A 45,091-nucleotide genomic window follows, 5' to 3' on the forward strand; every position below is an offset into this window, starting at 1 on the left:
TAACGGCGCTTGGAGCCGCCCAGCACCTTGATGCACATCACTTCCTTGGCACCCGAATTGTCGGCGACATCGAGGTAGCTCTGCATCTGGATCATGATTCAGATCTCCCTTATTCGGCCGAACGGGTGACGATTTCCACCACCCGCCAGTTCTTGGTCTTGGACATCGGAGCAATCTCGGTCACACGCACGACGTCGCCTTCGTTGCAGGCATTGTCGGCGTCGTGCGCGTGCAGCTTGGTCGAACGCTTGATGTACTTGCCGTACAGAGCATGCTTGACCTGGCGCTCCACCAACACGGTGACCGTCTTGTCCATCTTGTTGCTGACGACACGGCCTTCGACCGTGCGCAGCGTTTGCTTTTCGTTATTGTCGCTCATCGCGGCCGTCCTTACTTGGTGCTGCCGAGCAGGTGCTTGACGCGAGCAATCTCGCGGCGCACCCGGCGGGTTTCGTGGGTCTTCGGCAGCTGGCCGGTGACCTGCTGCATACGGAGCGAGAACTGCTCCTTACGCAGATCGGTCAGGTGGGCCTTCAATTCGTCAGCCGACTTCTCGCGGAGTTGTTTGATATCCATCAGCGCACCGTCCGGGTCACGAAAGTGGTGGTCACCGAGAGCTTGGCAGCGGCAAGGCGGAACGCCTCGCGTGCGGTCTCTTCGGGGATTCCCTCGATTTCATAGATCATGCGGCCCGGCTGAATCTGCGCGACCCAGTACTCCACGTTGCCCTTACCGGAGCCCATGCGGACTTCGATCGGCTTCTTGGTGATCGGCTTGTCGGGGAACACACGGATCCACATCTTGCCGCCCTTCTTGACGTGGCGGCTGATCGTGCGGCGTGCTGCTTCAATCTGGCGTGCGGTCAGCTGACCGTGCGCCGTGGCCTTGAGGCCGTACTCGCCGAAGCTGACGGCGTTTCCGCTCCATGCCAGGCCGTCGTTACGGCCCTTGTGCATCTTGCGATATTTGGTTCGCTTGGGTTGCAACATTGCCGTTACCTCGCTTCACGAGCCGGGCGCGACGGGCGGTCACCACGGTCGCCGCGATCGTTACGATCGTTGCGCGGGCTGTCGTCCTGCTTTTCCTGGCCAACCTGAGAGAAGCCGAAGACTTCGCCCTTATAGATCCAGACCTTGATACCGATGATGCCGTACGTCGTGGACGCCTCGGCAAAACCGTAATCAATGTCGGCACGTAGCGTGTGCAGCGGCACGCGGCCTTCGCGGTACCACTCCGAACGGGCGATTTCTGCACCGTTGAGGCGGCCAGCCACATTGACCTTGATGCCCAAGGCACCCAGGCGCATCGCGTTACCGACCGAGCGCTTCATTGCACGGCGGAACATGATGCGACGCTCAAGCTGCTGCGCGATCGACTCGGCGACCAGCTGCGCGTCCAGCTCCGGCTTGCGCACTTCGGTGACGTTGATGTGCGCCGGAACGCCCATCAGCTCGCTCACTTCCTTGCGCAGCTTTTCGATGTCCTCGCCACGCTTGCCGATCACCACACCCGGACGGGCGGTGTGAATGGTCACGCGGGCGGTTTTGGCAGGGCGCTCGATCAAGATCTTGCTGACACCTGCCTGCGCGAGCTTCTTGCGCAGCATTTCACGCACTTTCAGGTCGGCTGCCAGATAGGAGGCGAACTCGGCCTTGTTTGCGTACCACTTGGAATTCCAGTCCTTGGCGATGCCGAGGCGGATTCCAGTCGGATGAACTTTATGACCCATGGTCTTTTCCTTTCCGCTTACTTGGCGGCGCCCACAACCACAGTGATGTGGCTGGTGCGCTTGAGGATGCGGGTACCGCGGCCTTTCGCCCGCGCCATGAAACGCTTCAGGGAGGGACCTTCATCAACCATGATGGTCTTGACCTTCAGCTCGTCGACATCCGCGCCCTGATTGTTCTCGGCATTGGCGATCGCCGACTCCACCACCTTTTTGATCAGGTGTGCAGCCTTCTTGTCCGAGAACTTCAGCAGATTGACCGCACGCTCGGCGGACAAACCACGCACCTGGTCAGCGACCAGGCGGGCCTTCTGCGGGGAGATGCGCGCGGTGCGCAGGATTGCTTTCGCTTCCATCGTCATCTCTCCTTACCTGCCCGACTTCTTGTCGCCACCGTGACCCTTGAAGGTCCGGGTGACGGCAAATTCGCCGAGCTTGTGGCCGACCATATTCTCGTTGACGAGCACCGGAATGTGGTTCTTGCCGTTATGCACGGCGATGGTGATGCCTACCATTTCAGGCAGGATCATCGAACGGCGCGACCAGGTCTTGATCGGCTTCTTGCTACCCGCAGCGGACTCCACCTTCTTTGCAAGGTGGTGATCGACGAACGGGCCCTTCTTAAGTGAACGTGCCATGGTCGATTAGCCCCTACGATCGCGGACGATGAACTGCTGGGTGCGCTTGTTCTTGCGCGTCTTGTAACCCTTGGTCGGAACACCCCACGGGGTGACCGGATGCGGATTACCCTGACCAGCCTTCGCTTCACCGCCACCGTGCGGGTGATCGACCGGGTTCATGGCCGCACCGCGAACGGTCGGGCGAACACCGCGCCAACGCTTGGCGCCGGCCTTGCCCAACTTCTCGAGGTTGTGCTCGTCGTTGCCGACTTCGCCGATGGTGGCGCGGCACTCGACCGGCACCTTGCGCATTTCGCCCGAGCGCAGGCGCAGCGTGGCATAGATGCCTTCGCGAGCGACCAGCTGGACGGCTGCACCGGCAGCACGTGCGATCTGAGCGCCCTTACCCGGCTTCAGCTCGATACCGTGAACCGTCGTACCGACCGGGATGTTACGCAGCGGCAGCGTGTTGCCGGTCTTGATCGGTGCATTGGCACCGGCAATGACCTGGTCGCCAGCCTTCAGGCCCTTCGGGGCGATGATGTAGCGGCGCTCGCCGTCGACATAGCACAGCAGGGCGATATGAGCGGTACGGTTCGGATCGTATTCGATCCGCTCCACACGCGCCGGAATGCCTTCCTTGTTGCGCTTGAAGTCGATGATGCGGTAGTGCTGCTTATAGCCACCACCGACGTGACGCACGGTGATGCGGCCATGGTGGTTACGACCACCGGACTTGCTCTGCGAGTCGAGCAGCGCCGCGTGCGGTGCGCCCTTGTGCAGATCGGGAGTGACCACGCGCACGGCGGAACGACGGCCGGGAGAGGTGGGTTTGAACTTCATCAATGGCATGGGATGGACCTCAGGCCTTGGCCGTTACGTCGATGGACTGACCATCGACCAGGCGGACGTACGCCTTGCGCCAATTGCCACGGTTGCCAGCACGGTTACGGAAGGACTTGCTCTTGCCCTTGACGTTGACCACGTTGACTGCCTTGACCTTGACGTCGAACAACTGCTCAACCGCGGCCTTTACATCGGCCTTGGTGGCGTCGTTCGAAACTTCGAAGACATACTGGTTGGAGATTTCCTGCAGGCGCGCAGTCTTTTCGGAGACTCGCGGAGCACGCAGCACGCTGAAGATTTTTTCGTTGCTGCTCATGCCAGCCACTCCTCGACCTTCTTGACCGCATCGGCGGTGATCACGACCGTATCGGCCCCGACCAGAGCGACCGGATCCAGGCCCTGCACGTCACGCACCTGCACATACGGCAGGTTGCGAGCGGACAGATACAGGTGCTCGGAAGCCTCTTCGGTGACGATCAGCGGGCGCTTGCCCACTTCCAGGCCCTTGAGCTTTTCGATCAGGCCCTTGGTCTTGGTCGCTTCGAGGTCGAACGCGTCGACGATCATCAGACGACCCTGACGGTTCAGCTCGGAAAAAATCGCGCAGATGGCCGCACGGTACATCTTGCGGTTGACCTTCTGCTCGAAGCTGCGCGGCTTGGCCGCGAAGGTCACGCCGCCGCCGACGAAGATCGGAGCCGTCAGCGCGCCATGACGCGCACCGCCGCCCTTCTGCTTCTTGGACTTCTTGGTCGTGCCCGCAACTTCCGAACGCGTCTTCTGTGCCTTGGTACCGGCGCGACCGGCGTTGCGATAAGCGACGACGACCTGGTGAACCAGATCTTCGCTGAATTCGCGACCGAACACGGCATCGGAGACCGAGACCTTGTTGTTGCTACCCGTGATAACGAGTTCCATCGTCATCTCTCCTTATGCCTTGCTCGCCGGACGGACGATCACGTCGCCACCAGCTGCGCCAGGCACGGCGCCGCGGATAGCAATCAGACCACGCTCGACGTCGACCTTGACCACTTCCAGGTTCTGCGTGCTTTGCTGCACGGCGCCCATGTGGCCCGACATCTTCTTGCCCGGGAAAACGCGGCCCGGGGTCTGGCGCTGACCCAGCGAACCCGGCGCGCGATGCGACAGCGAGTTACCGTGGGTTGCATCGCCCATACGGAAGTTGTAGCGCTTGATGGTGCCCTGGAAACCCTTACCCTTGGTGACGCCCTGGACGTCAACCTTCTGGCCGACCTCGAAAATGTCCGCCTTGATTTCGCCACCGACGGCGAAATCGCCGAGCTGGGCATCTTCAACACGGAATTCCCACAGGCCGCGACCCGCTTCCACCTTCGCCTTCGCGAAGTGGCCAGCAGCCGGCTTGTTGACCAGCGCGGCACGACGGGCGCCAACGGTGACCTGCACGGCGCTGTAGCCGTCAACTTCGACGGTCTTGATCTGCGCGATGCGGTTCGGAGTTGCTTCGATCAGCGTGACCGGTACCGAGCGACCGTCTTCAGTGAAGACGCGGCTCATACCAGCCTTGCGGCCCACGAAGCCCAACGAATATTTCTTCGTCATGGTCGTAGTCCTCAGGTCAGCTTGATCTGGACGTCGACGCCAGCCGCGAGTTCGAGCTTCATCAGCGCGTCCACGGTCTTGTCGTTCGGGTCGACGATATCGAGCACACGCTTGTGTGTGCGGGTTTCGTATTGGTCACGCGCATCTTTGTCAGCGTGCGGGGACACGAGGATGGTGTAACGTTCGATCTTGGTCGGCAACGGGATCGGGCCACGCACTTGCGCGCCGGTCCGCTTAGCCGTTTCGACGATCTCGCTGGCCGAACGGTCGATCAAACGATGATCGAACGCCTTCAACCGAATCCGGATCTTTTGTTCCGACATGACGGAAGCTTCCTTCGTTAAAAGAGCGACGGGCAAGGCCTCTGGGATACCTGCCCCGATATTCCTGACGTTAATGAAATCGCCGCGCGTCCTGCTGGCGAGGGCATTTCCTCCGCCCAAAAACTGAGGCAGCCCGGTAACCCGGCCTGCCCAGGCGGAAAAGTATAATGCGCAACAAGAGCACCGTCAACAACGCGTGAGTTGTTGAGTGCTCCATGCAACGCGACCTTCCCGGTCTGGCGAACACGAGCGGCATCCTGCCGTTCTTTTCGCTGTAACTCAGCGCCCTACCCAGGGACACCGAGCCGCGCATTATATCGAACGTGATTTGGGTGCGCAAGCCCATGCTCGGCTAGACGCACATCCCATCCTTACCGCTACTGTCTGGCAACAACGAAAAAGGGCCGGCTTGCGCCGACCCTTTTCCACTGCACCAACGGCCTAGACCGTCGACCTGCAGCTCTCTTACTTGATGATCTTGGCAACCACGCCGGCGCCGACGGTACGACCGCCTTCACGGATGGCGAAGCGCAGACCTTCGTCCATCGCGACCGGGTTGATCAGGGTCACGACCATCTTCACGTTGTCGCCCGGCATCACCATTTCCACGCCTTCCGGCAACTGGCAAGCGCCAGTGATGTCGGTGGTGCGGAAGTAGAACTGCGGACGGTAGCCCTTGAAGAACGGGGTGTGACGGCCACCCTCGTCCTTGGACAGCACGTAGACTTCGGCTTCGAACTCGGTGTGCGGCTTGATCGAACCCGGCTTGCACAGCACCTGGCCGCGCTCGACGTCGTCACGCTTGGTGCCGCGCAGCAGCAGACCGGCGTTGTCGCCTGCCTGGCCCTGGTCCAGCAGCTTGCGGAACATTTCCACGCCGGTGACGGTGGTCTTCTGCGTATCGCGGATACCGACGATTTCGATTTCGTCGCCCACCTTGATGATGCCGCGCTCGATACGACCGGTCACCACGGTGCCGCGGCCAGAGATCGAGAACACGTCTTCGACCGGCATCAGGAACGGACGGTCGACGTCGCGGGTCGGCTCGGGAATGAACGAATCCAGCGCTTCGACCAGCTTCAGGATCGCCGGCACACCGATGTCGCTCTGATCGCCGTCCAGCGCCAGACGCGCCGAACCATGGATGATCGGGGTGTCGTCGCCCGGGAAGTCGTACTTGCTCAGCAGCTCGCGCACTTCCATTTCGACCAGCTCGAGCAGCTCGGCGTCGTCGACCATGTCGGCCTTGTTCAGGAACACGACGATGTGCGGCACACCGACCTGACGCGAGAGCAGGATGTGCTCACGGGTCTGCGGCATCGGGCCGTCAGCGGCCGAGCACACCAGAATCGCGCCGTCCATCTGGGCCGCACCGGTGATCATGTTCTTGACGTAGTCGGCGTGGCCGGGGCAATCAACGTGCGCGTAGTGGCGGGTCGGGGATTCGTATTCGACGTGCGCGGTCGAAATCGTGATGCCGCGCGCCTTCTCTTCCGGCGCCGCGTCGATCGCGTCGTACGCCTTGAACTCACCACCGAAACGCTCGGCACCGATCTTGGTCAGCGCAGCGGTCAACGTGGTCTTGCCATGGTCAACGTGACCGATGGTGCCGACGTTCACGTGCGGCTTGGTGCGCTCGAATTTAGCTTTTGCCATGACTAACTACCTCTAATTGAAAAATTTGTGAGAAGCGGCTGAGCGAACTCAGCCCTTCTTGGTGACGGCGTCGGCGATGTTGGCCGGTGCCTCTTCGTAGTGGTCGAATTCCATCGAGAACGTCGCACGGCCCTGGCTCATCGAGCGCAGCGAAGTGGCGTAACCGAACATTTCACCCAACGGGATCATCGCGTTGATGATCTTGCCCGACGGGCTGTCGTCCTGACCCTGCAACACGCCACGACGGCGGCTCACGTCGCCCATCACGTCACCCAGGTAATCCTCCGGGCTGACGATTTCGACCTTCATGATCGGCTCCAGCAACACCGGGCTGGCTTTCGCGAAGCCCTGCTTGAACGCCATCGATGCAGCCAGCTTGAACGCCATTTCCGAGGAGTCGACGTCATGGTACGAGCCGAACACCAGCTTGACCTTCACCCCCACCACCGGGAAGCCGGCGATCGGACCACTGGTGATCGTCTCGCGCAGACCCTTCTCAACCGAGGGGATGAACTCCTTCGGAATGATGCCGCCGGTGATGTCGTTGACGAACAAGAAATCGTCTTTGACGTTGTCGCTCTTGCGCTCTTCTTCGGTCATCGGCGACAGCTCGATCACCACGTGACCGTACTGACCCTTACCACCGGACTGCTTGGCGTGCTTGTAATCAGACTTGACGTCGGACTTGCGGATCGTTTCGCGGTAGGCCACCTGCGGCTTGCCGACGTTGGCCTCGACATTGAACTCGCGACGCATGCGGTCGACGATGATGTCCAGGTGCAACTCGCCCATGCCCGAGATGATGGTCTGGCCGGATTCCTCGTCGGTCTTGACGCGGAACGAGGGATCTTCCTGTGCCAGACGGCCCAGGGCCATGCCCATCTTTTCCTGGTCCGACTTGGTCTTCGGCTCCACCGCCATCGAGATCACAGGTTCCGGGAACACCATGCGCTCCAGGGTGATGATCTTGTCCTGCGCACACAGCGTGTCACCGGTGGTGACGTCCTTCAGACCCACGGCAGCGGCGATGTCGCCCGCGCGCACTTCCTTGATCTCTTCGCGATTGTTGGAGTGCATCTGCAGGATGCGGCCCACGCGCTCTTTCTTCGACTTGACCGGGTTGTAGACCTGGTCGCCGGAGTTCAGCGTGCCCGAGTAGACACGGAAGAACGTCAGCGAGCCCACGAACGGGTCGGTCATGATCTTGAACGCCAGCGCCGAGAACGGCGCGGTATCGGTCGCAGCGCGCGTGTCTTCCTTCTCGTCTTCGTCGATACCCTGCACCGGCGGACGGTCCGCCGGCGACGGCAGCAAATGCACGACGCCGTCGAGCATGGCCTGCACGCCCTTGTTCTTGAACGCCGAGCCGCAGAACACCGGCACGATCTCCACCTTCAAGGTGCGCTCGCGCAGACCCGACAGGATCTCCTGCTCGCTCAGGTCGCCCTCGTTGAGGTACTTGTCCATCAGGTCTTCGCTGGCTTCTGCAGCCGCTTCGACCATGAACGAACGTGCCTCGGTCGCGACATCGACCAGCTCGGCCGGAATGTCGCGGTATTCGAAGGTGGTGCCCTGCGATGCGGTATCCCAATGGATCGCCTTCATCTTCAGCAGGTCGACCACGCCCTCAAAGCCGTCTTCGGCGCCGATCGGCACCTGCATCGGCACGGCATAGGCACCCAGACGGGCCTTCAGCTGCTCAACGACCTTGTCGAAGTTGGCACCGGTACGGTCCATCTTGTTGACGAAGGCCATGCGCGGTACGGAATACTTGTTGGCCTGGCGCCACACGGTCTCGGACTGCGGCTGCACGCCACCCACGGCGCACAGCACGAACACCGCACCGTCGAGCACGCGCAAGGAGCGCTCCACTTCGATGGTGAAGTCGACGTGCCCGGGGGTGTCGATGATGTTGAAGCGGTGCTGCGGCATGGACTTGTCCATACCCGACCAGAACGCGGTGGTCGCAGCGGAGGTGATGGTGATACCACGCTCCTGCTCCTGCTCCATCCAGTCCATCACTGCAGCGCCGTCATGGACTTCGCCGATCTTGTGACTCACACCGGTGTAGAACAGGATGCGTTCGGACGTGGTGGTCTTGCCGGCATCGATGTGGGCCATGATGCCGAAGTTGCGGTAACGCTCGATAGGGGTGGTGCGGGCCACGGGGAGCCTCTCAATTTCTTGGATTTCGGATGGCCGAACGCCGCCTTTCGGCGGCCTTCGGATTGGATGCGACGCAAGATGCGTCGCAAACAGCACTCATATGGTGCTGAAGGGCCCCGTTACCAAGGCCCCCGAGGTCACCAGCGGTAATGTGCGAACGCCTTGTTCGCCTCCGCCATACGGTGGGTCTCTTCGCGCTTCTTGATCGCGCCGCCGCGGCTTTCCGAGGCGTCCAACAGTTCTGCAGCCAGCTTACGCGGCATGGTGTTCTCGCCACGCTTGCGCGCGGAATCGATCAACCAGCGCATCGCCAGCGCCATGCGACGGGAGGAACGCACTTCGACGGGCACCTGATAGGTAGCACCACCGACGCGACGCGATTTAACTTCGACAGCCGGGGCCACGTTGTCCAGTGCTTTCTGCACCAGTTCGATGGCATTCGGATTCTTTTCGCCAATGACGTCCATTGCGCCATAGACAATTTTCTCAGCAACCGACTTCTTGCCACTTTGCATCACCATGTTGATGAAGCGGGCAATGGTTTCGCTGCCATGCTTTGGATCTGGCAGGACGGTGCGCTGCGGAGTAGAACCTTTACGGGACATTTGAGTGTTTCCTTAGCTCTTCGGGCGCTTGGCGCCGTACTTGGAACGGCCTTGACGACGCTTGGCGACGCCGGCGGCGTCCAGCGAACCACGGACGGTGTGATAACGCACACCGGGAAGATCCTTGACGCGGCCACCGCGGATCAGGACCACGGAGTGCTCCTGCAGGTTGTGGCCTTCACCACCGATGTAGCTGATGACCTCTTCCTGATTCGTCAGACGCACCTTGGCGACTTTACGCAGGGCCGAGTTCGGCTTCTTCGGGGTAGTGGTATAGACGCGTGTGCAGACGCCACGGCGCTGCGGACACTTGTCCAGTGCCGGAGAGGCACTCTTGTAGGTGGTCGCTTGCCGAGGCTTGCGGACCAGCTGATTGATCGTCGTCATCAGTTGATTCTTCTGATTGATAGGCCGACACGGCCTGCACGAAAACAAAGGCAGGCCGAGACCGGCCCACCGAGACAGAGAAGTATAGCTGGCAGGAAGAAACTCCGTCAACTTCACGAAATCTGAACCTGCTGGCCCATCCAAGGCCGGAAAACGGAGGGCGTCCTGCCCTCCTTTTCGCTTGGCTTACGGCGATCTTGCGACCGCCGTCGGAGCGCTTACTCCTCGTCCGCGCCAGCGTCGGCCACTGCGGCGACCGGTTCGGCGACTGCCGGCTTGCCCGACAGCGTTTCCATTTCCGAGTCGGTCAGACCCGAGGCCTTGCGACGTCCGGCGTGGTACGCCAGACCCGTACCGGCCGGGATCAGGCGACCCACGATCACGTTTTCCTTCAGACCGCGCAGGTTGTCGCGGGTGCCGCGCACGGCTGCCTCGGTCAACACGCGGGTGGTCTCCTGGAACGATGCCGCCGAAATGAACGACTCGGTGGCCAGCGATGCCTTGGTGATACCCAGCAACACCGGATCGTACTTGGCCGGCAGTTCGTTGCGCTTGACCAGGCGGGCATTTTCCTCGATGACGCGCTGGCGCTCGACCTGCTCGCCGTTGAGGAACTTGCTGTTGCCCTGATCAACGATCTCGACCTTACGCAGCATCTGGCGAGTGATCACCTCGATGTGCTTGTCGTTGATCTTCACGCCCTGCAGGCGATACACGTCCTGGATTTCTTTGACCAGGTAAGCGGCCAGCGGTTCGACACCCAGCAGGCGCAGGATGTCCTGCGGGCTCGGCTCGCCGTCCACCACGGTCTCGCCCTTGGTCACGTGTTCGCCTTCGAACACGATGATCTGGCGGTACTTGGGAATCAGCTCTTCGTGTTCCGAACCATCGGTATCCTTGATGATCAGGCGCTGCTTGCCCTTGGTGTCCTTACCGAAGCTGATGATGCCCGAGCGTTCTGCCAGGATCGCCGGGTCCTTCGGCTTGCGTGCTTCGAACAAGTCGGCAACGCGCGGCAGACCACCGGTGATGTCGCGGGTCTTGGACGCTTCCTGCGGGATCTTGGCAACCACGTCGCCCACGCCGACGGCAGCGCCGTCCTGCAGGTTGACGATGGAACGCGGCGGCAACAGGTACTGGGCCGGCAGATCCGTGTTCGGAATCGTCAGGTCGTTGCCCTTGGCATCGACGATGCGCACGATCGGACGCAGCTCCTTGGCCTGTGCGCCGCGACGCTTCGGGTCGGTGATTTCGCGCGACGCCAGACCGGTCAGCTCGTCGGTCTTCTCGATGACGGTGACGCCGTCGACGAAGTCGATGAAGCGGATGAAACCGGCCACTTCCGACACGATCGGGTGGTTATGCGGATCCCAGTTGGCAACGCTCTGCCCGGCCTTGACCGCATCGCCGTCTTTGGCGGTGATGGTCGCGCCGTACGGCAGCTTGTAACGCTCGCGCTCGCGGCCATGGCCATCGAGCACGGACAGTTCGCCAGAACGCGAGACCGCAACCAGCGAACCGCTGGCATGCGCCACCGACTTGAGGTTGTTGAACTTGACCGAACCGGTGGTCTTGACGGTGATGTTGTCCACCGCAGCCGCACGCGACGCCGCACCACCGATGTGGAACGTACGCATGGTCAGCTGGGTACCCGGCTCACCGATCGACTGCGCAGCGATGACGCCGACCGCTTCGCCGATGTTGACCTGGTGACCACGTGCGAGATCGCGGCCGTAGCAGCGTGCGCACACGCCGAACGAGGATTCGCAGCTGATGGTCGAACGCACCTTCACCGACTGCACGCTGGCGTCTTCGAGCTTGGCCACCCAGGCTTCGTCGAGCAGCGTGTTGCGGGTGACGATCGGCTCTTCGTCGTTGCCCGGCAGGTACACGTCCTCGGCCACCACGCGGCCCAGCACGCGCTCGCGCAACGGCTCGACCACGTCGCCACCTTCCACGATCGGGGTCATGATCAACCCTTCAGTGGTGCCGCAATCGATTTCGGTGATCACCACGTCCTGCGCCACGTCGACCAGGCGGCGGGTCAGGTAACCGGAGTTCGCCGTCTTCAGCGCGGTATCGGCCAGACCCTTACGGGCACCGTGGGTGGAGTTGAAGTACTCCTGCACGTTCAGGCCTTCGCGGAAGTTCGCCTTGATGGGCGTCTCGATGATCGAACCGTCCGGACGCGCCATCAGGCCGCGCATACCGGCCAGCTGACGGATCTGCGCCTGGCTACCACGGGCACCGGAGTCGGCCATGATGTACAGCGAGTTCATCGACTTCTGGTCGATGGTCTCCCCCTTGGCGTTCTCGACCTTTTCGGTACCGATGGTGTCCATCATCGCCTTGGCGATGCGCTCGCTGGTCCGCGACCAGATGTCCACGACCTTGTTGTAGCGCTCGCCGGCGGTGACCAGACCCGACTGGTACTGCTCCTGGATTTCCAGCACTTCGGCTTCGGCCTCGGTGAGGATGCCCTTCTTCTCGTCGGGGATCAGCATGTCGTCGATACCGATCGACACGCCGGCGCGGGTCGCGTAGGCGTAGCCGGTGTACATCAGCTTGTCGGCGAACACGACGGTGTCCTTCAAGCCCAGCAGACGGTAGCTGGAGTTGATCAGGCGCGAGATGTTCTTCTTGGTCATCTCGGTGTTGGCCAGCTGGAACGGCAGGCCTTCAGGCAGGATTTCGCTCAGCAGCGCACGACCGACCGTGGTATCCACGATCGAGGTGCCGCTACTGCGCTTGCCGCCGGCTTCCACGTCCACCTGGGTGATGCGCACCTTGACCTTGGCGTGCAGTTCGACCACGCGGTTGTCGTAGGCGCGCTTCACTTCGCTGGTGTTGGCGAACACCATGCCTTCGCCCTTCTTGTTCTCCAGGGCGCGGCTCATGTAGTACAGACCCAACACCACGTCCTGCGACGGCACGATGATCGGCTCGCCGTTGGCCGGCGACAGGATGTTGTTGGTGGACATCATCAACGCACGCGCTTCCAGCTGGGCTTCCAGCGAGAGCGGAACGTGGACAGCCATCTGGTCGCCGTCGAAGTCGGCGTTGAAGGCCGTACAGACCAGCGGATGCAGCTGGATGGCCTTGCCTTCGATCAACACCGGCTCGAACGCCTGGATGCCCAGGCGGTGCAGGGTCGGCGCGCGGTTCAACAGCACCGGATGCTCGCGAATCACTTCTTCCAGGATGTCCCAGACTTCGGCTTCTTCGCGCTCGACCAGCTTCTTGGCGGCCTTGATGGTGGTGGCCAAACCACGACGCTGCAGCTTGGCGAACACGAACGGCTTGAACAGCTCGAGCGCCATCTTCTTCGGCAGGCCGCACTGGTGCAGCTTGAGGTACGGACCGACGGTGATGACCGAACGGCCGGAATAGTCCACGCGCTTGCCGAGCAGGTTCTGACGGAACCGGCCCTGCTTGCCCTTGATCATGTCGGCCAGCGACTTCAGCGGACGCTTGTTAGTGCCGGTGATGGCACGACCGCGACGGCCGTTGTCCAGCAGCGCATCGACCGATTCCTGCAGCATGCGCTTTTCGTTGCGCACGATGATGTCCGGAGCATTGAGCTCCAGCAGGCGACGCAGACGGTTGTTACGGTTGATCACGCGGCGGTACAGATCGTTCAGATCCGAGGTCGCGAAGCGGCCGCCATCCAGCGGCACCAGCGGACGCAGATCCGGCGGCAGCACCGGCAGCACGGTCATGACCATCCACTCCGGACGGTTACCCGATTCCAGGAAGGCTTCGATCAGCTTGATGCGCTTGGTCAAACGCTTGAGCTTGGTTTCCGAACCGGTGCTGGCGATTTCCTCGCGCAGACGGGTCATTTCCGATTGCAGGTCGATCGTGCGCAGCAGCTCATACACGGCCTCGGCGCCCATGGCGGCGTCGAAGTCGTCGTTGTACTCCTGGCGCGCGGTCAGATACTGCTCTTCGGTCAGCAGCTGGCGGCGCTCGAGCGGGGTCAGGCCCGGCTCGGTGACGACATAGGCTTCGAAGTACAGCACGCGCTCGATGTCACGCAGGGTCATGTCCAGCATCAAGCCAATGCGCGACGGCAGCGACTTGAGGAACCAGATGTGCGCCACCGGCGAGGCCAGGTCGATGTGGCCCATGCGCTCGCGGCGCACCTTGGCCAGGGTCACTTCGGTGCCGCACTTTTCGCAGACCACGCCACGGTGCTTCATGCGCTTGTACTTGCCGCACAGGCACTCGTAGTCCTTGATCGGTCCGAAGATGGCGGCGCAGAACAGGCCGTCACGCTCGGGCTTGAAGGTCCGGTAGTTGATGGTTTCGGGCTTCTTCACTTCGCCGTAGGACCACGAACGGATCAGGTCCGGCGACGCCAACGCGATCTTGATCGCGTCGAAATCCAGCGTCTGGCGCTGCTGATTGAAGAGGTTGAGCAGGTCTTTCATTTGATATCTCCGGGTCGGAGGAATTTCGTATCTGAGATGAAACGCGAACAGCTTCGATCGGGACTGGAATCAGGGACCGTCCCCCGGAAGAACGCACGCGCTGAGCGCTCGCCTCTTCCGGGTTGCCGGCCCCTGACCGGGCCCGGCTCTTACTCTTCCAGTTCCATGTTGATCGCCAGCGAGCGGATTTCCTTCACCAACACGTTGAAGGATTCCGGCATGCCCGCGACCATCTCGTGCTCACCATCGACGATGTTCTTGTACATCTGGTTGCGGCCCTGCACGTCGTCGGACTTCACCGTCAGCATTTCCTGCAGGGTGTAGGCCGCGCCGTAGGCTTCCAGCGCCCAGACTTCCATTTCGCCGAAGCGCTGACCACCGAACTGCGCCTTGCCGCCCAGCGGCTGCTGGGTCACCAGCGAGTACGGGCCCGTCGAGCGCGCATGCATCTTGTCGTCGACCAAGTGGTTCAACTTCAGGTAATGCATGTAGCCGACCGTGGTCTTGCGATCGAACGCTTCGCCAGTACGACCGTCGTACAGCTGGGTCTGACCGCTCTGCGGCAGGTCGGCCAGCTCCAGCATGCGCTTGATTTCCGCTTCGCTGGCGCCGTCGAACACCGGGGTGGCCATCGGCACGCCGTCGATCAGGTTCTTGCCCAGGTTGAGCAATTCCTCATCGCTGAACTGCGACAGGTCCACACGCTGTGCATTGATCGCGTTGTCGTGGTTGTAGATGTCGTTGAGGAACTTGCGCAGTTCGCTGACGGCGGCTTGGGCTTCCAGCATGCGCTGGATCTTGCGACCCAGACCCTTGGCGGCCCAACCCAGATGCACTTCCAGAATCTGGCCGATGTTCATACGCGACGGCACGCCGAGCGGGTTCAACACGATGTCGACCGACTCGCCGGTGGCCATGTACGGCATGTCTTCCACGGGCACCACGTTGGAGACCACACCCTTGTTGCCGTGGCGGCCTGCCATCTTGTCGCCCGGCTGGATGCGGCGCTTCACGGCCAGGAACACCTTGACCATCTTCAGCACGCCCGGTGCGAGGTCGTCGCCCTGGGTGATCTTGCCGCGCTTGTCGGCGAAGCGTGCCTCGAATTCCTTCTCGTGCGCCTGGATCTGCTTCTGCGCACGCTCGATGGCGTCGGCAGCGTCTTCGTCCTTCATGCGCAGCTGGAACCAATCGGACTTCTTCAGCCCGTCCAGGTACGCGTCGGTGACGGTGTCGCCCTTCTTCAGGTTCGCGCCGCCGTTTGTGACCTTACCCACGATCTGCGAGCGCAGACGCGCGTAGATGGCCGCTTCCAGAATGCGGAACTGGTCGTCGAAGTCCTTCTTGACGCGCTTGATTTCAGACTCTTCGATCTGACGCGCACGCTTGTCCTTCTCGATGCCGTCGCGGGTGAAGACCTGAACGTCGATGACGGTGCCGTCCATGCCCGGGGGCACGCGCAGCGAGCTGTCCTTCACGTCGGACGCCTTCTCGCCGAAAATCGCACGCAGCAGCTTTTCTTCCGGGGTCAGCTGGCTTTCGCCTTTCGGCGTGACCTTGCCGACCATGATGTCGCCGGCGCGCACTTCTGCACCGATGTACACCACGCCGCTTTCATCCAGACGGTTCAAGGCCTGCTCGGACACGTTCGGGATGTCGGCGGAAATTTCCTCCGGCCCCAACTTGGTGTCGCGCGCAACGCAGGTCAGCTCTTCGATGTGGATCGTGGTGTAACGATCCTCTTCCACCACGCGCTCGGAGAGCAGGATGGAGTCTTCGAAGTTGTAGCCGTTCCACGGCATGAACGCGATCAGCATGTTCTGGCCCAGCGCCAGCTCACCGATGTCGGTGGACGGGCCGTCGGCCAGCACGTCGCCGCGCGCGATCACGTCGCCCACATTCACCAACGGACGCTGGTTGATGCAGGTGTTCTGGTTGGAGCGGGTGTACTTGATCAGGTTGTAGATATCCACGCCGGCATCGGTGCCGCCGCCGATTTCTGCCTCATTGACCTTGACCACGATGCGGGCTGCGTCGATCTGCTCGATCACGCCACCACGCAGCGCATTGACGGTCACGCCCGAGTCGCGCGCAACCGCGCGCTCGATGCCGGTACCGACCAGCGGCTTCTGCGAACGCAGCGTCGGCACGGCCTGGCGCTGCATGTTGGCGCCCATCAGTGCGCGGTTGGCGTCGTCGTGCTCGAGGAACGGCACCAGCGCCGCTGCGACCGACACGGTCTGCATCGGCGAAACGTCCATGAAGTGCACTTCGGACGGCGGCTTCAGCAGCGATTCGCCCTGGAACCGGCACGGCACGAACTGCTCGGTAAGCATGTTCTTGGCATCGGTCAGCGCGTTCGCCTGGGCGATCACGTACTCGTTTTCTTCGATCGCCGACAGGTATTCGACGTCGTCGGAGACCTTGCCGTCCAGCACCTTACGGTACGGCGTCTCGAGGAAGCCGTACTGGTTGGTGCGGGCGAATACGGCCAGCGAGTTGATCAGGCCGATGTTCGGGCCTTCCGGCGTTTCGATGGTGCAGACGCGGCCGTAATGGGTCGGGTGCACGTCGCGCACTTCGAAACCGGCGCGTTCGCGGGTCAGACCGCCCGGACCCAGCGCGGAGACGCGACGCTTGTGCGTCACTTCCGACAGCGGGTTGTTCTGGTCCATGAACTGCGACAGCTGCGAGGAGCCGAAGAATTCCTTGATCGCGGCAGCCACCGGCTTGGCGTTGATCAGTTCCTGCGGGGTCAGGCCTTCGGACTCGGCCATCGACAGACGCTCCTTGACCGCGCGCTCGACGCGGACCAGGCCCACGCGGAACACGTTCTCGGCCATTTCGCCGACCGAACGCACGCGACGGTTGCCCAGGTGATCGATGTCATCGACCACGCCGCGACCGTTGCGGATTTCGGTGAGCACCTTGATCACTTCCAGGATGTCGGAGGTGTCGGCGTGCTCGGCAACCAGACGCTTGGATTCTTCGTCGTTACGCTCGGCAAAGTACTTCTTGTCGTACAGCACCGACTCGCCCAGCACGTCCTTGCGGCCGACGCGACGGTTGAACTTCATGCGGCCGACCGTGGACAGGTCGTAGCGCTCGAAGGTGAAGAACAGGTTGTGGAACAGATTCTGCGCCGCTTCCTTGGTCGGCGGCTCGCCCGGACGCATCATGCGGTAGATTTCGACCAGCGCTTCCAGCTGCGTCTTGGTCGGATCGATGCGCAAGGTGTTGGAGAGGTACGGACCACGATCCAGATCGTTCACCCACAGGGTGCCAACCGCATCGACGCCCGCCTTGCGGAAGGCAGCCAGCTGGTCTTCGTTGATCTCGTCGTTGGCATTGGCCAGCAGTTCGCCGGTGGAGCCATCGACCACGTCGTGCGACAGGATGCGGCCGACCAGGTAGTCGTCCGGCACGGCCAGCGCGGCAACGCCGGCGGCTTCCAGTTGCTTGACGTGACGCGCAGTGATGCGCTTGCCCGCCTCCACGATGACCTTGTCGCCGTCGGCCAGGTCGAAGTTCAGCGTTTCACCACGCAGACGCTCCGGCACCAGCTCCAGCTGCACGCCTTCGTCCGGGTTGATGTGGAAGGTGTTGATCTCGAAGAACTCGGCCAGCATCTCTTCGTTGCTGTAGCCAAGCGCGCGCAGCAGGATCGACACCGGCAGCTTGCGGCGACGGTCGATACGGGTGAACAGCGCATCCTTCGGGTCGAACTCGAAATCCAGCCAGGAACCGCGGTACGGAATGATGCGGGCGCTGTACAGCAGCTTGCCCGAGCTGTGGGTCTTGCCACGGTCGTGATCGAAGAACACGCCCGGCGAGCGGTGCAGCTGCGAGACGATCACGCGCTCGGTGCCGTTGACGATGAAGGTACCGTTGCCGGTCATCAGCGGAATTTCGCCGAGATAGACCTCCTGCTCCTTCACGTACTTGATCGCCTTGGTCGACGACTCGCGGTCGTAGATCACCAAGCGCACGGTCACGCGCAGCGGCGCGCCATAGCTCATGCCGCGCTGACGGCATTCACGCTCGTCAAACACCGGCTGACCCAACTTGTAACCGACGTACTCCAGCGCAGCGTTGCCGCTGTAGCTGGAAATCGGGAACACCGACTTCAATGCCGCGTGCAGACCGAGGTCCTTACGCTTGTTCGGCTCCACGTCTTCCTGCAGGAATTCGCGGTAGGAATCCACCTGGATGGCAAGCAGAAACGGCACTTCGAGGATCGAGCGCTGCTTACCGAAGTCCTTGCGGATACGCTTTTTTTCGGTGAACGAATAAGACGTCATGAGGTCTTCACCCTAGGCTGCGGGGGCCACATCGCGGCGGCCCTGAAATAACAAAACTGAACCCGCGCACATGGATGTGCGCTGCTCTTGTGAGGGACTCACATTCAAGTTGTCAGTTGGAAGTCGCTGGTATTGCCGGCACCAGCACGCCTTCTCCCGCTACTTCCAACTACCAACTCGATGAGGCGAGGATTGGGGATGACGGGATTGGGGATTAGCGAAGGCTGCCTTCGAATCCCGAATGCCGAATCTCAAATCCCGGCTTTCCATCAACGGCCAAAGGCCGGGAGCTTTACGCTCCCAGCCTTCAGTGCATCACCATGAAACGCTGGCGATGCAAAGTGTTGCTTACTTGATTTCGACAGTCGCGCCAGCTTCGGTCAGTTCCTTCTTGATCTTCTCGGCTTCGTCCTTCGAAGCGCCTTCCTTCAGCATGCCACCGGCTTCGGTCAGATCCTTGGCTTCCTTCAGACCCAGGCCGGTCAAGGCGCGGACGGCCTTAATGACGCCGACCTTGTTGGTGCCACAGTTGGTCAGCACCACGTTGAACTCGGTCTGCTCTTCGACCACGGCGGCCGGGCCAGCTGCAGCAGCAGCGACCGGGGCAGCGGCGGAGACGCCGAACTTTTCTTCGATGGCCTTGACCAGCTCCATCACTTCCATCAGGGACTTCTCGGCGATGGCGTCGACGATCTGTTCGTTGGTAAGGGACATTGTGATTACCTTATAAATGATTTTCTGGATTGGGGTTCTAGCGAACGCTAGGACATCAAGCTTCGGCAGTCTCGGCGACCGGCGCGGCGGCTTCGTCGCCACCACCCTGCTTGTCGCCAACGGCCTTGACGGCACGGGCGAACATCGCAGCCGGTTCGGACAGCACGCGGGCCAGCATGGCCAGGGCCTGGTCACGGGTCGGCAGCGAGGCCAACACGTCGACGTGTCCAGCCGGGAACAGTTCCCCGCCGATGGACACGACCTTGGCCTGCAGCTTGTCGTTGCTCTTGGCAAATTCCTTGATCAGGCGACCGGCTGCGCCGGGCTCCTCCATCGAAAACGCATACAGCAAAGGACCGACCAGCTTGTCAGCAGCGACAGCGAAATCAGTACCTTCAACGGCACGCGCAGCCAGGGTGTTCTTGACAACTTTCAAGAACACGCCGGTTTCGCGGGCCTGCTTACGCATCGCGGTCATCTGGGAGACCGTGGTGCCAGCGTATTCGGCGGCGATCAGGGAGTGGGCCTTGGCGGCGATGTCTGCCAGCTCGGCGACTACTTCTTGCTTCTGGGACAGATTGAGAGCCATTGCACTCCTCCGTTAAAGCCGGTATTCGGGATTGGTGATTCAGGATTCGCCAGAGCCGTGAAGCAGCCTGCAAATCCCAATGCCGAATCGCTAATCCCGGCTTCAAACTACTCCGCTCGCGGCTCCTGCCGGTCGCGGTCCAGGGCAGCCTCCTTCCTGGAAGCCGGGAACATCGACCGATGTTCCTTTGGTGGCCGTTCTAGACCTGGAGTGGACTCGATCCGGGATGTCCCAGACGCGCGTAAACCAGAAAGCTCCAGAAGGGCGACACCATCTACGCCGGCCGGCTCGAAACGAACCAATTAAGCGATCCCGCTGCATCGACGGCGACTCCTTGCCAGTACGAGCATCCCTGCCCGTCGTCGATCTGCGCTGACCGCGCCTGCGGTCTTTGACGGCTACCGTCGGACGTGCCGGCGATCGCCTTCAAAATGTCCGTTGCCCAAAGGAGGGAACGGACTCCCAGCACACGGTGACCCGGGCCGGAAAAACAATGCTGTACTGCCAAATACGTCAGGCGCATGACGCCGGACGCATTCGCTTACTTCAGCGACAGGCTCGACTGGTCGACCGTCACGCCCGGACCCATGGTCGAGCTGACCGAGACCTTCTGCAGGTAGGTACCCTTCGAGGTCGCCGGCTTGGCCTTGACCAGATCCAGCAACAGCGCCTGCAGGTTCGACTTCAGCGCTTCGTCGTCGAAGCTGGCCTTGCCGATGGTGCAGTGGATGATGCCGGCCTTGTCGGTGCGGTAGCGCACCTGGCCCGACTTGGCATTCTTGACCGCCTCGCCCGGATTGGCCGACACGGTGCCGACCTTCGGGTTCGGCATCAAGCCGCGCGGACCCAGCAGGGTGCCCAGCTTACCGACGACGCGCATGGCGTCCGGGGTCGCGATGACCACGTCATAGTTCAGATCGCCGGCCTGCATCTTCTCGGCCAGGTCGTCCATGCCCACCGCCTCGGCGCCAGCGGCCAGAGCTTCGTCAGCCTTGGCGCCTGCCGGTGCGAACACTGCGACGCGCACGCTCTTGCCGGTACCGGCCGGCAGCACGGTGGAACCGCGCACCTGCTGGTCGGACTTCTTGGCGTCCACACCCAGGCGCACGGCAACGTCGATCGACTCGACGAACTTCGCCTTGGTGGCGGTCTTCAGGATCTTGATTGCGTCTTCGAAGGCATAGGTCTTGCCCGGAACGACAGCGGCCGTAATGGCCTTAACGCGCTTGCTCTGTGCCATCTCTTAGCCCTCCACCGTCAAACCCATGCTGCGGGCAGAACCCGCAATCGTGCGCACCGCCGCTTCCAGTTCGGCTGCCGTCAAATCGGCTTCCTTGACCTTGGCGATCTCTTCCAGCTGCTTGCGCGTCACCTTACCCACCTTGTCGGTGTTAGGACGCTTCGAGCCGGAGCTCACGCCTGCGGCCTTCTTGAGCAGCACGCTGGCCGGGGTGCTCTTGGTGACGAACGTGAAGGTACGGTCGGAATACGCGGTGATGATCACCGGCGTCGGCAGACCCGGCTCCAGCTTCGCCGTCGCGGCGTTGAATGCCTTGCAGAATTCCATGATGTTCAGACCGCGCTGACCCAGTGCAGGGCCAACCGGCGGCGCAGGGTTGGCCTGACCGGCCTTGACCTGCAACTTGATGAAAGCAGTAATCTTCTTAGCCATTTCAATACTCTCCGGGTGCTAGCGCCTGACCTGCAGGCTCCCCATCGGACCGGGATTCACGTGTCCCGGCTTCACGCTTGTTGACCGCACACAGACGGCCGCCATGCGGCAGCCATTGGTTCCAGGCGGTTCGCCAGGACAGCGAGCCGCGCACTATAGCAGCATTTGGGGCGAGCGCCTAGCCGGCGCCCACAAGGTCAGCCCTTCTCGACCTGACCGAATTCGAGCTCGACCGGCGTGGAGCGGCCGAAGATGAGCACGGCAACACGCAGCCTGCTCTTTTCGTAATTGACTTCCTCGACGACGCCGTTGAAGTCGTTGAAGGGACCCTCGGTGACGCGCACCATCTGGCCCGGCTCGAACAATACCTTCGGACGCGGCTTCTCGACGCCATCTTGCACACGCTGCAGGATCGCATCCGCCTCTTCGTCGCGGATCGGCAGAGGACGGTCGGCGGTGCCGCCAATGAAACCCATCACCTTGGAAGTTTCCTTCACCAGGTGCCAGCTTTCGTTGTCGATGCGCGGAATACCGGCTTCTTCATGCGTTTCGATCTGCACCAGCACGTAGCCGGGGAAGAACTTGCGCTCGGACCGACGCTTCTGGCCGGCGCGCATTTCGATGACCTCTTCGGTCGGCACCAGCACGTCGCCGAAACGATCTTCCATCTCGGCACGCGCGATACGGTCGCGCAATGCCTGCGCAACGGATTTTTCGAAGCCTGAATAGGCGTGAACGACATACCAACGCTTCACTGCTTGATTCTCCTCAACGAGCCAGGAACCACTGCGTGAGCTTCTGGATGACAAAGTCGAAGCCGCCCAACAGCAAACTCAGAATGATTACAACAACAATGACGACCCAGGTGGTGCGGATAGCTTCCTGGCGCGTCGGCCAGACAACCTTACGCAACTCGAACCTGGACTCGGACAGGAATTCGCGGGTCTCCCGGCCCTTGCCGGTACCCAAAAACACAAATGCACCCGCCACCAACCCGACGATGACAGCCAACGCACGCAGTTGCGGCGTCCACGCGCCCAGCTGGGTCGCGCGTTCGGGAGCGGAAAACCAGAACCACACAAAAAGCCCCGCAACCACCAGGGCAGCGGAGACAACGTACTTAACGACATCAGCGCTAGAGGACGCGCTCTTGGAAGGCTCGATTTTGCTATTCATCCGGCTCTAGTTACCGATCTGACCCGAGTCGCTGGGCCGGAAAGAGGAGTGGCACGCCAGGAGGGACTCGAACCCCCAACCTGCGGTTTTGGAGACCGCTGCTCTGCCAATTGAGCTACTGGCGTATGTACTCGTTTACCGCAAACCCTAAGACAACGAAGGCGGACCGCGGTTCAGCCGGCCCGCCATTCGTTTGAATCCAGCCGCCAACAGGCGGCTGGATGCAGGCACTTACTTGATGATCTTGGCAACCACGCCGGCACCGACGGTACGACCGCCTTCACGGATGGCGAAGCGCAGACCCTCGTCCATCGCGACCGGGTTGATCAGGGTCACGACCATCTTCACGTTGTCGCCCGGCATCACCATTTCCACGCCTTCCGGCAACTGGCAAGCGCCAGTGATGTCGGTGGTGCGGAAGTAGAACTGCGGACGGTAGCCCTTGAAGAACGGGGTATGACGGCCACCCTCGTCCTTGGACAGGACGTAGACTTCGGCTTCGAACTCCGTGTGCGGCTTGATCGAACCCGGCTTGCACAGCACCTGGCCGCGCTCGACGTCGTCACGCTTGGTGCCGCGCAGCAGCAGACCGGCGTTGTCGCCTGCCTGACCCTGGTCCAGCAGCTTGCGGAACATTTCCACGCCGGTGACGGTGGTCTTCTGCGTATCGCGGATACCGACGATTTCGATTTCGTCGCCCACCTTGATGATGCCGCGCTCGATACGACCGGTCACCACGGTGCCGCGGCCGGAGATCGAGAACACGTCTTCGACCGGCATCAGGAACGGACGGTCGACGTCGCGGGTCGGCTCGGGAATGAACGAATCCAGCGCTTCAACCAGCTTCAGGATCGCCGGCACACCGATGTCGCTCTGATCGCCGTCCAGCGCCAGACGCGCCGAACCGTGGATGATCGGGGTGTCGTCGCCCGGGAAGTCGTACTTGCTCAGAAGCTCGCGCACTTCCATCTCGACCAGCTCGAGCAGCTCGGCGTCGTCGACCATGTCGGCCTTGTTCAGGAACACGACGATGTGCGGCACACCGACCTGACGCGAGAGCAGGATGTGCTCACGGGTCTGCGGCATCGGGCCGTCAGCGGCCGAGCACACCAGGATCGCGCCGTCCATCTGCGCCGCACCGGTGATCATGTTCTTGACGTAGTCGGCGTGGCCGGGGCAGTCGACGTGCGCGTAGTGGCGGGTCGGGGATTCGTATTCGACGTGCGCGGTCGAAATCGTGATGCCGCGCGCCTTCTCTTCCGGCGCCGCGTCGATCGCGTCGTACGCCTTGAACTCACCACCGAAACGCTCGGCACCGATCTTGGTCAGCGCAGCGGTCAACGTGGTCTTGCCATGGTCAACGTGACCGATGGTGCCGACGTTCACGTGCGGCTTGGTGCGCTCGAATTTAGCTTTTGCCATGGGTGCGTGTCTCGGTAATCGTTTGGAGTTGAAGACGATTGAGTAATGGTGCTCACGAAAGGAATCGAACCTTCGACCTCCTCCTTACCAAGGAGGTGCTCTACCGACTGAGCTACGTGAGCGAGTTTTGCATTATGCCATGCATTTGCGTTCAATGGAGCGGGAGACGGGAATCGAACCCGCACCATCAGCTTGGAAGGCTGAGGTTCTACCGTTGAACTACTCCCGCGCCGGGAACTGCATGCCACAACGTGAAACTGGTGGAGGGAGGTGGATTCGAACCACCGAAGGCGTAAGCCAGCAGATTTACAGTCTGCCCCCGTTGGCCGCTTGGGTATCCCTCCAGCTTTTACTACCGGACCTGTGCGCCGCGAGGCGAATTCGGTTCGGGGTGAAGCAGCCCGTTATTTTGTTGTGGGACGCATGCAGTGTCAACAAAAATTTTGAGCAATCCTTCACTCTCAACGACACGCGGCGTCGGGCGCCACGCACAGCCGATCACACGTTGAAGCGGAAGTGCAGCACATCGCCTTCCTGGACACGGTATTCCTTGCCTTCCAGGCGCAGGCGCCCGGCATCGCGGGCGCCGGTTTCGCCGCGGTACTTGATGAAGTCATCGAAACCAATCGTTTCGGCGCGGATGAAGCCCTTTTCGAAATCGGTATGGATCACGGCAGCAGCCTGCGGCGCGGTCGAACCGGCCTTGACCGTCCAGGCACGCACCTCCTTGACCCCTGCAGTGAAATACGTCTGCAGGCCCAGCAGCGTGTAGGCCGCACGGATGACGCGATTCAAGCCCGGCTCTTCCAGACCGAGATCGGTCAGGAAGCTGTCGCGATCGGCATCGTCCAGCTGCGACAGCTCTTCTTCGATGGCCGCCGAGACCGGCACCACTTCGGCACCTTCGGCAGCCGCATGCGCGCGCACCGCATCCAGGTGCGGATTGTTCTCGAAGCCGTCTTCCAGCACGTTGGCGATGTACAGCACCGGCTTGAGCGTCAGCAGGAACAGATCGCGCACCAGCGCCTTTTCTTCCTCGTCCAGACCGGCGGCACGACCCGCCTTGCCGTCCGCTAACGCGGCCTGCAGTTTGGCCAGCACCGGCTTGCGCGCCGCTGCATCCTTGTCGCCGCCCTTGGCGCTGCGTTCGGCACGGTTGAGGGCCTTTTCCACGCTGTCCAGATCGGCCAGCGCCAGCTCGGTATCGATGGTTTCGATATCGGCGATCGGGTCGACCTTGTTGTTGACGTGGATGACGTCGTCGTTCTCGAAGCAACGCACCACGTGGGTGATCGCATCGACTTCGCGGATGTGCGCCAGGAACTTGTTGCCCAGACCTTCGCCGCTCGCCGCGCCGGCCACCAGGCCGGCGATATCGACGAACTCGACCGCGGTAGGAATCAGCTTTTGCGGCTTGACGATGTCAGCCAGCTGATTGAGACGCGGATCCGGCACCGGCACGATGCCGACGTTCGGCTCGATGGTGCAGAACGGGAAGTTGGCCGCAGCGATGCCGGCCTTGGTCAGCGCATTGAACAGGGTCGACTTGCCGACGTTGGGCAGGCCGACGATGCCGCATTTGATACCCATGGGTCACATCCGGGATTTGGGATTCGGGATTGGAGATTCGTCATGCCACATGGCCGCGAATCCCCAATCCCCAATCACGCATCCCTGCTGGTATGCAGGCGTTTCATCGCTTCGTTGAAATTGCCTTCCATCGCCAGCGGCAGCACATTGATGGCGGCGTCCACCGCAGCGCCGATCGCCGCATCGTCCTCGCGCCCTGCCCGCCCCAGCACCCAGGGCACCACGCGGTCCTTATGGCCGGGATGACCGATGCCAACGCGTAGACGGTGAAATTTGCCGTGCCCGAGCAGGCGGATGGTGTCGCGCAAGCCGTTTTGCCCGCCGTGACCGCCGTCGAACTTGAGCCGCGCGGTACCGGGCGCCAGATCCAGTTCGTCATGGGCGACCAGCAGGTGTTCGGGCTCGATCTTCCAGAACCGCAATGCGGCAGTGATCGACTTGCCACTGAGATTCATGAAGGTGGCCGGCTTGAGCAGCCAAACCGGCTGTCCCGCGATCTCGACCTTGGCGGTCTCGCCGAACAGCTTGCTGTCCAATGCCCAGCGGGCGCCACCGCGCTCGATGAGGGCATCGACGAAACGAAACCCGGCGTTGTGCCGGGTTTGCGCGTGTTCCGGACCGGGATTACCGAGCCCGACGATCAGGCGGAGTGCAGACATGCCAGTGACCGCAGCCGATCCCGCGCGCAATGCGAGGGATCGGCCGACGGATTACTTGGTCTCGGCGCCTTCGCTGCCTTCTTCGCCGGCAGCGTCGTCTTCCTCGATCCGCACGTGCTTGGCAGCAACCACGGCCACGTCGTGTTCCTTGCCCAGCTTCAGCTCCGGAATTTCGACACCGGCCGGCAGCTTGATTTCGGACAGGTGGATCACGTTACCCACTTCCAGTGCACCGAGGTCCACTTCGATGAACTCCGGCAGATCCTTCGGCAGGCAAACCACCTGAACTTCGTTGAGTTCGTGGGTGACGACCACTTCGCTCGACTTGCCGGCCGGCGAGGATGCTTCGTTGATGAAGTGCAGCGGCACGGCAGCACTGAGCTTCTCGTTGGCGCTAACGCGCTGGAAGTCGATGTGCATGATCAGCTGCTTGAACGGATGGCGCTGCATGTCGCGCAGCAGCACCTGCTGCACGTCGCCATTGAGGTTCAGGTCCAGGATGGACGAGTAGAACCACTCGTTCTGCTGGGCGAGCCAGATCTGCTCGTGGTTGAGCTGGATGCTGACCGGCTCGAGTTCGCCACCGTACACGATGGCCGGAATGACGCCAGCGTGACGCAGGCGGCGGCTCGCACCCTTCCCCTCGTCAGCGCGGCGCTCGACCTTGATTTCATGAGTCTTTGCCATTGGATTTCACTACCTGGTTGGAACACCGCCTCGCGGCGATGAAGCGTCTCACCCGCGACCAGGTGAGACGTGTGGCGGCACCCGGGAATCGGGCACCGAATGGGGCATCAGTCGACGTAAAGCGAGCTGACCGATTCGCCGAAGGCGATACGGCGGATGGTCTCGGCCAGCAGTTCGGCCACGCTCAGCTGACGAATCTTGGCGCAGGTGCGCGCCGCTTCGCTCAGCGGAATCGTGTCGGTGACCACCAGCTCGTCGAGCTGCGAATTGTTGATGTTGTCCACCGCCGGGCCGGAGAGCACCGGGTGGGTGATGTAGGCCACGACCTTGAGCGCACCGCGCTGCTTCAGCGCTGCGGCAGCGGCGCACAAGGTACCAGCGGTGTCGACCAGGTCGTCGACCAGCACGCAGGTCTTGCCCTGCACGTCGCCGATGATGTTCATCACGGTGGCCACATTGGCGCGCGGACGGCGCTTGTCGATGATGGCCAGATCCGCATCGTCCAGACGCTTGGCGACGGCGCGCGCGCGCACCACGCCGCCCACGTCGGGCGACACCACGATCAGGTTGTCGGTGCCGTAGGCGCGCCAGATGTCGGCCAGCAGCAGCGGCGAGGCGTAGACGTTGTCGACCGGCACATCGAAGAAACCCTGGATCTGGTCGGCATGCAGGTCGACCGTCAGCACGCGGTCCGCCTCCATGGCGCAGATCATCTTGGCAGCCACCTTGGCGGTGATCGGCACGCGCGAGGAGCGCATACGACGGTCCTGGCGCGAATAACCGAAATACGGGATCACCGCGGTAACGGACTGGGCGCTGGCGCGCTTGAGCGCGTCGATCAGCACCAGCAGTTCCATCAGGTTTTCGGCGCTGGGCGCACAGGTCGGCTGGATGACGAACACTTCCTGCCGACGCACGCTTTCTTCGATCTCCACCTGCACTTCGCCGTCGGAAAAACGCGTGACCAACGCCTTGCCCATGCGAACGCCCAGTTCCTTGCAGATGCTCTGGGCAAGCGGCTTGTTGGCATTGCCGGAGAACACCAGCAGATTACGTTGGTCTTGCATGAGATCTCTCGGGCGGCGGCGAAGAGCGTGCGGATCGATGGTGGAGCAGGACAAAGCCGAACCAATGCCGGGCTTTCGTTCGAGGTGTTGCAGACGGATCTGCAGTGAAACCTAGTGCAGGCGGACCTGCCTTTCTCGACAAACTGGCAGGGGCGGTAGGATTCGAACCTACGAATGCCAGGATCAAAACCTGGTGCCTTGGGCCTCTTGGCGACGCCCCTGCATCAAACTTGTCTCGCGTCCCGTGCGTCGAGCAACGGCGAGTGCGATGCACCCTCCGCCACCCACGCCCGCAGGCCGCCCGGCAACTGCGCCAGCGCCTGCTCTGCAGCAGCGCGCGTGGCGAATTCGACGAAACAGCCACTTCCCGACCCGGTCAACCGCGGTGTACCGACCCTGGAAAGCGCCTGGAACACGGCCTCGACGGCGGGTTCGCGGCGCCGCAGAACCGGCTCGAACGCATTGTCGAGCAGAGAACCGGAAGCGAAGTCCGCTATTTTCGCGGGCGCGGCATCCCGCGTCAATTCCTGTGATCGAAATAACGCTGGTGTCGGCACGTGAACGCCGGGATCGACCAGCAGATAAGCCGCTTCCGGCAGGGAAATCGGGGTCAGTTGTTCGCCCACGCCTTCGGCCCAGGCATTGTGGCCGCGCACGAAGACCGGCACGTCTGCGCCCAGCTGCAAGCCCAGCTCGGCCAGCGCATCGGCCGCCAGACCCAGGCCCCACAAGGCATTGAGCGCCACCAGCACGGTCGCCGCATCCGAGGAGCCGCCGCCGAACCCGCCGCCGGCCGGGATGCGCTTGTCGACCCGAATCTCCGCGCCCGCCTGGGTGCCGGTTGCCGACTGCAGCAGGCGCGCGGCGCGGATCACCAGGTCATCGTCTTCGGCCACACCGGGCAAACTCTCGCCCGCGCGGCGGATCTGGCCGCCGCGACGCACGCGAAGATGAACGGTATCCCCCCAGTCCAGCAGCCGGAACACGGTCTGCAGCAGGTGGTAGCCGTCGGCCCGGCGCCCGGTGATTTGCAGAAACAAATTCAGCTTGGCCGGCGCGGGCCAGGCCGACCAATCGCTTCCCGGCGCGTCCATCAGGGCGATACGGTCCATTGGTCGACCAGCAGGCGCACCTTGGCCTCGCCGTTACGGGCTTCGATCCGCTGCGGCAGCGCGGGCTGCTCGGCGCTGGCTGGCGTCCAGGCCAGAAAGTCGATCGTCCAGCCGTCCTGCTGCACGGTGCGCGGGCGCCCGGCGGCATCCAGGTCGACGCGTGCGGCGCCCGCATCGGCGATGCGCAGCGCGCGCACCCAGTCCGGCATCTGGTTGACCGGGATGGTCCAGCCGGTTGCTTCCAGCAGCACCTGCTCGGCATCGGGACCACTGCGCGGACCGCCATCCAGCCCTTCCAGCCGGCCGGCGCCACTGGTGGTGTCGCCGGTGAGCACCCAGCTTTGCCGGGTGACCGGCGCGCTGAGTTGCACGCGGTAGCGTGGGCCGTCCTGCTGCCAGTCGATGCGGCCGCTGCCGCCGTTGCGGTCCTTGCTGATCGCCACCCGGCCCTGGAAGGACCAGTGGGGATGCGCCTGCAACCAGGCCTGGCGAGCGGCTTCAGCCTGGCGCGCACTGTCGGAGACGTGATCGACCACCGCCGCCCCGCTGCCCTGCCCGCGCGGCACGCTGACGCAGGCCGACAGCCCGACCAGCACCAGCCCGCCCAGGGCCAGCGTTCGGACCATCTTGCTCATAGCCCGAACTTCTCCACGGCACGCTGCAGCGCACGGTTGTCGGGGTCGAGACGGCGCGCTTCATCGAAGTAGCGACGTGCTTCATCCTGCTTGCCGCTGACCCACAGCACTTCGCCCACGTGGGCCGCGATTTCCGGGTCCTTGACCAGCGCCCAGGCGCGGCGCAGTTGCACCAGGGCTTCCTTGGTGCGGCCCATCCGGTACAGCACCCAGCCATAACTATCGACGATGGCCGGGTTGTCCGGGTCGGCGGTGCGGGCGCGGTCGATCAGCGCCAACGCTTCCTTGCAGCGGGTAGTGCGGTCGGCCAGGGTGTAGCCCAGCGCGTTCAGGGCTGCGACGTTTTCCGGTTCGGTCACCAGGATCTTGCGCAGATCGGCCTCGGCACGCGGGACATCGTCGCGTCGCTCCCAGGCCAGCCCGCGGGCGTACAGCAACGCGCTATCGTCCGGGTAGGCGGCCAGGCCACGTTCGAACGCGTCCAGTTCGCCAGGTGCATCGTCGGCCCGCTGATGCAGCTCGGCTTCGAGCACGTAGGCGTCGCGGCGCGCGTCATCGTCGGCACTGGCGTCGCCCTGCAGGGCGCGGGCTTCGGCAAGCGCTTCGGGCTTGCGGCCCAGTTCGTACAAGGCGCTGGCGGCGCGCAGACGCGCCTCGCTGAGTTGCGGACCACCCGGCACGCCGCGATACCACTCCACCGCCTCGTCGTAGCGCTTGAGGAATTCGGCGATCTTGCCCAGCAGCAGACGGCGGTCCGGATCGGGCTTGGTGGCGTTGCTCTTGAGCTCGGCGTACAGCGCCTCCAGCGAGCTGCGGTCTTTTTCCTTGGCCAGCATCGAGGCACGCAAGCCATAGGTCTGGGTGTCCTGCGGCCCGGTCGAGAGCACGCGTGCAGCAGCTTCGGTCTGGCCCATGGCGTCGTAGGCGAACGCCAGCGCGCCGCGCAGCTCGGAATCCTTGACCGCCTGCGGTTCGATGTTCTTCAACAGCGTCAGCGCTTCGTCGTTCTTGCCTTCCTGCTGCAACTGGGTGGCATGCAGCAAGGCCACGCGCGGCTCTTCGGGGAAGCGGCGCACCACCTCGTCGACGATGCGCTTGGCCAGCGCCGGGCGCTCCATGCGCAGCGCGAGCCGGCCGAATTCCTGCCAGGCTTCGATCTGATTCGGGATGGCGCCGGCCTTGACCAGGTCTTCGAGCACGTCGGCCGAGGCTTCCGGCTCGCGACCGCCGTTGGCCAGGGCGATCAGCGCAAAGCGCCAGCCACGCGGATCGGGCTCCTTGAGCAGGCCGAGCAGGTCGCGGCGTGCGGTGCGCAGGTCGTTGCGGCGCAGGGCCAGCGAGGCCTCGGTGCTGCGCATGGACATCGACGACGGTGCGCGGGCGCGCCACAACGCCAGCGCCTCGATCGCGCGCGGGTCGTCGTTGGCCAGCATGGAGATGCGGGCGGCGCGCTCGGCCAGCCCGGCATCGCCGGCTTCGGCCTTGGCGGCGTCCAGGTAGGCGCGCGCGGCATCGTCCAGTTGCCCAGCCTGCAAGGCGAATTCGCCGGCGAGCACGGGTTCCAGCGACGAGGCGCCGGCACTGCTTGGCGGCGGAGCGGGCGGGGCTTTCTTGGGTGCTGCGGTGGCACTGGCGGAGACTGCGACCAGCAGAAGAACACACAGGATGCGAATCGGTACAGGCATCGGGGGCAACCGGGCCGTAAAATGGGGCCCTGAATGGCCGCCAGCTTATCGCAAGCAACTGAACAATGACGTTGTGGGTGCTCGGACTGAATCACCAGACCGCACCTGTGGACCTGCGCGAACGCGCGGCGTTCGCAGGTGATGCGCTGCCGCGCGCGCTCGAATCGCTGCGTGCGCTGCCCCAGGTAAGCGAGGCCGCGCTGCTGTCCACCTGCAACCGTACCGAGTTGTATGCGATGGCCGAGGAGGCGCACAGCCTGGTCACCTGGCTGGAAACCCACGCGCCCGGGCTGAGCGGTTATCTGTACCAGCACCAGGAAGCCGAGGCGGTGCGTCACCTGTTCCGCGTCGCCACCGGGCTGGATTCGATGGTATTGGGAGAACCCCAGATCCTCGGCCAGGTGAAGGACGCCTGGGCAGTGGCGCGGGCGCACGGCGCGCTGGGCAGCGGGTTGGACCGGCTGTTCCAACAGACCTTTTCGGTGGCCAAGCGCGCGCGTACCGACACCCGCGTGGGCGCAAATCCGGTGTCGGTCGCATCCACGGCGGTGCGGTTGGCACAAGACTCGTTTGCCCGGCTCAACGAATCGACGGTGTTGCTGATCGGTGCCGGCGAAACCATCGAACTGGCGGCCAAGCATCTGAGCGAAGGCCGCGTGCGCCGCCTGCTGATCGCCAACCGCACCCTCGCCCACGCGCAGACGCTCGCCAGCCAGCACGGCGGCTTCGCCTTGCCGCTGACCGATCTGGAACGCCACCTGGCCGAGGCGGATGTGGTGTTTTCGGCCACCGCTGCACGTGAGCCGCTGGTGACACGCGCACAGGTGGAACAGGCATTGCGCGCACGCAAGCGCAAGCCGATGCTGCTGTTCGACCTGGCAGTGCCGCGCGATATCGAGGCCTCGGTGGGTGAGTTGAGCGACGCCTACCTGTACACGGTGGATGACCTGGAACGCGCGGTCGAAGACAACCGCCGTGGCCGCCGCGAAGCGGCCGACCAGGCCGAAGCCATCATCGACCTGCAAGTGGCGCGCTATGTCGAAACCTTGCAGGCCAACGCGCGCCAGGCACCGCTCAAGCGGCTGCGCGCCTTCGGCGATAGCACCCGCGACGAGCTGCTGGCCAAGGCGCGCCAGCAGTTGCACAACGGCAAACCGGCCGACGAAGTGCTGGAGCAGCTGGCGCATGCGCTGACCAACCGCCTGCTGCATCCGCCCACCGCCGCACTACGCGATGCGGCGCTCAACAACGACCTGGAATTGACCACTGCGGCCGACCGGCTGTTTCCGGAAAAACCGGGTTACCAACATCCCCCCATAGCTACCCCGATCGTGAGGACCGATGACGCCGACCCTGCGCCGTAAGCTCGAAGCGCTGGCCGAGCGCCGCGAAGAACTGCAGCACCTGCTCTCCGACCCCGATGTGGTGGGCAACAACGACACGTTCCGTACGCTTTCGCGCGAACTGTCGCAACTGGAGCCGGTGGCGGTGGCGCTGGAAGAGGAGGCGCGCGCCAAGGCCGACCTGGCCACGGCCGAGGCGCTGCGCAACGACCCGGAGATGCGCGAGCTGGCCGAAGAGGAAATGGCCGCTGCACAGGCGCGCCTGGAACACCTCGATGCACAGCTGGCCGCGCTGCTGGTACCGCGCGACCCACGCGACGACGGCAACCTGTTCCTGGAAGTGCGCGCCGGCACTGGCGGTGACGAAGCGGCGATCTTTGCCGGCGACCTGTTCCGCATGTACGCACGCTACGCCGAGCGCCAGGGCTGGAAGGTGGAAATCGAATCCGACAGTCCCGGCGAGCACGGCGGCTACAAGGAGGTGGTGGCGCGGGTGGTCGGGCGCGGTGCGTATTCGCGCCTGAAGTTCGAATCCGGCACCCATCGCGTGCAACGCGTACCGGCAACCGAATCGCAAGGCCGTATCCACACCTCGGCCGCAACGGTGGCGATCATTCCCGAAGCCGACGACGTGGAAGAGATCACGATCAATCCAGCCGATCTGAAAGTGGACACGTTCCGCTCGTCCGGTGCGGGCGGCCAGCACGTCAACAAGACCGAATCGGCGATCCGCATCACCCACGTGCCCAGCGGGGTGGTGGTGGAATGCCAGACCGAGCGCAGCCAGCATGCCAATCGCGACAAGGCGATGAAGCGATTGAAGGCGCAGTTGCTGGACACCGAACGCAGCAAGGCGGCAGCGGCCGAAGCGCAGACGCGCAAGTTGCAGGTGGGCAGCGGCGACCGCAGCCAGCGCATTCGTACCTATAGCTTTCCGCAGGGTCGCATCACCGACCATCGCGTCGAAGGGCTGACCTTGTACGACCTGCCCAACATCATCGAAGGCGATCTGGATGCATTGATCGGGAGGCTGCTGCACGAACATCAAGCCGACGAACTGGCACGGTTGAGCGATAGCCCGTGAGTGCGCAGTTCCCGCGCGAGCTGCTACAGCTGCGCGAGCACGTGCGACGCCAGCCCGGCGATTTCGTCGCCTGGTTGATGCTGGCCGATGCCGAGCTGGGCATGGGCGTCACCGCTGCCGGCGAGACTGCCGTGCAGCGCGCGCTGGCGCTGCATCCGGGCCATCCAGAAGCGGTGGCGCGGCTGGGACGGGTGCGCTGGGCGCAACAGCGCCATGCAGAAGCGGCCACGCTGCTCCAACAGGCCTCGGACCTGGTCCCGCAGCATCCGGGGATCGCCCTGTGGCTTGGGCACGCGCTCGAAGATGCAGGCCAACCGGAACAGGCCGCGGCCGCCTATACGCGCGCCCATCAGCTGCTGCCCGACGAGCCCTATATCACCGCACAACTGCTCAACTGGCGACGCCGCTTATGCGATTGGCGCGAACTGGAATCGCTGGCTGCACAGGTGCGCACCGCAGTCACGCAAGGCGAAGCGGCCGTGGAGCCTTTCGCGTTCCTGAGCGAGGACGCCAGCGCTGCGGAGCAGCTGGCGTGCGCCCGCACCCGCGCGCAGGCGATTGCCTCTTCCGTGCGCCCGCTGCCAGCGGCAACGCTGCGCAGCCGCGGCACGCTGCAACTCGGATTCGTGTCCAACGGCTTTGGCGCTCACCCGACGGGCTTACTGACGGTGGCCTTGTTCGAAGCGTTGCAGCGACGCCAGCCGGACCTGCAGGTGCAATTGTTTGCAACCAGCCCGGACGATGGCAGCGACATTCGCGCGCGCCTGGCGCAGGCAACGCGCATGCACGATGTCACCGCGCTGGGGCATCTGGCAACCGCGCAACATATCCGCAACCAGGGCATCGATCTGCTGTTCGATCTGCGCGGCTGGGGCGGTGGCGGACGACCGGAAGTCTTCGCATTGCGGCCGGCACCGGTGCAGCTCAACTGGCTGGCGTATCCGGGCACATCTGGCGCGCCGTGGATGGATTATGTGCTTGGTGACGCCATCGCGTTGCCGACGTCGCTGGAGCCGTTCTACAGCGAACGGGTGCTGCGCCTGCCGCGCGCATTTCAACCATCGGACACCTCGCGCACGGTGGCCGAAGCGCCATCGCGCGCGCAGTGCGGGCTGCCGGATCACGCTGTGGTGCTGTGCTGCTTCAACAACAGTTACAAGCTCAATCCACGCAGCATGGCGCGCATGCTGGCGGTGCTGCGCGCGGTGCCCGGCAGCGTGCTGTGGCTGCTGTCCGGCCCGGGCCAGGCCGATGCGCGAATGCGTGCAGCAGCGCAGGCACAGGGCGTGGACGCGCAGCGGTTGGTCTTCATGCCGAAACTGCCGCATCCGCAGTATCTGGCGCGCTATCGACATGCGGACCTATTTTTGGATACGCATCCGTACAACGCGCACACCACCGCCTCCGATGCGTTATGGGCAGGTTGCCCGGTCTTGACCACACCTGGTCAGACGTTTGCCGCGCGTGTGGCCGGCAGCCTGAATCATCATCTGGGGCTGGATGAAATGAATGTGGCCGATGACGCTGCATTCGTGGCCACGGCGGTAGCGTTGGCGAGTGACCCGGCGGCACTGAGTGCGTTGCGTGCACGGGTGGCGGAGCGTCGGCGCGAGTCGGGCGTGTTCAATATGGATGGGTTTGCGGATGCATTCGGAGAATTGATGCGTGGGGTCGCGGGAACGCATGGTTGGTTAGGGGTTTAGCAACGGCCTCTACGTTATGGATCGCCGTCTGCCGCCGTACCCTGACCTCAACTTCCGCGCCTTGCCCTGGCCCGCGCTTGCGGCGCGGGCGCTCAAGGCACGTGCGCCCATGGCGCGCAGGCCGTACCTCCTCGCCCCGGGCGGGAGAGCGGTTTAAAAGCGTCATTGAATTTCTTCGAGACCTTTTCAGGCCATGGAAACAACCTGCCGAGGCCGCAGCATGGCCGGGGCTTGGCACAGAGCGGCACACGGATCTGCCGCGACGGCGAATCAGACGGATGTCTGCCGAGCCGAGGAGCCGATCCCCGGCCGCGCTATCGCACTGACCGAAGCCAGCAGCTGAGTTGTGCGGCTTCACGCCGTGGTGCTGTACCCGGCCGCCCCGGCTCGCTAGGCTTGAGGCATGCCTTCCACTCTCGACTTCATTTCCTTGCGCCTGTGTGTGCTGACGGTGTCCGACAGCCGCACCCTGGCCGAGGACCGCTCCGGCGATTACCTGGCCGATGTCCTTACCCATGAAGGCCACGTCCTGCACGAACGTGCACTGTGCCCGGACGACCGTTACCGGATGCGTGCGATCGTCTCCGGCTGGATCGCAGATGCGCAGGTGGATGGGATCCTGATCACCGGTGGCACCGGTTTTACGGGTCGCGACAGCACCCCGGAAGCGATCACCCCGTTGCTGGACAAGGTCATGCCTGGCTTCGGCGAGATGTTCCGCGCGATCAGCGTGGAAGAAATCGGCACCTCCTCACTGCAGTCGCGCGCCTTTGCCGGGCTGGCCAATCACAGCTTCGTGTTCTGCCTGCCCGGCTCCACCTCGGCCTGCCGCACGGCCTGGGAAAAGATCGTGCGCGCGCAGCTGGATGCGCGCACCAAGCCCTGCAATCTGGCGACATTGCGTCCACGCTTGGGCGAATAGCCTGCGCGCTTTCCACCGCTGCTGGAACGCGCATGTCGCACTTGAAACGCAAGGCTTATAAAAAATTGCTGGCGCCAATGCAGTTGGAACTGGTGGACATGGCGCGCTGGTTGCGCCACACCAACCAGCGTGCCCTGGTCCTGGTGGAAGGCCGCGACACCGCCGGCAAGGGCGGCGTCATCCAGACCATCGCCAGCCACCTCAACCCACGGCAGTGTCGCGTGGTGGCGCTGCCCAAGCCCAACGACCGCGAAAGCACGCAGTGGTATTTCCAGCGCTACGTCACGCACCTGCCGGCCGCCGGCGAACTGGTGCTGATGGATCGCAGCTGGTACAACCGCGCCGGCGTCGAGAAGGTGATGGGCTATTGCACCGACGCGCAATACGACCTGTTCCTGGAGCAGGCGCCACGCTTTGAACAGATGCTGGTCGACGACGGCATCCTGCTGTTCAAGTACTGGTTGTGCGTGGACCAGGCCGAGCAGGAAAAGCGCTTTGCCGAACGCCGCGAAGACCCACTCAAGGGCTGGAAGCTGTCGCCGGTGGACCTGCAGTCACGCACCAAATACGACGACTACACCGCCGCGCGCGAACGCATGCTGGAGGCGACGCATACGCCCGAGGCACCGTGGACGCTGGTGGATTTCAACGACCAGAAGCGTGGCCGCTTGAGCCTGATCCGCGATCTGCTGGACCGGCTACCGGACACCGCTGTGCCCGATGCGCTGGTGCAGCTGCCGCCATTGCCCGGCAAGCTGCACAAGGAACGCTATGGCGTACTGGAACCGATTGACGATTACGCCGCCCAGTCCTGAGAGACTTCGTCGCTGGCGGCCGTGGCACGCGGTAGCGGGTGCAGGCCGGCCTGACGTTCGACCTGCTCGGCCTGCAGCACCAGCTGGCTCAGACGCTGACTGAACAATTGCATGAAACCGCGATGCAGCGGGCGCATCGCTTCCATGTAGTCCACATCGTCGGCCTGCGCACCGAGTGGGCTGCAGGACGACAGCAGCACTTCGTCCAGGCGCAACGCGCTGTCGGGCAGGCGTACCAGTGCGGCGCGGCGGAGCCAGTCGCGCATGCCTTCGCGGTACTCGGCGGCCAGGATGTAGGCCACTTCGACCTGGTCCAGGTCCACATCCGGGTTCCATGCCAGCACCTGGATCACCTGCGAACGCTCGTCCAGCATGCGACCTTCGGCGACCAGTGCATGCAATTGCTGCAGCAGGCGCCATTGCACGCCGGCGGCCTCGCGTTGGGCGGTCGGCATGGTCTCGATGGCCAGCGCCAGACGCCGCGCAAACAACGCCGGCACCTCGGACAGCACGATCGGGCCGGCATCGGCGCCGAGCAGAAAACGTTCGGTGCGCAGGGCCGCGGTGTCGGGCAGATAGCCGTCCTGCAGTGGGCGCATCACGCCGTGGTCGAGCAGCGACAGCACCACATCCAGCCAGTAGCGGCGTTCCTGCTGCAGCGTGCGGTTGGCGGCGGCGTTGTGCCAGGCCTGACGCACATCGTCCAGGCGCACGATGCAGGACTGCGCATCCAGCCCGTCCCACGGTGCGCGGGTGGCGTCGTTGGGGTCGAAGGTTTCCGCGCTGAGCATGCCGCCGCCGAAGCGGTGCCAGGCTGCGCCACGCTGGGCGCCGGCCGGGTCCGGTCTGGCCGCGGCCACGGGCGTTGCGGTGGCCGGGCGCAGGAGTGCGGCGTAGGCATCGGCCCACGAATCGGGCAAGCGCGCCGACAGCGGGTAGCTTGCCGAGGGCTGAACCAGCCCCTGGCGTGCCAGACGCAGGCTCCACACCACTGCGCCGATCACGATGCCGCTAAAGACCCAGGCCAGCAGCCAGCTGGTTGCCGCCTGTCCGGTTTGTAGCACGCGAGTTTGCGGGTGCAGAAACAACAACCAGCCGCTGCCCAGCAGGACACCGAGATACAGCCACGGCGCCAGCTGGCGGTTGCGGCGATGCGCGGGCAGGTCGTGCCCGTCGTTGCGGTCTTGAGATGGAGCGGCCATTACATTCCCCGTGCACGCCTGATCGCGTTGACAGGGTTATCGGCGAGGCAACCCAACTCTGTTGCCCCGCTTCAGTAGCGCACGCTCACCCAGTTACAAAGTCTTCAGTCGGCAGAACCGCGCAGACCGTGCGCGTGACCGCCGCGACCGTGGCGGCCGGCGGGCCCTGCCATAGCCATGCTTCCAAAGCGTCCAGCGCCGCCGCGCTACCGGCGGCGACCACGTCCACGCTGCCGTCGGCCTGGTTGCGGGCATGCCCGACCAGACCGAGTGCCAGTGCGCGTTGACGGGTGGAAGCGCGGTAATACACGCCCTGCACCATCCCGCTCACCACAAAACGCGCGGCCTGCATCAACCCGCCTTGCCGGTGATGCCGACGGCCGCTTCGATATCGCGTGCGGTCACCGGCCCAAGGAATTGTTTGGCGACCTTGCCATCCGGGCCGATCAGGTAGGTCATCGGCAGGCCGCGCGGGGTGGCGAAGTCCTGTGGCGGCTGGTACGGGTCGAGGATGGCGATCGGGTAGGACACCGGGTGGTCCTTCAAGAATGCCTGCATGTCGGCGCTGGTGATGTCTTCGTAGGCCAGACCCACCACCTCGACGGTGTCGCGCATGGTGTGCAGCGCCGACAGTTCGGGCATTTCCTTCAGGCACGGCGCGCACCAGGTAGCCCAGAAATTCACCACCACCCATTTGCCGCGGTGCGCGGCCAGGTCGTAGGTCTCGCCGGTCACGGTCGGCAGCGAGAGCTTGGGCATCTGGGCGGTCTGCTGCACCACCGAGCTGTTGGGAGGTGCGGCCGGGTCGGCGGGCGTGGCCGGTGCAGTCGGCGTCTGGGTGGTGGTGGCAGGCGCGGTGCCGTTGCCGGCAGCAGGTGTACCTTCGCCCGTGGGCTTGCAGGCGGTCAGCATCAACAATGGCAACAGCAGCGCACAGGCGCTGCGGACAAGACGCACGGTCATGGAGGATCTCCGGGAAGGTGGGTGTAAAGGTCGCCGACCGGCTGCGCCAGCACGCTGCGCAAGGGTTGGCGCAGCTGTTCCAGCGCCGCGGCGGCGGCCTGGCCGAATGCATCGTCGCGGCACGGCAATGGGCGGTCTTCGATCGGCACGCGCAGCTGGCAGTTTTCGTAGAGTTCGGCCAGGGGCACCACATCCAGATCGCGCGCCAGCAGCCACTGCCCGCGCTCGTCGCGACGCAGCAGGCGGATACGCTTGAGCTCGCACAGCAGTTCCTGCATCAGCGTGTCGGTGAGCATCGGCTCCAGCGCCAGGATGCGGTCTTCGTCCAGGCCATTGCCGTGGACGCGCGCCTGGCTGAAGCGGCCGAGCAGACGCAGCAGGCCGTAGATCTCGAAGCCCGGCGGCAGACGCATGGCCTCGGGCTGGTAACGGAACGCGGACATCGACGAGGCCAGCGAGGCGCCCAGCAGCACCGACACCCAGCTCAGGTAGATCCACAACAACAGGATCGGCAGTGCCGACAGCGCGCCGTAGATGCGTTGGTAAGTCTGGAAATTGCCGAGGTAAAAGCCAAAGCCCCACTTGACGATTTCCATCAGGATCACCGCCAGCAGCGCGCCCGGCAGCGCATGCCGCAGCCGCACCACGTGCTGCGGCACCACGCGGTAGATCAGCACGATGCACACGAACTCCACCGCCATCGGCGCCAGCCGCCAGGCAAATTCGGCCAGCCACTGGCCTTCGGTGGTGCGGAATAGCGGCAGCGCGAACACGTAGGCCGCCATCGCCATCGAGGCGGCGGCCAGCATCGTGCCCAGCGTCAGCACCGTCCAGTAGATCAGGAAGCGCGTCACCTTGGGGCGCGCGGCGGCGACCCGCCAGATGCTGTTGAAGGTTTGTTCGATGCTGTGCAGGGTGATCAGCAGCGAGGCCACCAGCGCGACCATGCCGGCCACGGTGAACTTGCCCAGGTCTTCCAGCGAGCGGTTGAGATAGTTCTGCACCGAGCGCGCCGCGCCGGGCACGAAATTGTTGAAGATGAAGTCGGTGAGCGCGTCCTTCCACTCGTTGAAGGCCGGAAACGCCGAGAGCACGCCGAACACCACGATCGCCAGCGGCACCAGCGCGAACACGGTGGTGTATGCCAGCGAGGCAGCCGCCTGGAACAACCGGTCGTCCAGGAAGCGGCGCCACAGAAAGCGCCCGAAGCTCACCGTCCGCGCGCGGTCGCGTAGACGTTCTTTCCATTGGTGGAGTTTGTTCACACGCGACATCGCGCAAGGGTACCCGATGCGCCGTCATCGCGGCCTTGCCGCAACTGCGGCGTGCAGCAGCAGGCTGGCTTGGCCGATACTGCGGCAATTCATACAGGCGGTGGATGCGCGATGGCAGAGATTTTGGTGCTGTATTACAGCCGGGGCGGTTCGGTGGCGCGGCTGGCGCGGCAGATCGCGCGCGGCATCGGCGAAGTGCCCGGCATGAGCGCGCGGCTGCGCACCGTTCCACCGGTGGCTGCGGTCACCCAGACCAGCGCCCCGCCGGTGCCGGACGAAGGCGCGCCCTATGTAGACCGCGCCGATCTGGCCGAGTGCAGCGGCCTGCTGCTTGGCAGCCCCACCCGCTTCGGCAACATGGCCGCACCGATGAAGCACTTCCTCGACAGCCTGGGCGCCGAATGGGCCAGCGGCACCCTGGCCGGCAAGCCGGCCGGCGTTTTCACCTCCACCGCCTCGATGCATGGCGGCCAGGAATCCACCCTGCTGTCGATGCATCTGCCGCTGCTGCATCACGGTTGCCTGATCGTGGGGATTCCGTTTACCGAAGCCGCGCTCAGCCACACTACAAGCGGCGGCACGCCGTATGGCGCCAGCCATGTCTCCGGTGCCGGCGGCGACCCGCAACCGAGCGAGGACGAAGCACTGCTGGCGCGTGCGCTGGGCCGCAGGGTGGCCGATATCGCGCGGCGGCTGGCAACCCCGTGAGCGTGCGCGCCATGCATTGGCTGCTGAGCGCCGCGCTGCTGGCGCTGGCGGCGTTGTTTGCGGTGTGGTTTCACGACGACCCGCGCCCACTGGCCGCGCTCATCGTGTTCGTGCTGCCGGCCGCGCTGACCGGCGTGCTGGCAGTGCGCAGTGCGCGTGCCCGCTTCTGGGCCGGCGTGTTCGCGCTGGGCTGGTTCAGCCACGGCGTCATGGCCGCCTGGAGCCAGCCGCAGGCACGTGGAATGGCGTGGCTGGAACTGCTGCTCGCCCTGGCGGTCGTGGGCCTGGTCGGCGGCCCCGGCATGGCGGCGCGCTTGGGCAGGACGCGCCCGCCACGTTGACCGGCAGATCGAACAAACCGCGTGCGCAGCTGCGCGATGCAACTGGGCATGCGTCCGCTTGAAGGCGTCAACCGCAGCCACCCAACGCAGCCATTCAACCAAGTTCGATCATCGTCAGGCGGGCGCAGCCGGGGCTCAGGGTGGCGTGCACACGCCTCCACGCCGATCCCTGCGCGCCGTCCACGCCACCTGACGAGGACTTGCGGCGTTTCGGTTTCCGCTCAGTTTCCGACCAGCGTGGCCACGCTCTGCGGGTCGACATACAGCGAGGTCTTGCCGTTGACCACGCTGTAGTTGCCGCCGAACCCGACATTGAGCGTGCCCGAGGTGCTGTATTTGGCGAAGTGCGTGGCAGTGCCGGACGGTAGTGTCAGGTCCAGCCGCTGGTGGCCGGTACCGGTGTTGACCGCCACCACCACCAGCTTGTTGTCCGGCGTGCGGTAGGCGGTCACCGAGACATCGCTATACGGGTGTTCGGTGGCGCCGACCCGCACCGACCCTGGCCGTACGAAGCGCGCGAACTGCGACATCGCATAGCCGCGCTTGCTCACTGCGCCGTTTTCGCTGATCAGCCCGTAGCTGCGCCGGATGTACCACCAGATGTAGGCGTTGAAATTGGCCGCCATGCTGGCATGCAGTTCGCTGGCCACTCCCAATGCCGACGGCCATGCATTGCCATCGGTGTTGTCGGTGTAATGCTCGGTCATCCACACCTGCTTGCCCTTGCTGCGCGCCAAGGCATAGTCGCGCGGCTTTGCGCCATACAGATGGCCGGCCACGATGGAGGTGGCCTGATTGGCGGCGGTGTTGTTGAGGACCGGGTCGGTGATGGAGAAGTTGAACCCCACCGACTCGCCGACGATGACCTTGAGGCTACCGAACTTGCTGCCTTCGCTCACGAGATAGTTGACGAAGTCACTGCCGCTCCAGTCGGCCGATTCGTAATCCGGGTGCCAATCCGGCTCGTTTTGCAGGGAAATCGCATACAGCGGCGCGCCTTTGCCCGACATGTAATTAGCGAAATCCAGCAGGTGCTGGGTGTAGGCGCCGTAGTAATTGGGCAGCAGTTTGCCGCCATTGATCAGGCTGTTGTTGGACTTCATGTAAGCCGGCGGCGTCCATGGGGTTGCGAACACCAGCCCGCCCAGCGCACGCACCCGCGTCGCCGTCGGCACCTGGGTCGCCCAGCCTGAGCTGGAGGGGTCGATGCGCATGCGCAGGATCGACAGCCCGATCTGCCCGGTGCCGCTGCCATAAGCCAGATCCACCTGTGCGGGTGTCAGGTCGTTGATCCAGCCGGCGCCATTCATACCGCCGAACCCGCGCACCGTCTGGTAGGTCTGCGTGGGCGTGATCGTCACCGTCTGCGCGGCGGCGTGGCCCGCCAGCAGCACAGCCATCGCGCAGGTGAGCGCGCGCAACATCGACATGGACTTGTTCATGAGGCTCTCCGGGAGGGGATGGCGACGGCAACGCTGCACCGACGACTCGCCGACTATCGACCGCATGAATGTCAAGTCAATTTCAGTAATTTCTCTTTATTGAGTCCGTGACGTAGCACACGCGCGTAGCGCAGCGGAGTGGTGCGTGGATCACACTGCGTTTTGCGCTGCCGCATGTGGAGGCTGGGCACCGGCGACGCCGAGGCAACGCGTTCAACCCTAGCGCCGGCTGCAAGCTGACGTCGCGCAAGCACCACATGGGGCAGGGATACGCCCCGGGGTCACAACAATCGCTGCGCCTCGAACCTGCAGTCACCCTTGCGCGTGCCGGCGTGCGCCTGCGCCACACCATCTCAATCGGATGCAGCGCCGCCACACATTCGGCAACCGAGCGCAAGTCTCGACCACGCTGGTTTATGGCGATGGCTACCTTACTGCCAGTCTCCTGGCCGGGCGGTATCATGGCGGCCCGCGCGCGGCCTGCGCCGCGTTAGCCCTACAGGATCCGCAGCAATGGAAGACCTCCTGATCGTCACCACCGGTGGCACGATCGACAAGATCTACTTCGACGACAAATCGGACTACCAGATCGGCGACCCGCAGATCGGTCAGATTCTGAAAGAACTGGGCGTGACGTTTCGTTTTTCGGTGATTCCGATCATCCGCAAGGATTCGCTGCACATCACCGATGCCGACCGCGAACTGATCCGCGCCACCATCGCCGCCCAGCCCACCCGCCACGTGCTGATCACCCACGGCACCGATTCGATGGTGGAAACCGGCAAGGTGCTGCAGACCATCGCCGACAAGACCATCGTGATGACCGGCGCATTGAATCCGGCGCGCTTTCGCGGCTCGGATGCCGAATTCAATATCGGTTGCGCTGTCGGTGCAGTGCAATCGCTGCCGGCAGGCGTTTATATCGCCATGAACGGCCGCATCTGGAATCCGGAAAAGGTGCGCAAGAACGTGGCTGCAAACCGCTTCGAATCGGTCTGAGCGCATGAGCAAGGCCACACGCGCCACCAAGGCGCTGGACGCGGCCGGCGTAGGGTATGTGTTGCATCCTTACGACTACCAGGCCGATGCCGATGCGAAGGGATTGCAAGCCGCAGATGCGTTGGGCCTGCAGCCGCATACCGTGTTGAAGACGCTGATGGCATGGGTCGACGACAAGGCGGTGTGCGTGGTGATTCCATGCGACCGCCGGGTGTCGTTGAAGAAACTGGCCAGCGCCTACGGCGGCAAGTCGGCACGCATGATGGACGTGGCCGATGCCGAGCGGCGCACCGGTTACAAGGTCGGCGGTATCAGCCCGCTCGGCCAGCAACGGCAGGTGCCGGTGCTGGTCGAAATCACGGCGTTGGACGCACCGGCGCTGTGGATCAACGCCGGCCAGCGGGGACTGCTGCTGGAATTGCCCGGCACCCAGCTGGTGCATGCACTCGCCGCAAGCGCTTGTGCGCTGTGCGAGTGAACGCGTAAACGCGATGCCGCGCGTATCGGACGGTATGCGCGCTACGCATCTGGGACTGGACTCACGCGATGCTCTCGGCGGATCGCCTGCATTGATTTCGATCTTCCACCGATGTCTCCGCATTGCACGCATGCAGCACTGCCGCACTAGGGAAGGTCTGATCAA

46 protein-coding genes and 5 tRNA genes (1 of these 51 cut by a window edge) are annotated in these 45,091 nt (G+C 63.7%); 9 read left to right on the top strand and 42 right to left on the bottom strand.

Features of this window, described 5'->3' with window-relative positions; all coding sequences use genetic code 11:
- From rplN to J7360_RS11440, 37 genes are all read right to left on the bottom strand, one after another.
- A protein-coding gene (rplN, locus tag J7360_RS11260; protein ID WP_003486699.1) for a 50S ribosomal protein L14 crosses the window boundary here: on the bottom strand, positions 1-95 show its 5' end (the start). The gene continues 274 nt to the left of window position 1, outside the view; only the first 95 of its 369 coding nucleotides appear in the window; it begins with the start codon at positions 93-95; the stop codon falls past the left edge of the window.
- 14 nt (positions 96-109) lie between these two features.
- Complete coding sequence (gene rpsQ, locus J7360_RS11265) at positions 110-379, bottom strand: 30S ribosomal protein S17 (RefSeq protein WP_003486701.1); 270 nt, start codon at positions 377-379, stop codon at positions 110-112.
- A gap of 11 nt (positions 380-390) precedes the next feature.
- A complete protein-coding gene (rpmC, locus tag J7360_RS11270) occupies positions 391-576 on the bottom strand; it encodes a 50S ribosomal protein L29 (RefSeq protein ID WP_003486703.1) in 186 nt (61 codons plus the stop codon).
- Positions 576-989: a 50S ribosomal protein L16 gene (rplP, locus tag J7360_RS11275; RefSeq protein ID WP_003486706.1), complete on the bottom strand. Its 414-nt coding sequence runs from the start codon at positions 987-989 to the stop codon at positions 576-578. The genes rpmC and rplP overlap by 1 nt, the downstream gene beginning before the upstream one ends.
- Positions 990-994: 5 nt before the next feature.
- Entirely contained in the window at positions 995-1,729 is a 735-nt protein-coding gene (gene rpsC, locus J7360_RS11280; protein WP_209033869.1) for a 30S ribosomal protein S3, read from the bottom strand.
- 17 nt (positions 1,730-1,746) lie between these two features.
- Complete coding sequence (gene rplV / locus J7360_RS11285; protein WP_003486710.1) at positions 1,747-2,082, bottom strand: 50S ribosomal protein L22; 336 nt, start codon at positions 2,080-2,082, stop codon at positions 1,747-1,749.
- Positions 2,083-2,094: 12 nt separating this feature from the next.
- Positions 2,095-2,364 (bottom strand): 30S ribosomal protein S19, encoded by a 270-nt coding sequence (rpsS, locus tag J7360_RS11290; protein WP_005917128.1) that lies wholly within the window; start codon positions 2,362-2,364, stop codon positions 2,095-2,097.
- A gap of 6 nt (positions 2,365-2,370) precedes the next feature.
- Positions 2,371-3,198 (bottom strand): 50S ribosomal protein L2, encoded by an 828-nt coding sequence (gene rplB, locus J7360_RS11295; RefSeq protein ID WP_209033870.1) that lies wholly within the window; start codon positions 3,196-3,198, stop codon positions 2,371-2,373.
- A gap of 10 nt (positions 3,199-3,208) precedes the next feature.
- On the bottom strand, positions 3,209-3,508 hold the full coding sequence (gene rplW / locus J7360_RS11300; protein ID WP_057661879.1) for a 50S ribosomal protein L23: 300 nt from the start codon (positions 3,506-3,508) through the stop codon (positions 3,209-3,211).
- On the bottom strand, positions 3,505-4,110 hold the full coding sequence (rplD, locus tag J7360_RS11305; RefSeq protein ID WP_005917124.1) for a 50S ribosomal protein L4: 606 nt from the start codon (positions 4,108-4,110) through the stop codon (positions 3,505-3,507). Before rplD ends, rplW begins: the two co-directional genes overlap by 4 nt.
- A gap of 12 nt (positions 4,111-4,122) precedes the next feature.
- A complete protein-coding gene (rplC, locus tag J7360_RS11310; RefSeq protein WP_005917121.1) occupies positions 4,123-4,773 on the bottom strand; it encodes a 50S ribosomal protein L3 in 651 nt (216 codons plus the stop codon).
- Between the two features lie 11 nt (positions 4,774-4,784).
- Positions 4,785-5,096, bottom strand: coding sequence for a 30S ribosomal protein S10 (gene rpsJ, locus J7360_RS11315; protein WP_003486723.1), 312 nt, complete (start codon positions 5,094-5,096; stop codon positions 4,785-4,787).
- A 465-nt stretch (positions 5,097-5,561) separates the two neighbouring features.
- Positions 5,562-6,752, bottom strand: coding sequence for an elongation factor Tu (tuf, locus tag J7360_RS11320; protein ID WP_003486726.1), 1,191 nt, complete (start codon positions 6,750-6,752; stop codon positions 5,562-5,564).
- Positions 6,753-6,800: 48 nt separating this feature from the next.
- The gene (gene fusA, locus J7360_RS11325) at positions 6,801-8,918 is read right to left on the bottom strand and encodes an elongation factor G (protein WP_057663920.1); all 2,118 of its coding nucleotides are present in this window, start codon (positions 8,916-8,918) and stop codon (positions 6,801-6,803) included.
- 137 nt (positions 8,919-9,055) lie between these two features.
- A complete protein-coding gene (gene rpsG / locus J7360_RS11330; RefSeq protein ID WP_005917592.1) occupies positions 9,056-9,523 on the bottom strand; it encodes a 30S ribosomal protein S7 in 468 nt (155 codons plus the stop codon).
- 12 nt (positions 9,524-9,535) lie between these two features.
- Entirely contained in the window at positions 9,536-9,910 is a 375-nt protein-coding gene (gene rpsL, locus J7360_RS11335; RefSeq protein ID WP_002811712.1) for a 30S ribosomal protein S12, read from the bottom strand.
- Between the two features lie 218 nt (positions 9,911-10,128).
- Entirely contained in the window at positions 10,129-14,343 is a 4,215-nt protein-coding gene (rpoC, locus tag J7360_RS11340) for a DNA-directed RNA polymerase subunit beta' (RefSeq protein WP_003486736.1), read from the bottom strand.
- 149 nt (positions 14,344-14,492) lie between these two features.
- Positions 14,493-18,644, bottom strand: a complete 4,152-nt coding sequence (gene rpoB, locus J7360_RS11345) for a DNA-directed RNA polymerase subunit beta (RefSeq protein WP_057663917.1) — start codon at positions 18,642-18,644, stop codon at positions 14,493-14,495.
- Positions 18,645-18,992: 348 nt separating this feature from the next.
- A complete protein-coding gene (gene rplL / locus J7360_RS11350; RefSeq protein WP_057663915.1) occupies positions 18,993-19,358 on the bottom strand; it encodes a 50S ribosomal protein L7/L12 in 366 nt (121 codons plus the stop codon).
- A gap of 55 nt (positions 19,359-19,413) precedes the next feature.
- Positions 19,414-19,947 (bottom strand): 50S ribosomal protein L10, encoded by a 534-nt coding sequence (gene rplJ, locus J7360_RS11355; RefSeq protein ID WP_005930748.1) that lies wholly within the window; start codon positions 19,945-19,947, stop codon positions 19,414-19,416.
- 541 nt (positions 19,948-20,488) lie between these two features.
- A complete protein-coding gene (gene rplA, locus J7360_RS11360; protein ID WP_003486747.1) occupies positions 20,489-21,187 on the bottom strand; it encodes a 50S ribosomal protein L1 in 699 nt (232 codons plus the stop codon).
- Between the two features lie 3 nt (positions 21,188-21,190).
- Complete coding sequence (gene rplK, locus J7360_RS11365; RefSeq protein WP_007968862.1) at positions 21,191-21,619, bottom strand: 50S ribosomal protein L11; 429 nt, start codon at positions 21,617-21,619, stop codon at positions 21,191-21,193.
- A gap of 197 nt (positions 21,620-21,816) precedes the next feature.
- Positions 21,817-22,374: a transcription termination/antitermination protein NusG gene (gene nusG / locus J7360_RS11370; protein ID WP_005917584.1), complete on the bottom strand. Its 558-nt coding sequence runs from the start codon at positions 22,372-22,374 to the stop codon at positions 21,817-21,819.
- Positions 22,375-22,387: 13 nt separating this feature from the next.
- On the bottom strand, positions 22,388-22,795 hold the full coding sequence (gene secE, locus J7360_RS11375) for a preprotein translocase subunit SecE (RefSeq protein ID WP_005917581.1): 408 nt from the start codon (positions 22,793-22,795) through the stop codon (positions 22,388-22,390).
- Between the two features lie 49 nt (positions 22,796-22,844).
- A tRNA-Trp gene (locus tag J7360_RS11380) sits at positions 22,845-22,920 on the bottom strand.
- Positions 22,921-23,026: 106 nt separating this feature from the next.
- Positions 23,027-24,217, bottom strand: a complete 1,191-nt coding sequence (gene tuf, locus J7360_RS11385) for an elongation factor Tu (protein ID WP_003486726.1) — start codon at positions 24,215-24,217, stop codon at positions 23,027-23,029.
- A gap of 46 nt (positions 24,218-24,263) precedes the next feature.
- A tRNA-Thr gene (locus J7360_RS11390) sits at positions 24,264-24,339 on the bottom strand.
- Positions 24,340-24,372: 33 nt separating this feature from the next.
- Positions 24,373-24,446: transfer RNA gene (locus J7360_RS11395), tRNA-Gly, on the bottom strand.
- 29 nt (positions 24,447-24,475) lie between these two features.
- Positions 24,476-24,561: transfer RNA gene (locus tag J7360_RS11400), tRNA-Tyr, on the bottom strand.
- 154 nt (positions 24,562-24,715) lie between these two features.
- A complete protein-coding gene (ychF, locus tag J7360_RS11405) occupies positions 24,716-25,807 on the bottom strand; it encodes a redox-regulated ATPase YchF (RefSeq protein WP_007968859.1) in 1,092 nt (363 codons plus the stop codon).
- Between the two features lie 74 nt (positions 25,808-25,881).
- Positions 25,882-26,466, bottom strand: coding sequence for an aminoacyl-tRNA hydrolase (gene pth, locus J7360_RS11410; protein WP_057662700.1), 585 nt, complete (start codon positions 26,464-26,466; stop codon positions 25,882-25,884).
- Positions 26,467-26,517: 51 nt separating this feature from the next.
- On the bottom strand, positions 26,518-27,153 hold the full coding sequence (locus tag J7360_RS11415; protein WP_003486759.1) for a 50S ribosomal protein L25/general stress protein Ctc: 636 nt from the start codon (positions 27,151-27,153) through the stop codon (positions 26,518-26,520).
- Between the two features lie 107 nt (positions 27,154-27,260).
- Complete coding sequence (locus J7360_RS11420) at positions 27,261-28,220, bottom strand: ribose-phosphate diphosphokinase (RefSeq protein ID WP_003486761.1); 960 nt, start codon at positions 28,218-28,220, stop codon at positions 27,261-27,263.
- Positions 28,221-28,364: 144 nt separating this feature from the next.
- Positions 28,365-28,441 (bottom strand) — tRNA-Gln (locus J7360_RS11425).
- A gap of 3 nt (positions 28,442-28,444) precedes the next feature.
- Positions 28,445-29,332 carry a 4-(cytidine 5'-diphospho)-2-C-methyl-D-erythritol kinase gene (gene ispE, locus J7360_RS11430; RefSeq protein ID WP_007965850.1) on the bottom strand — a complete coding sequence of 296 codons (888 nt, stop codon included), beginning with the start codon at positions 29,330-29,332 and terminating at the stop codon, positions 28,445-28,447.
- Entirely contained in the window at positions 29,314-29,967 is a 654-nt protein-coding gene (gene lolB / locus J7360_RS11435) for a lipoprotein insertase outer membrane protein LolB (RefSeq protein WP_057662699.1), read from the bottom strand. The genes ispE and lolB overlap by 19 nt, the downstream gene beginning before the upstream one ends.
- Complete coding sequence (locus J7360_RS11440; RefSeq protein WP_209033872.1) at positions 29,964-31,652, bottom strand: tetratricopeptide repeat protein; 1,689 nt, start codon at positions 31,650-31,652, stop codon at positions 29,964-29,966. Before J7360_RS11440 ends, lolB begins: the two co-directional genes overlap by 4 nt.
- 65 nt (positions 31,653-31,717) lie before the next feature.
- Here J7360_RS11440 and hemA point away from each other — a divergent pair, with 65 nt between their 5' ends.
- From hemA to ppk2, 5 genes are all read left to right on the top strand, one after another.
- The gene (hemA, locus tag J7360_RS11445) at positions 31,718-33,016 is read left to right on the top strand and encodes a glutamyl-tRNA reductase (protein ID WP_057662692.1); all 1,299 of its coding nucleotides are present in this window, start codon (positions 31,718-31,720) and stop codon (positions 33,014-33,016) included.
- Positions 32,994-34,079 carry a peptide chain release factor 1 gene (gene prfA, locus J7360_RS11450; protein ID WP_017155005.1) on the top strand — a complete coding sequence of 362 codons (1,086 nt, stop codon included), beginning with the start codon at positions 32,994-32,996 and terminating at the stop codon, positions 34,077-34,079. The genes hemA and prfA overlap by 23 nt, the downstream gene beginning before the upstream one ends.
- The gene (locus tag J7360_RS11455) at positions 34,076-35,782 is read left to right on the top strand and encodes a tetratricopeptide repeat protein (RefSeq protein ID WP_057662690.1); all 1,707 of its coding nucleotides are present in this window, start codon (positions 34,076-34,078) and stop codon (positions 35,780-35,782) included. Before prfA ends, J7360_RS11455 begins: the two co-directional genes overlap by 4 nt.
- A 403-nt stretch (positions 35,783-36,185) precedes the next feature.
- Positions 36,186-36,704, top strand: a complete 519-nt coding sequence (moaB, locus tag J7360_RS11460) for a molybdenum cofactor biosynthesis protein B (protein ID WP_007965858.1) — start codon at positions 36,186-36,188, stop codon at positions 36,702-36,704.
- Positions 36,705-36,736: 32 nt separating this feature from the next.
- The gene (ppk2, locus tag J7360_RS11465; RefSeq protein ID WP_057662689.1) at positions 36,737-37,519 is read left to right on the top strand and encodes a polyphosphate kinase 2; all 783 of its coding nucleotides are present in this window, start codon (positions 36,737-36,739) and stop codon (positions 37,517-37,519) included.
- Here ppk2 and J7360_RS11470 read toward each other — a convergent pair.
- The 4 genes from J7360_RS11470 to J7360_RS11485 form a co-directional block, all read right to left on the bottom strand.
- A complete protein-coding gene (locus J7360_RS11470; protein WP_007965861.1) occupies positions 37,501-38,721 on the bottom strand; it encodes a hypothetical protein in 1,221 nt (406 codons plus the stop codon). The genes ppk2 and J7360_RS11470 overlap by 19 nt on opposite strands.
- An 85-nt stretch (positions 38,722-38,806) precedes the next feature.
- A complete protein-coding gene (locus J7360_RS11475) occupies positions 38,807-39,073 on the bottom strand; it encodes an acylphosphatase (protein ID WP_057662686.1) in 267 nt (88 codons plus the stop codon).
- Entirely contained in the window at positions 39,073-39,684 is a 612-nt protein-coding gene (locus J7360_RS11480) for a TlpA disulfide reductase family protein (protein ID WP_007965863.1), read from the bottom strand. Before J7360_RS11480 ends, J7360_RS11475 begins: the two co-directional genes overlap by 1 nt.
- Entirely contained in the window at positions 39,681-40,958 is a 1,278-nt protein-coding gene (locus tag J7360_RS11485) for a YihY family inner membrane protein (protein WP_007965865.1), read from the bottom strand. The genes J7360_RS11480 and J7360_RS11485 overlap by 4 nt, the downstream gene beginning before the upstream one ends.
- 111 nt (positions 40,959-41,069) lie before the next feature.
- Here J7360_RS11485 and wrbA point away from each other — a divergent pair, with 111 nt between their 5' ends.
- Both wrbA and J7360_RS11495 read left to right on the top strand, forming a co-directional pair.
- Positions 41,070-41,666 carry an NAD(P)H:quinone oxidoreductase gene (gene wrbA / locus J7360_RS11490; protein ID WP_057662683.1) on the top strand — a complete coding sequence of 199 codons (597 nt, stop codon included), beginning with the start codon at positions 41,070-41,072 and terminating at the stop codon, positions 41,664-41,666.
- A complete protein-coding gene (locus J7360_RS11495) occupies positions 41,663-42,007 on the top strand; it encodes a DUF2069 domain-containing protein (protein WP_042675653.1) in 345 nt (114 codons plus the stop codon). Before wrbA ends, J7360_RS11495 begins: the two co-directional genes overlap by 4 nt.
- Positions 42,008-42,228: 221 nt before the next feature.
- Here J7360_RS11495 and J7360_RS11500 read toward each other — a convergent pair whose 3' ends face one another.
- Positions 42,229-43,449, bottom strand: a complete 1,221-nt coding sequence (locus J7360_RS11500) for a glycoside hydrolase family 30 beta sandwich domain-containing protein (RefSeq protein ID WP_209033874.1) — start codon at positions 43,447-43,449, stop codon at positions 42,229-42,231.
- Positions 43,450-43,962: 513 nt separating this feature from the next.
- Between J7360_RS11500 and J7360_RS11505 the strand changes: the two genes are divergently transcribed.
- Both J7360_RS11505 and ybaK read left to right on the top strand, forming a co-directional pair.
- Positions 43,963-44,448 (top strand): asparaginase domain-containing protein, encoded by a 486-nt coding sequence (locus J7360_RS11505; RefSeq protein WP_007965873.1) that lies wholly within the window; start codon positions 43,963-43,965, stop codon positions 44,446-44,448.
- Between the two features lie 4 nt (positions 44,449-44,452).
- Entirely contained in the window at positions 44,453-44,926 is a 474-nt protein-coding gene (ybaK, locus tag J7360_RS11510) for a Cys-tRNA(Pro) deacylase (protein WP_209033876.1), read from the top strand.
- The last annotated feature ends 165 nt before the right edge of the window (positions 44,927-45,091 follow it).

Source organism: Xanthomonas sp. D-99, from assembly GCF_017746145.1.
GTDB classification, from domain to species: domain Bacteria; phylum Pseudomonadota; class Gammaproteobacteria; order Xanthomonadales; family Xanthomonadaceae; genus Xanthomonas; species Xanthomonas cissicola.

Excerpts from the sequence above, each read along its gene's own strand:
- rpsQ (WP_003486701.1), bottom strand. The coding sequence starts at position 379 with ATGAGCGACAATAACGAAAAGCAAACGCTGCGCACGGTCGAAGGCCGT.
- rpmC (WP_003486703.1), bottom strand. The coding sequence starts at position 576 with ATGGATATCAAACAACTCCGCGAGAAGTCGGCTGACGAATTGAAGGCC.
- rplP (WP_003486706.1), bottom strand. The coding sequence starts at position 989 with ATGTTGCAACCCAAGCGAACCAAATATCGCAAGATGCACAAGGGCCGT.
- rpsC (WP_209033869.1), bottom strand. The coding sequence starts at position 1,729 with ATGGGTCATAAAGTTCATCCGACTGGAATCCGCCTCGGCATCGCCAAG.
- rplV (WP_003486710.1), bottom strand. The coding sequence starts at position 2,082 with ATGGAAGCGAAAGCAATCCTGCGCACCGCGCGCATCTCCCCGCAGAAG.
- rpsS (WP_005917128.1), bottom strand. The coding sequence starts at position 2,364 with ATGGCACGTTCACTTAAGAAGGGCCCGTTCGTCGATCACCACCTTGCA.
- rplB (WP_209033870.1), bottom strand. The coding sequence starts at position 3,198 with ATGCCATTGATGAAGTTCAAACCCACCTCTCCCGGCCGTCGTTCCGCC.
- rplW (WP_057661879.1), bottom strand. The coding sequence starts at position 3,508 with ATGAGCAGCAACGAAAAAATCTTCAGCGTGCTGCGTGCTCCGCGAGTC.
- rplD (WP_005917124.1), bottom strand. The coding sequence starts at position 4,110 with ATGGAACTCGTTATCACGGGTAGCAACAACAAGGTCTCGGTCTCCGAT.
- rplC (WP_005917121.1), bottom strand. The coding sequence starts at position 4,773 with ATGACGAAGAAATATTCGTTGGGCTTCGTGGGCCGCAAGGCTGGTATG.
- rpsJ (WP_003486723.1), bottom strand. The coding sequence starts at position 5,096 with ATGTCGGAACAAAAGATCCGGATTCGGTTGAAGGCGTTCGATCATCGT.
- tuf (WP_003486726.1), bottom strand. The coding sequence starts at position 6,752 with ATGGCAAAAGCTAAATTCGAGCGCACCAAGCCGCACGTGAACGTCGGC.
- rpsG (WP_005917592.1), bottom strand. The coding sequence starts at position 9,523 with ATGTCCCGTAAAGGTTCTACTCCGCAGCGCACCGTCCTGCCAGATCCA.
- rpsL (WP_002811712.1), bottom strand. The coding sequence starts at position 9,910 with ATGACGACGATCAATCAGCTGGTCCGCAAGCCTCGGCAAGCGACCACC.
- rpoC (WP_003486736.1), bottom strand. The coding sequence starts at position 14,343 with ATGAAAGACCTGCTCAACCTCTTCAATCAGCAGCGCCAGACGCTGGAT.
- rpoB (WP_057663917.1), bottom strand. The coding sequence starts at position 18,644 with ATGACGTCTTATTCGTTCACCGAAAAAAAGCGTATCCGCAAGGACTTC.
- rplL (WP_057663915.1), bottom strand. The coding sequence starts at position 19,358 with ATGTCCCTTACCAACGAACAGATCGTCGACGCCATCGCCGAGAAGTCC.
- rplJ (WP_005930748.1), bottom strand. The coding sequence starts at position 19,947 with ATGGCTCTCAATCTGTCCCAGAAGCAAGAAGTAGTCGCCGAGCTGGCA.
- rplA (WP_003486747.1), bottom strand. The coding sequence starts at position 21,187 with ATGGCACAGAGCAAGCGCGTTAAGGCCATTACGGCCGCTGTCGTTCCG.
- rplK (WP_007968862.1), bottom strand. The coding sequence starts at position 21,619 with ATGGCTAAGAAGATTACTGCTTTCATCAAGTTGCAGGTCAAGGCCGGT.
- secE (WP_005917581.1), bottom strand. The coding sequence starts at position 22,795 with ATGAATAGCAAAATCGAGCCTTCCAAGAGCGCGTCCTCTAGCGCTGAT.
- tuf (WP_003486726.1), bottom strand. The coding sequence starts at position 24,217 with ATGGCAAAAGCTAAATTCGAGCGCACCAAGCCGCACGTGAACGTCGGC.
- ychF (WP_007968859.1), bottom strand. The coding sequence starts at position 25,807 with ATGGGTATCAAATGCGGCATCGTCGGCCTGCCCAACGTCGGCAAGTCG.
- pth (WP_057662700.1), bottom strand. The coding sequence starts at position 26,466 with ATGTCTGCACTCCGCCTGATCGTCGGGCTCGGTAATCCCGGTCCGGAA.
- J7360_RS11415 (WP_003486759.1), bottom strand. The coding sequence starts at position 27,153 with ATGGCAAAGACTCATGAAATCAAGGTCGAGCGCCGCGCTGACGAGGGG.
- J7360_RS11420 (WP_003486761.1), bottom strand. The coding sequence starts at position 28,220 with ATGCAAGACCAACGTAATCTGCTGGTGTTCTCCGGCAATGCCAACAAG.
- ispE (WP_007965850.1), bottom strand. The coding sequence starts at position 29,332 with ATGGACCGTATCGCCCTGATGGACGCGCCGGGAAGCGATTGGTCGGCC.
- lolB (WP_057662699.1), bottom strand. The coding sequence starts at position 29,967 with ATGAGCAAGATGGTCCGAACGCTGGCCCTGGGCGGGCTGGTGCTGGTC.
- J7360_RS11440 (WP_209033872.1), bottom strand. The coding sequence starts at position 31,652 with ATGCCTGTACCGATTCGCATCCTGTGTGTTCTTCTGCTGGTCGCAGTC.
- hemA (WP_057662692.1), top strand. The coding sequence starts at position 31,718 with ATGACGTTGTGGGTGCTCGGACTGAATCACCAGACCGCACCTGTGGAC.
- prfA (WP_017155005.1), top strand. The coding sequence starts at position 32,994 with ATGACGCCGACCCTGCGCCGTAAGCTCGAAGCGCTGGCCGAGCGCCGC.
- moaB (WP_007965858.1), top strand. The coding sequence starts at position 36,186 with ATGCCTTCCACTCTCGACTTCATTTCCTTGCGCCTGTGTGTGCTGACG.
- ppk2 (WP_057662689.1), top strand. The coding sequence starts at position 36,737 with ATGTCGCACTTGAAACGCAAGGCTTATAAAAAATTGCTGGCGCCAATG.
- J7360_RS11470 (WP_007965861.1), bottom strand. The coding sequence starts at position 38,721 with ATGGCCGCTCCATCTCAAGACCGCAACGACGGGCACGACCTGCCCGCG.
- J7360_RS11475 (WP_057662686.1), bottom strand. The coding sequence starts at position 39,073 with ATGCAGGCCGCGCGTTTTGTGGTGAGCGGGATGGTGCAGGGCGTGTAT.
- J7360_RS11480 (WP_007965863.1), bottom strand. The coding sequence starts at position 39,684 with ATGACCGTGCGTCTTGTCCGCAGCGCCTGTGCGCTGCTGTTGCCATTG.
- J7360_RS11485 (WP_007965865.1), bottom strand. The coding sequence starts at position 40,958 with ATGTCGCGTGTGAACAAACTCCACCAATGGAAAGAACGTCTACGCGAC.
- wrbA (WP_057662683.1), top strand. The coding sequence starts at position 41,070 with ATGGCAGAGATTTTGGTGCTGTATTACAGCCGGGGCGGTTCGGTGGCG.
- J7360_RS11500 (WP_209033874.1), bottom strand. The coding sequence starts at position 43,449 with ATGAACAAGTCCATGTCGATGTTGCGCGCGCTCACCTGCGCGATGGCT.
- J7360_RS11505 (WP_007965873.1), top strand. The coding sequence starts at position 43,963 with ATGGAAGACCTCCTGATCGTCACCACCGGTGGCACGATCGACAAGATC.
- ybaK (WP_209033876.1), top strand. The coding sequence starts at position 44,453 with ATGAGCAAGGCCACACGCGCCACCAAGGCGCTGGACGCGGCCGGCGTA.